General features: G+C 62.4%; 51 protein-coding genes and 1 other RNA gene (1 of these 52 running past the window's edge). 26 read left to right on the top strand and 26 right to left on the bottom strand.

Annotated features, from left to right (window positions below; genetic code table 11):
* Positions 1-88: 88 nt before the first annotated feature.
* Positions 89-448: RNase P RNA component class A (rnpB, locus tag RYH74_RS09705), an RNA gene on the bottom strand.
* A gap of 67 nt (positions 449-515) precedes the next feature.
* Positions 516-1,391 (bottom strand): 16S rRNA (cytidine(1402)-2'-O)-methyltransferase, encoded by an 876-nt coding sequence (gene rsmI, locus RYH74_RS09700; RefSeq protein WP_043935900.1) that lies wholly within the window; start codon positions 1,389-1,391, stop codon positions 516-518.
* A 186-nt stretch (positions 1,392-1,577) separates the two neighbouring features.
* Here rsmI and RYH74_RS09695 point away from each other — a divergent pair, with 186 nt between their 5' ends.
* From RYH74_RS09695 to RYH74_RS09675, 5 genes are all read left to right on the top strand, one after another.
* A complete protein-coding gene (locus RYH74_RS09695; protein ID WP_085592141.1) occupies positions 1,578-3,395 on the top strand; it encodes a penicillin-binding protein activator in 1,818 nt (605 codons plus the stop codon).
* A complete protein-coding gene (locus RYH74_RS09690; protein ID WP_013974121.1) occupies positions 3,395-3,766 on the top strand; it encodes a YraN family protein in 372 nt (123 codons plus the stop codon). The genes RYH74_RS09695 and RYH74_RS09690 overlap by 1 nt, the downstream gene beginning before the upstream one ends.
* 86 nt (positions 3,767-3,852) lie before the next feature.
* Positions 3,853-4,446, top strand: coding sequence for a phosphoheptose isomerase (locus tag RYH74_RS09685; protein ID WP_012274070.1), 594 nt, complete (start codon positions 3,853-3,855; stop codon positions 4,444-4,446).
* Entirely contained in the window at positions 4,443-5,021 is a 579-nt protein-coding gene (locus RYH74_RS09680; protein WP_015271720.1) for a BON domain-containing protein, read from the top strand. Before RYH74_RS09685 ends, RYH74_RS09680 begins: the two co-directional genes overlap by 4 nt.
* 163 nt (positions 5,022-5,184) lie before the next feature.
* Positions 5,185-5,403 (top strand): YgdI/YgdR family lipoprotein, encoded by a 219-nt coding sequence (locus tag RYH74_RS09675; RefSeq protein WP_025340556.1) that lies wholly within the window; start codon positions 5,185-5,187, stop codon positions 5,401-5,403.
* 48 nt (positions 5,404-5,451) lie between these two features.
* On the opposite strand, the gene RYH74_RS09670 is transcribed toward RYH74_RS09675, so the two are convergent.
* From RYH74_RS09670 to rplM, 7 genes are all read right to left on the bottom strand, one after another.
* Positions 5,452-5,883, bottom strand: a complete 432-nt coding sequence (locus RYH74_RS09670) for a ClpXP protease specificity-enhancing factor (protein ID WP_084785265.1) — start codon at positions 5,881-5,883, stop codon at positions 5,452-5,454.
* 10 nt (positions 5,884-5,893) lie between these two features.
* Complete coding sequence (locus RYH74_RS09665) at positions 5,894-6,517, bottom strand: glutathione S-transferase N-terminal domain-containing protein (RefSeq protein ID WP_075046271.1); 624 nt, start codon at positions 6,515-6,517, stop codon at positions 5,894-5,896.
* A 117-nt stretch (positions 6,518-6,634) separates the two neighbouring features.
* On the bottom strand, positions 6,635-7,414 hold the full coding sequence (locus RYH74_RS09660; RefSeq protein WP_085614300.1) for a cytochrome c1: 780 nt from the start codon (positions 7,412-7,414) through the stop codon (positions 6,635-6,637).
* A complete protein-coding gene (locus tag RYH74_RS09655; protein WP_025340560.1) occupies positions 7,414-8,625 on the bottom strand; it encodes a cytochrome b in 1,212 nt (403 codons plus the stop codon). The genes RYH74_RS09660 and RYH74_RS09655 overlap by 1 nt, the downstream gene beginning before the upstream one ends.
* Positions 8,625-9,218 carry a ubiquinol-cytochrome c reductase iron-sulfur subunit gene (gene petA, locus RYH74_RS09650; RefSeq protein ID WP_015271723.1) on the bottom strand — a complete coding sequence of 198 codons (594 nt, stop codon included), beginning with the start codon at positions 9,216-9,218 and terminating at the stop codon, positions 8,625-8,627. Before petA ends, RYH74_RS09655 begins: the two co-directional genes overlap by 1 nt.
* Positions 9,219-9,481: 263 nt before the next feature.
* Positions 9,482-9,874 carry a 30S ribosomal protein S9 gene (gene rpsI, locus RYH74_RS09645; protein ID WP_003260797.1) on the bottom strand — a complete coding sequence of 131 codons (393 nt, stop codon included), beginning with the start codon at positions 9,872-9,874 and terminating at the stop codon, positions 9,482-9,484.
* Positions 9,875-9,888: 14 nt separating this feature from the next.
* Positions 9,889-10,317 carry a 50S ribosomal protein L13 gene (rplM, locus tag RYH74_RS09640; protein ID WP_003260798.1) on the bottom strand — a complete coding sequence of 143 codons (429 nt, stop codon included), beginning with the start codon at positions 10,315-10,317 and terminating at the stop codon, positions 9,889-9,891.
* A 257-nt stretch (positions 10,318-10,574) separates the two neighbouring features.
* Between rplM and RYH74_RS09635 the strand changes: the two genes are divergently transcribed.
* The gene (locus tag RYH74_RS09635) at positions 10,575-11,615 is read left to right on the top strand and encodes an NADP(H)-dependent aldo-keto reductase (protein WP_075046273.1); all 1,041 of its coding nucleotides are present in this window, start codon (positions 10,575-10,577) and stop codon (positions 11,613-11,615) included.
* 274 nt (positions 11,616-11,889) lie between these two features.
* On the top strand, positions 11,890-12,810 hold the full coding sequence (locus tag RYH74_RS09630) for a GlxA family transcriptional regulator (protein ID WP_075047039.1): 921 nt from the start codon (positions 11,890-11,892) through the stop codon (positions 12,808-12,810).
* A 132-nt stretch (positions 12,811-12,942) separates the two neighbouring features.
* Here RYH74_RS09630 and zapE read toward each other — a convergent pair whose 3' ends face one another.
* The 3 genes from zapE to RYH74_RS09615 all read right to left on the bottom strand — a co-directional run bounded on the left by zapE (position 12,943) and on the right by RYH74_RS09615 (position 16,212).
* Complete coding sequence (zapE, locus tag RYH74_RS09625) at positions 12,943-14,037, bottom strand: cell division protein ZapE (RefSeq protein WP_025340562.1); 1,095 nt, start codon at positions 14,035-14,037, stop codon at positions 12,943-12,945.
* Positions 14,038-14,201: 164 nt separating this feature from the next.
* Positions 14,202-15,551 (bottom strand): tryptophan--tRNA ligase, encoded by a 1,350-nt coding sequence (locus RYH74_RS09620; RefSeq protein ID WP_317409320.1) that lies wholly within the window; start codon positions 15,549-15,551, stop codon positions 14,202-14,204.
* Positions 15,552-15,576: 25 nt separating this feature from the next.
* Positions 15,577-16,212, bottom strand: coding sequence for an alpha/beta hydrolase (locus RYH74_RS09615; protein ID WP_317409319.1), 636 nt, complete (start codon positions 16,210-16,212; stop codon positions 15,577-15,579).
* A gap of 135 nt (positions 16,213-16,347) precedes the next feature.
* On the opposite strand from RYH74_RS09615, the gene RYH74_RS09610 reads away from it, so the two are divergent.
* Complete coding sequence (locus RYH74_RS09610; protein WP_025340565.1) at positions 16,348-16,785, top strand: YhcB family protein; 438 nt, start codon at positions 16,348-16,350, stop codon at positions 16,783-16,785.
* Between the two features lie 162 nt (positions 16,786-16,947).
* Here the strand turns inward: RYH74_RS09610 and RYH74_RS09605 are convergent, their stop codons facing one another.
* Entirely contained in the window at positions 16,948-18,144 is a 1,197-nt protein-coding gene (locus tag RYH74_RS09605; RefSeq protein ID WP_286100546.1) for a methionine gamma-lyase, read from the bottom strand.
* 127 nt (positions 18,145-18,271) lie between these two features.
* Between RYH74_RS09605 and RYH74_RS09600 the strand changes: the two genes are divergently transcribed.
* Positions 18,272-18,751, top strand: coding sequence for an Lrp/AsnC family transcriptional regulator (locus tag RYH74_RS09600; protein ID WP_016498026.1), 480 nt, complete (start codon positions 18,272-18,274; stop codon positions 18,749-18,751).
* Positions 18,752-18,991: 240 nt separating this feature from the next.
* Here RYH74_RS09600 and cysN read toward each other — a convergent pair whose 3' ends face one another.
* The 3 genes from cysN to RYH74_RS09585 all read right to left on the bottom strand — a co-directional run bounded on the left by cysN (position 18,992) and on the right by RYH74_RS09585 (position 22,832).
* Positions 18,992-20,893, bottom strand: coding sequence for a sulfate adenylyltransferase subunit CysN (cysN, locus tag RYH74_RS09595; RefSeq protein ID WP_075046275.1), 1,902 nt, complete (start codon positions 20,891-20,893; stop codon positions 18,992-18,994).
* 15 nt (positions 20,894-20,908) lie between these two features.
* Positions 20,909-21,826, bottom strand: coding sequence for a sulfate adenylyltransferase subunit CysD (gene cysD / locus RYH74_RS09590; protein WP_317409316.1), 918 nt, complete (start codon positions 21,824-21,826; stop codon positions 20,909-20,911).
* Between the two features lie 247 nt (positions 21,827-22,073).
* Positions 22,074-22,832, bottom strand: a complete 759-nt coding sequence (locus RYH74_RS09585; RefSeq protein WP_075046277.1) for a Nif3-like dinuclear metal center hexameric protein — start codon at positions 22,830-22,832, stop codon at positions 22,074-22,076.
* 169 nt (positions 22,833-23,001) lie between these two features.
* Here RYH74_RS09585 and algW point away from each other — a divergent pair, with 169 nt between their 5' ends.
* Entirely contained in the window at positions 23,002-24,162 is a 1,161-nt protein-coding gene (gene algW, locus RYH74_RS09580) for a Do family serine endopeptidase AlgW (RefSeq protein ID WP_025340570.1), read from the top strand.
* A 136-nt stretch (positions 24,163-24,298) separates the two neighbouring features.
* On the opposite strand, the gene RYH74_RS09575 is transcribed toward algW, so the two are convergent.
* The 4 genes from RYH74_RS09575 to RYH74_RS09560 form a co-directional block, all read right to left on the bottom strand.
* A complete protein-coding gene (locus RYH74_RS09575) occupies positions 24,299-25,063 on the bottom strand; it encodes an amino acid ABC transporter ATP-binding protein (RefSeq protein WP_003251792.1) in 765 nt (254 codons plus the stop codon).
* Positions 25,064-25,073: 10 nt separating this feature from the next.
* Entirely contained in the window at positions 25,074-26,171 is a 1,098-nt protein-coding gene (locus RYH74_RS09570; protein ID WP_025340571.1) for an amino acid ABC transporter permease, read from the bottom strand.
* Between the two features lie 10 nt (positions 26,172-26,181).
* Positions 26,182-27,360 carry an amino acid ABC transporter permease gene (locus RYH74_RS09565; RefSeq protein ID WP_025340572.1) on the bottom strand — a complete coding sequence of 393 codons (1,179 nt, stop codon included), beginning with the start codon at positions 27,358-27,360 and terminating at the stop codon, positions 26,182-26,184.
* A gap of 67 nt (positions 27,361-27,427) precedes the next feature.
* Entirely contained in the window at positions 27,428-28,456 is a 1,029-nt protein-coding gene (locus tag RYH74_RS09560) for an amino acid ABC transporter substrate-binding protein (protein WP_075046278.1), read from the bottom strand.
* Between the two features lie 331 nt (positions 28,457-28,787).
* On the opposite strand from RYH74_RS09560, the gene RYH74_RS09555 reads away from it, so the two are divergent.
* Complete coding sequence (locus RYH74_RS09555; protein ID WP_317409315.1) at positions 28,788-29,444, top strand: alpha/beta hydrolase; 657 nt, start codon at positions 28,788-28,790, stop codon at positions 29,442-29,444.
* A gap of 101 nt (positions 29,445-29,545) precedes the next feature.
* Positions 29,546-31,009, top strand: coding sequence for an ATP-dependent RNA helicase RhlB (gene rhlB / locus RYH74_RS09550; RefSeq protein ID WP_025340574.1), 1,464 nt, complete (start codon positions 29,546-29,548; stop codon positions 31,007-31,009).
* Between the two features lie 128 nt (positions 31,010-31,137).
* On the opposite strand, the gene moaE is transcribed toward rhlB, so the two are convergent.
* From moaE to RYH74_RS09525, 5 genes are all read right to left on the bottom strand, one after another.
* Complete coding sequence (gene moaE / locus RYH74_RS09545) at positions 31,138-31,584, bottom strand: molybdopterin synthase catalytic subunit MoaE (protein WP_075046280.1); 447 nt, start codon at positions 31,582-31,584, stop codon at positions 31,138-31,140.
* Between the two features lie 2 nt (positions 31,585-31,586).
* Positions 31,587-31,832 carry a molybdopterin converting factor subunit 1 gene (gene moaD, locus RYH74_RS09540; protein WP_025340576.1) on the bottom strand — a complete coding sequence of 82 codons (246 nt, stop codon included), beginning with the start codon at positions 31,830-31,832 and terminating at the stop codon, positions 31,587-31,589.
* Positions 31,832-32,302: a cyclic pyranopterin monophosphate synthase MoaC gene (moaC, locus tag RYH74_RS09535; protein ID WP_003251775.1), complete on the bottom strand. Its 471-nt coding sequence runs from the start codon at positions 32,300-32,302 to the stop codon at positions 31,832-31,834. Before moaC ends, moaD begins: the two co-directional genes overlap by 1 nt.
* Positions 32,303-32,418: 116 nt before the next feature.
* Entirely contained in the window at positions 32,419-33,813 is a 1,395-nt protein-coding gene (locus tag RYH74_RS09530) for a PhoH family protein (protein ID WP_013974146.1), read from the bottom strand.
* 461 nt (positions 33,814-34,274) lie between these two features.
* On the bottom strand, positions 34,275-35,402 hold the full coding sequence (locus RYH74_RS09525) for a polysaccharide deacetylase family protein (RefSeq protein WP_286100548.1): 1,128 nt from the start codon (positions 35,400-35,402) through the stop codon (positions 34,275-34,277).
* Positions 35,403-35,539: 137 nt separating this feature from the next.
* On the opposite strand from RYH74_RS09525, the gene yaaA reads away from it, so the two are divergent.
* The 13 genes from yaaA (at position 35,540) to RYH74_RS09460 (ending at position 53,416) form a co-directional block, all read left to right on the top strand.
* On the top strand, positions 35,540-36,319 hold the full coding sequence (yaaA, locus tag RYH74_RS09520; RefSeq protein ID WP_061552453.1) for a peroxide stress protein YaaA: 780 nt from the start codon (positions 35,540-35,542) through the stop codon (positions 36,317-36,319).
* A gap of 867 nt (positions 36,320-37,186) precedes the next feature.
* On the top strand, positions 37,187-38,503 hold the full coding sequence (locus RYH74_RS09515) for a nucleotide sugar dehydrogenase (RefSeq protein ID WP_025340579.1): 1,317 nt from the start codon (positions 37,187-37,189) through the stop codon (positions 38,501-38,503).
* A gap of 72 nt (positions 38,504-38,575) precedes the next feature.
* Positions 38,576-40,057, top strand: coding sequence for a glycosyltransferase family 2 protein (locus RYH74_RS09510; RefSeq protein WP_085614376.1), 1,482 nt, complete (start codon positions 38,576-38,578; stop codon positions 40,055-40,057).
* Between the two features lie 36 nt (positions 40,058-40,093).
* Positions 40,094-41,260: an alginate biosynthesis protein Alg44 gene (locus RYH74_RS09505; RefSeq protein ID WP_025340581.1), complete on the top strand. Its 1,167-nt coding sequence runs from the start codon at positions 40,094-40,096 to the stop codon at positions 41,258-41,260.
* A 12-nt stretch (positions 41,261-41,272) separates the two neighbouring features.
* Entirely contained in the window at positions 41,273-42,805 is a 1,533-nt protein-coding gene (algK, locus tag RYH74_RS09500) for an alginate biosynthesis TPR repeat lipoprotein AlgK (RefSeq protein WP_410902909.1), read from the top strand.
* Positions 42,802-44,280, top strand: coding sequence for an alginate export family protein (locus tag RYH74_RS09495; protein ID WP_013974153.1), 1,479 nt, complete (start codon positions 42,802-42,804; stop codon positions 44,278-44,280). Before algK ends, RYH74_RS09495 begins: the two co-directional genes overlap by 4 nt.
* A gap of 22 nt (positions 44,281-44,302) precedes the next feature.
* Positions 44,303-45,862 carry a mannuronan 5-epimerase AlgG gene (gene algG, locus RYH74_RS09490; RefSeq protein ID WP_085614309.1) on the top strand — a complete coding sequence of 520 codons (1,560 nt, stop codon included), beginning with the start codon at positions 44,303-44,305 and terminating at the stop codon, positions 45,860-45,862.
* 13 nt (positions 45,863-45,875) lie between these two features.
* Positions 45,876-47,318, top strand: coding sequence for an alginate O-acetyltransferase (locus RYH74_RS09485; RefSeq protein ID WP_317409314.1), 1,443 nt, complete (start codon positions 45,876-45,878; stop codon positions 47,316-47,318).
* Between the two features lie 7 nt (positions 47,319-47,325).
* Positions 47,326-48,429 (top strand): mannuronate-specific alginate lyase, encoded by a 1,104-nt coding sequence (locus RYH74_RS09480; protein ID WP_075046288.1) that lies wholly within the window; start codon positions 47,326-47,328, stop codon positions 48,427-48,429.
* 207 nt (positions 48,430-48,636) lie between these two features.
* Positions 48,637-50,094: an MBOAT family O-acyltransferase gene (locus RYH74_RS09475; protein WP_013974157.1), complete on the top strand. Its 1,458-nt coding sequence runs from the start codon at positions 48,637-48,639 to the stop codon at positions 50,092-50,094.
* Positions 50,095-50,104: 10 nt separating this feature from the next.
* Positions 50,105-51,262 (top strand): alginate O-acetyltransferase, encoded by a 1,158-nt coding sequence (locus RYH74_RS09470; protein ID WP_025340586.1) that lies wholly within the window; start codon positions 50,105-50,107, stop codon positions 51,260-51,262.
* 16 nt (positions 51,263-51,278) lie between these two features.
* Entirely contained in the window at positions 51,279-51,926 is a 648-nt protein-coding gene (locus tag RYH74_RS09465) for an alginate O-acetyltransferase AlgF (protein ID WP_075046290.1), read from the top strand.
* 35 nt (positions 51,927-51,961) lie between these two features.
* Complete coding sequence (locus tag RYH74_RS09460; RefSeq protein WP_025340588.1) at positions 51,962-53,416, top strand: mannose-1-phosphate guanylyltransferase/mannose-6-phosphate isomerase; 1,455 nt, start codon at positions 51,962-51,964, stop codon at positions 53,414-53,416.
* Between the two features lie 81 nt (positions 53,417-53,497).
* On the opposite strand, the gene RYH74_RS09455 is transcribed toward RYH74_RS09460, so the two are convergent.
* The gene (locus RYH74_RS09455) at positions 53,498-54,655 is read right to left on the bottom strand and encodes a hypothetical protein (protein WP_157896973.1); all 1,158 of its coding nucleotides are present in this window, start codon (positions 54,653-54,655) and stop codon (positions 53,498-53,500) included.
* Positions 54,656-54,882: 227 nt separating this feature from the next.
* On the opposite strand from RYH74_RS09455, the gene RYH74_RS09450 reads away from it, so the two are divergent.
* On the top strand, positions 54,883-55,212 hold the 5' portion of the coding sequence (locus RYH74_RS09450) for a hypothetical protein (protein WP_015271749.1). The gene runs 135 nt beyond the window's last position; only the first 330 of its 465 coding nucleotides appear in the window; its start codon is at positions 54,883-54,885; its stop codon lies beyond the right edge, outside the window.

Here is a 55,212-nt window from a genome sequence, read left to right as displayed (position 1 = left end):
AGTTCGAAGTTAAAGTGATTTATTAAGAGTAAGATTTTTTCGGTATTACCAGAGGACATCTGCTATCGAATAAAGCAGGGAGGGAAAGGTGGAGAGTCGATCTGTAAGCCGGGTTTTGTCGAGGACAGTCATTCCTCTACGACGGCCATCGCTGGACGCCTCTAGCAACCTACCCGGTTCCGACGCGGGCCACGCCTGATGGAACCCTATTTGGTCTTGCTCCGAGTGGGGTTTACCTAGCCACGAACTGTTGCCAGCCGTGCGGTGCGCTCTTACCGCACCTTTTCACCCTTACCGGCACCGAAGTGCTTAGGCGGTTATTTTCTGTGGCACTTTCCGTAGGCTCGCGCCTCCCAGGCGTTACCTGGCACTCTGCCCTATGGAGCCCGGACTTTCCTCCCCCTGCTGTTGCGGAACAAAAGCAGGCAGCGACTGTCCGATCGACTCTCCGCCGCCAAGATTAACGGCACGCGCGCCCGAGAACAAGCAATACCGACATCTATATCAATTTGCCACTACTCAGCTTTCTGCTTTTCCAGGGCCAGTTGATACAGCAGGTTCTTGCGCACCCCGGTAATTTCCGCGGCCAGTGCCGCCGCCCGCTTGAGTGGCAACTCGGCCAGCAGCAGGTCGAGCACCCGCTGCGCCTCGGCACTGATCGCCTGCTCGCCCTCCGGCGCACTCCAGCCACCGACCAGCACCACGCACTCACCGCGCTGCTGGTTGCTGTCGCCGGCAACGAACGCGCGCAGCTCGGCCAGGGGCAGGCCCTTGAGGGTCTCGAAGGTCTTGGTCAGCTCGCGCGCCAAAAGCGCCGGGCGCTCGCCACCGAACACCGCCTCCATGTCCTCTAGGCATTCCAGGATACGGTGCGGGGCCTCATAGAAGATCAGCGTGCGCGGCTCTTCCTTTACCTGCTCCAGGCGCGCCCGGCGCCCCGCTGCCTTGGCCGGCAGGAAGCCTTCGAAGATGAAGCGGTCCGAAGGCAGGCCGGCCGCCGACAGCGCGGCGATCAGAGCGCAGGCGCCCGGCACCGGCACCACGTTCACACCCGCAGCCCGCGCCTGGCGCACCAGGTGGTACCCCGGGTCGGAAATCAGCGGCGTGCCGGCATCGGAGACCAACGCCACATTCTCACCCGCCAGCAGCTTGGTGAGAAAACGCCCGCCCTCGTCACGCTCGTTGTGCTCATGGCAGGCCGCCAGCGGCGTGTCGATGCCGAAGTGCTGCAGCAGACGGATCGAATGACGGGTATCTTCCGCCGCGATCAGGGCCACGTCCGCCAGCACCTTCAGCGCCCGGGCGCTCATGTCGTCGAGGTTGCCGATGGGGGTTGCGACCACATACAGCGTCCCCACGGTGGATTTCGAAGCCCCTGCCACATCAGTCACTGCGCACACCTGTCGTTCGGATCAAAGGCGCCATTGTAGCCCGAGCGCCTGCAACAGGGCGCAAAGAACTTCGCCGACGACCGATGGCAGGCCTCCTATAGTGAAGGATCGACACGGCAACATCGCGCCCCGGCCAGCGCTTGGGTACAATTGCCGGCCACCTTGATCGAGTAACAGGACCTTTACATGATCGCTTGCCTGCGGCTGTTCACAGCCCTCTGCCTTGCTGCCTTGCTGGCAGCCTGCGCCAGCTCGCCCTCATCCAGCCTGGGCGAACTGCCACGCACCCCGGACGCCAGCATCGAGCAACTGCTCGAGAAGGCTGCTTCCAGCAAGTCCGCGGAAGACGCCGCCCTGCTGCGCCTGAGCGCAGCCGACCTGGCCTACAAGCAGAAGGATTTCCCACGCGCCGCACGCATCCTCGAGCAGGTGCCGCTGGACACCCTCAAGCCGGCGCAGCAAGTGTTCGCCAGCACCCTCGGTGCCGAGCTGGCCATGAGCCGCAACCAGCCCAAGGCCGCCCTGACCGCCCTGGCCCACCCGAGCCTGCAGCGCGTCGCCGAACTGCCGGAAGAACAGCAAGCGCGCACCTACAGCGTGCACGCGGCCGCCCTCGAAGCCGATGGCCAGGCCCTGGCCGCCGCGCAACAGCGCGTGCTGCTGACCCCGCTGCTCAGCGGCCAGGCCGCCAGCGCCAACAATGACGCCATCTGGGCACTGGTCGCCTCGCTGCCGGCCGAGCAACTGCAGCAGCCTGGCAACGACCAGACCCTGGCGGGCTGGACCAGCCTGGCCTTCGCGGTAAAAAGCGCCGGCACCCTGGAACAGCAGCAAGCGGCTATCGACGCCTGGGTCAAGCAGCACCCTGACCACCCGGCCGCCCAGCAACTGCCGCTGGCACTGACCAAGCTCAAGGAGCTGGCCAGCCAGCCGCTGACCAAGATTGCCCTGCTGCTGCCTCAGGAAGGCCCGCTGGCCGGTGTTGCCCGCGCCCTGCGTGACGGCTTCATGGCTGCGCACTTCCAGGCCCAGCAAGCCGGCCAGCAGGCGCCAGCCGTGCAGGTATTCGACAGCTCGCGCATCGGTTCGCTCGACGACTTCTATCGCCAGGCCCAGGCCGCAGGCGTACAGCTGGTCATCGGCCCGCTGGAAAAACCGCTGGTCAAGCAACTGGCTGCCAAGCCACAACTGCCGATCACCACCCTGGCCCTGAACTACGCCGACGCCGGCCAGAAGGCGCCGCCGCAGCTGTTCCAGTTCGGCCTGGCTGCCGAAGACGAAGCCCGTGAAGTGGCCCGCCGCGCCCGCGCCGATGGCATGGTCCGCGCCGTGGCCCTGGTGCCGAGCGGCGAATGGGGCGACCGCGTGCTTGCCGCCTTCCGCCAGGACTGGGAAGGCAACGGTGGCACCCTGCTCGCCGCCGAGCGCATCGCCCAGCCGGTCGCACTGGCCCAGCAGATTGCCGACCTGTTCCAGCTGCGCCAGAGCGAAGGCCGCGCCAAGAGCCTGCAGAGCACGGTAGGTGGCAGCATCGCCGCGCAGCCGTCGCGCCGCCAGGACATCGACTTCATCTTCCTCGCCTCGACCCCGCAACAGGCCCAGCAGATCAAGCCGACCCTGAACTTCCAGTACGCCGGTGACGTACCGGTCTACGCCACCTCGAACCTGTACAGCGCCAGTGGTGACGTCAACCAGTACAACGACATGAACGGTATCCGCTTCTGCGAAACCCCGTGGCTGCTCGATACCAGCAACAGCCTGCGCCAGCAGGTCGTGCAGCAATGGCCGCAAGCCGCCGGCAGCCTGGGCCGCCTGTATGCCATGGGCGTCGACGCCTACAGCCTGGCGCCGCGCCTGGGCCAACTGAAAGCGCTGCCGGACAACCGCGTACTGGGCCTTTCGGGCAGCCTGAGCATGAACGCCAACCAGCGTGTCGAGCGCCAGCTACCTTGGGCCGAGTTCGTCGGCGGCCAGGTCCAGCGCCTGCCTGACACCGCCCGCTGATGGCAGCAGCGTCGCCCACCAGCGCCGGGCAGGCAGCGGAAACCCAGGCCCTTGAATACCTTCAAGGGCAGGGCCTGCAACTGCTGGCGCGCAACTGGCGATGCAAAGGCGGTGAGCTTGATCTGGTCATGCTCGACGCCGATACAGTAGTATTCGTCGAAGTCCGCTACCGGTTGCACGCGGGCTTCGGTGGCGCCCTCGGCAGTATCGACGGGCGCAAGCAGAAACGGTTGGTGCTCGCCGCCAGCCTGTTCCTGCAGAAGGAGCCCCACTGGGGCAACCACCCCTGCCGCTTCGACGTAGTCGCCCTGCAGGGCAGCCACCATGCAGGCAGACCGCTTCAATGGCTGAAAAACGCCTTCGAATGCTGAACCCACTCCGATTTTTTTGCTCTATGTTTCGCGGGCTGGTCGTTGTTGCGCGTAGCAAAGGCCACCGCCCCACTTAAGGTCACCAGATGGACATGCAATCCCGAATTCGCCGGCTGTTCCAGGCCAGCATCGATACCAAGCAACAGGCAATGGACATCCTGGCACCGCACATCGAGCAGGCCAGCCTGGTCATGGTCAATGCACTGCTCAACGAGGGCAAGATGCTCGCCTGCGGCAACGGCGGCTCGGCCGGCGATGCCCAGCACTTTTCCTCGGAGCTGCTCAACCGCTTCGAGCGCGAACGCCCGAGCCTGCCGGCCATCGCGCTGACCACCGACAGCTCGACCCTGACCTCGATCGCCAACGACTACAGCTACAACGAAGTCTTTTCCAAGCAGATCCGCGCGCTGGGCCAGCCCGGCGACGTTCTGCTGGCGATCTCCACCAGCGGCAACTCGGCCAACGTGATCCAGGCGATCCAGGCCGCACATGACCGCGAAATGATTGTCGTAGCATTGACGGGTCGCGATGGCGGCGGCATGGCTTCGTTGCTGCTGCCCGAAGACGTGGAAATCCGCGTACCTTCGACGGTTACCGCGCGCATCCAGGAAGTCCACCTGCTGGCGATCCACTGCCTGTGTGATCTGATCGACAGCCAACTGTTCGGGAGTGAAGAATGACCCCTATGCGCCTCGGCCTTATGGCCCTGACCCTGTGCCTGAGCGTTACTGGTTGCAGCTCGGTACTGACCTCTACACGCAATTCGCCAATCGAGGACGATCGCGGCACGCGCACCATAGGCAGCAAGATCGACGACTCGCTGATCGAAACCAAGGCCTCGGTCAACATCGCCAAGGCCAGCCCTGACCTGGACAAAGGTTCGCACATCGTTGTCAGCAGCTACAACGGCATCGTCCTGCTGGCCGGCCAGACCCCGCGCGCCGACCTCAAGAGCCTTGCCGAGCAGACTGCCAGCCAGGTACAGCGGGTCAAGAAAGTGCACAACGAGCTGCAGGTGATGCAGCCCTCCTCCATCCTGGCGCGCAACAACGACGCCTGGCTGACCACCAAGATCAAGACCCAGATGCTGACCGACAATGCCGTGCCCAGCTCGCGCATCAAGGTGATTACCGAGAACGGCATCGTCTACCTGCTCGGCCTGGTGACCCAGCAGGAGGCCAACTCGGCCACTGCCGTGGTACAGGGCGTTTCGGGTGTGCAGAAGATCGTCAAACTGTTCGAGTACATCGACTGATTCACTGATTGCCTGCACCGGCCTCTTCGCGGGTAAACCCGCTCCCACAGGGATCTCACAGCTTTCGAGGCTTGTTGTATTCCTGTGGGAGCGGGTTTACCCGCGAAAAGGCCAGCACAGGCGACAACACTGCCCTACCTTTCAGAAATCCAGGAAACACCGCATGAAAAAGCTTCTGCTGCCTGCCCTGCTGTTCGGCACTTTCGCCACCCTGGCCGGCTGCTCCACACCAAGCCTGATCACCCTAAACGATGGTCGTGAAATCCAGGCCGTCGACGTACCGGAATTCGACCGCGACGCCGGCTTCTACGAGTTCCAGCAACTCGACGGCAAGCGTACCCGCATCAACAAGGACCAGGTACGCACCATCAGCGACCTGTAAGTCAGGGCTGGTAAAGAAAAAGGCGATCCGGTTGGATCGCCTTTTTTGTTACTTGACCACTTTCAGGCTTGGCCGGCCAGTCGGGCGTGGCGGCTGGCCACCACCTTCTGGTGGGCCATTGTCATCCGGCTGTACATCATCATCTTCCGGCTCATCGTCATCCATCACGGGCGGCTCCAGCTCGAAGACCATACCCTGGCCATTTTCCCGGGCATAGATACCCAGGATGGCGCCAACCGGCACGTACAGCGAGTGAGCCACGCCACCAAAGCGGCCCTCGAAGCTGACCGCGTCGTTGTCCATGTGCAGGCTGCGCACGGCACTTGGCGAGATGTTCAACACGATCTGGCCATCACTGGCGAAACCTTGCGGCACCTGCACCGCCGGGAATTCGGCATTGACCAGCATATGGGGCGTGCAATCGTTGTCGACGATCCACTCGTACAGTGCTCGAACCAGATAGGGGCGACTGGAGTTCATCAACGGCTCCTTAAAGCTTGCGCATTTCACGTTCTACAGAGGACAGGCTCGCCTGGAAAGGCTCGCGGGCGAACTGCCGCTCCATGTAATCCAGCAGCGGCTTGGCTTGCCGCGGCAACTCGATACCCAACACCGGCAGACGCCAGAGTATGGGCAGTAGACAACAATCGACCAGGCTTTGCTCCTCACTCATGAAGCAGGCGAACTCGCCGAACAACGGCGAGACTCCGGTCAGGCTTTCACGCAACGCCTTGCGCGCTTCGGCTCGGGCAGCCTCGCTGCTGCGCGGGTCGAGCACGGTATCGGCCAGGGAGCACCAGTCGCGCTGGATGCGATGCATCAGCAAGCGGCTGTTGCCCCGCGCAACCGGGTACACCGGCATCAGCGGCGGATGCGGATAACGCTCCTCGAGGTATTCCATCACCACGGTCGATTCATACAGCGCCAGGTCACGGTCGACCAGGGTCGGCACGCTGCCGTAAGGGTTCACCTCGACCAGCTTGGGCGGCAGGCGGCCGGGGTCGACATCGATGACCTGCACGCTGATACCCTTCTCGGCCAGCACGAGGCGTACCCGATGAGAATAGTGATCAGCGGGGTCGGAATAGCAGGCTAACCTGTTGGTTGCGCCCATGTAGCGCCTCCTCGCACGGGATGCTTGTGAAACTGTAAATGAAAACGCGCCCGTGGTGACCTGGCAGATCTGCCAGGCCACCACGGGCGCGTTCAACAACCAGAAACTACTGCGTGATCAGTGCACGTCCTTCCAGTATTCACGCTTGAGCAAGTAGGCGAATACGAAGAAGAAAGCCAGGTACAGCAACACGTAGGTACCGATGCGCTGGCTTTCCAGTTTGACCGGGTTGGCCGAATAGGCCAGGAAGGTCACCAGGTTCTTGACCTTCTCGTCGAACTGCTCGGTCGTCAGGGTACCGGAATTCGGCGTAATGGTCAGCTGGTCGCAGGCCTCATGGGTGATCGGGGCGCCAGTCAACGGGTCGAATTGCTTCTTGCCATCGGTCACGGTCTGCACCTGTTTGCAGCCGACGTACTGGTTGCCCTGCAGGCCAACCAGCACGTTTGGCATACCGACGTTCGGGAACACCTTGTTGTTCACCCCATAAGGCCGCGACGGGTCCTCATAGAAGCTGCGCAGGTAGGTGTACAGCCAGTCGGTGCCACGCACCCGCGCCACCAGGGTCAGGTCTGGCGGTGCGGCGCCGAACCAGGTCTTGGCGTCACTGGGCTTCATGCCGATCTGCATGTGGTCACCGATCTTGGCACCGGTGAACACCAGCTTCTCGAGCATCAGCTCGTGGGGGATGCCAAGGTCATCGGCCACCCGCTCGTAACGCTGGAACTTGGCACTGTGGCAACCCATGCAATAGTTGGCAAAGGTACGCGCACCGTCCTGCATGGCGGCCTTGTCGCCCAGGTCGATGTCGACCTTGTCCAGCTCCAGGCCCGTTTCGGCCGCGAAGGAAAAGGCAGGCATCACTGCCAGCAAAAATACTGCAATCAACTTTTTCATCAGCCAGTCACCCTTTCCGGAACCGGTTTGGTCTTCTCGAGCCTTGTGTAGAACGGCATCAGCAGGAAGTAGGCGAAATACAACACCGTGCACACCTGCGACAGCAAGGTACGCCCAGGTGTCGGCGCCAGTACGCCCAGCACGCCGAGGATGACGAAGGCCACGCAGAACACCAGCAGGAAGAGCTTGCTGATCCAGCCCTTGTAGCGCATGGAGCGCACCGGGCTGCGGTCGAGCCAGGGCAGAACGAACAGCACGGCAATGGCCGCACCCATGGCGATGACGCCCATCAGTTTGTCAGGCACCGCACGCAGGATCGCGTAGAACGGCGTGAAGTACCACACAGGCGCAATGTGCTCGGGTGTCTTGAAGGCGTTCGCCTGCTCGAAGTTAGGTTTCTCCAGGAAGTAACCGCCCATTTCCGGGAAGAAGAAGACCACGGCGCAGAACACGAACAGGAACACCACCACGCCGACAATGTCCTTGACGGTGTAGTACGGGTGGAACGGGATACCATCCAGCGGGATACCGTTCTCGTCCTTTTTCTTCTTGATGTCGACGCCATCGGGGTTGTTCGAACCCACTTCGTGAAGGGCGAGGATGTGCAGCACCACCAGGCCGAGAATCACGATCGGCAGGGCGACCACGTGCAGGGCGAAGAAGCGGTTCAGGGTGATACCCGAGATCAGGTAGTCACCGCGGATCCACTGGGTGAGGTCGCCACCGATCACCGGAATGGCACCGAACAGCGAGATGATCACCTGGGCACCCCAGTACGACATCTGGCCCCACGGCAGCAGGTAGCCCATGAAGGCTTCGGCCATCAGCGCCAGGTAGATCAGCATGCCGAACAGCCAAACCAGTTCACGCGGCTTCTGGTAGGAGCCGTAGAGCAGGCCGCGGAACATGTGCAGGTAGACCACGATGAAGAACGCCGATGCACCGGTGGAGTGCAAGTAGCGCAGGATCCAGCCGTATTCCACATCACGCATGATGTACTCGACAGAGGCGAACGCCTCTTCCGCCGAGGGCGTGAAGCTCATGGTCAGCCACACACCGGTGACGATCTGGTTGACCAGCACCAGCAGCGCCAGGGAGCCGAAGAAGTACAGGAAGTTGAAGTTCTTGGGCGCGTAATACTTGCTCAGGTGGTCTTCCCACATCTTGGTGGCGGGGAAGCGAGCATCAATCCAGTCCATGAACTTGCTCATCATGCGTTCTCCTGGTCAACGCCGATGACGACGATCTCGTCCGACTCGTAAGAGTGCGGTGGCACGGGCAGGTTGAGAGGTGCCGGCTGCGACTTGTAGACACGGCCGGCCAGGTCGTAGTGGGAGCCGTGGCAAGGGCAGAAATAGCCACCGACCCATTTCGGGCCAAGGTCGGCGGGTGCGACTTCCGGACGGAAGGTGGGCGAGCAGCCCAGGTGTGTGCACAGGCCGACAAGGATGAGGATTTCCGGCTTGATCGAACGAACCTGCGGGTCGACGTAGGTGGGCTGTACCGAGGCCTTGGACTCGGGGTCAGCCAGGTCACCGACGACCTTTTTCAGGTTACCGAGGATCTCGTCCGTTCGCCGCACGATGAACACCGGCTGGCCACGCCACTCGGCCACCATCTGCTGCCCGGCCTCGACCTTGGCGATATTGACCTTCACCGGTGCACCGGCGGCTTTCGCCTTGGCACTGGGAAACCATGACCCCACGAACGGTACCGCAGCCCCCACTGCCCCCGCTGCCCCGACTACAGATGTCGCGGCTACGAGGAAGCGGCGCCGGCCTGCGTTGACGCCGTCATTGCTCATTCAGTCCTCTCCCATCAGCTTGCTTGGCCAGTTGGACCTGGCCTGTACTTAGGTAATGTCTGTGGCACTAAAAATTGGCCGCCATGGTAAGAAACAAATCCACACACTGACAAGGTGATTACCCGGGGAACGGGCTACAACCCTCGCTTTGCTTGATCTGCGTCTATGCGGCAAGTCGTCACCGACATGCTGACAGGTTAGTTCAAGACATAAAAAAAGCCCGGTTCCAAGGAACCGGGCTTTTTTCGACTGCCGAAGCGGTATTAACGCTTGGAGTACTGAGGACGCTTACGCGCTTTACGCAGACCCACTTTCTTACGCTCAACTTCACGAGCGTCGCGGGTGACGTAGCCAGCACGACGCAGAGCGCCACGCAGGGTTTCGTCGTATTCCATCAGAGCGCGGGTGATACCGTGACGGATCGCACCGGCTTGACCGCTGACACCACCACCGGAAACGGTGACGTAGATGTCGAACTTCTCGACGGTTTCGGTCAGCTCGAGCGGCTGACGAACAACCATGCGAGCGGTTTCGCGACCGAAGAACACGTCCAGAGAACGGTTGTTGATGGAAATGTTACCAGTACCCGGACGCAGGAATACGCGAGCGGTTGCGGTCTTGCGACGGCCAGTGCCGTAGTTTTGAGTCGCCGACATAATGAACTATCCCGTTAGATCTTCAGTTCTTGAGGCTGCTGAGCAGTGTGTGGGTGAGCAGCACCCGCGTACACTTTCAGCTTGCGGTACATGTCGCGACCCAGCGGGTTCTTCGGCAGCATGCCTTTGACCGCAGTTTCGATAACACGCTCAGGGGCCTTGGCGATCAACTTCTCGAAGTTGATTTCCTTGATACCGCCCGGGAAACCGGAGTGGGAGTAGTACATCTTGTCGGAAGACTTGGCACCAGTCACACGAACCTGCTCGGCGTTGATGACGACGATGTAGTCGCCGGTGTCAACGTGAGGGGTGTATTCTGGTTTGTGTTTGCCACGCAGACGGCTAGCGATTTCGGTAGCCAGACGACCCAGGGTCTGGCCAGCGGCGTCGACTACGAACCACTCGCGCTTTACTGTTTCCGGTTTAGCAGTAAAAGTTTTCATTCTCTAAAGCCTCAGAGGCCGCCCAGCGAAAAATAGACGGCGAATCTTACTGGATAGTGCACAGCTTGCCAAGGGCAAGCGCGCAGCCGAACGCTGACGCTTTTGGGGGCTCGGGTCAGGCACGCCAATGTTCGACGGGGTTCTTCCTGCGTGGTGGTGCATCACTTCCGCCACACGGAGAGGGGCCGAATTATCCAGATTGCGCGAAAAATTTCAACCTGCTTTGATGGGCTTCTTTGTCAAGGAGTGTCTACCCGATGGAATACCGCCAGCTCGGCCGTACCGACCTCAATGTCAGCGCCCTGTGCCTGGGCACCATGACCTGGGGCGAGCAGAACGTCCAGGCCGAGGCCTTCGAGCAGATTGCCCGGGCCAAGGCCGCCGGGGTCAACTTCATCGACACCGCCGAGATGTACCCGGTGCCGCCCCGCCCCGAAACCTACGCCGCCACCGAGCGCATCATCGGCAACTGGTTCCGCGCCAATGGCGATCGCGATGACTGGGTGCTGGCCAGCAAGGTCGCCGGCCCCGGCAACGGCATCAGCCACATCCGCGACGGCCAGCTCAAGCACAACCGCCAGCACATCGTCGCCGCGCTGGACGAGAGCCTCAAGCGCCTGCAGACCGACCGCATCGACCTGTACCAGCTGCACTGGCCCGAGCGCAGCACCAACTTCTTCGGCAAGCTGGGCTACCAGCACCTGCCACAGGACCACTTCACCCCGCTGGAAGAAACCCTCGAAGTGCTCGACGAGCAGGTGCGCGCGGGCAAGATCCGCCACATCGGCCTGTCCAACGAAACGCCTTGGGGCACCATGAAGTTCCTGCAACTGGCCGAAAGCCGCGGCTGGCCGCGAGCGGTGTCGATCCAGAACCCGTACAACCTGCTCAACCGCAGCTTCGAGGTGGGCCTGGCGGAAGTTGCCATCCGCGAGCAGTGCGGCCTGCTGGCCTATTCGCCGCTGGCGTTCGGCATGCTTTCCGGCAAATACGAGAACGGCGCACGCCCGGAAAACGCACGCCTGACCCTGTTCAGCCGCTTTTCCCGCTACTCCAACCCACAGACCGTGGCAGCCTGCGGCCGCTATGTGCAGCTGGCCCGCGAGCACGGCCTGGACCCGGCGCAGATGGCCCTGGCATTCGTCACCCGGCAGCCGTTCGTGACCAGCAACATCATTGGCGCGACCAGCCTCGAGCAACTGGACAGCAACCTTGCCAGCCTCGAGCTGAGCCTGAGTGATGAACTGCTGGCGGCGATCGAGGCGATTCACCAGGAGCAACCGAACCCGGCGCCTTGAGCCGGACCCTGTGCTGGTTTCTTCGCGGGCTTGCCCGCTCCCACAGGACCTCACTGCCCCTCAGGCCTGTGGGGTACCTGTGGGAGCGGGCAAGCCCGCAAAAAAACCAGCGCGGTGTAGCAGGCTAGACACAATCGCCAAAAAATAAGACGATCCAGCCGGTGATTGACCACTCTACCCTATAAGAACAATGACAATGATGTTTACCCAACCCTCCGCGTCGCTGCGGCGCGTCAGCATCCTGGCCATTGACAAGGTGTTCGCTTCGACCTTGATGCAGGCCAAGGATTTCTTCCACCTCGCCAGCTTGCGCTACAGCAAGCAGCTGGGCCTGGGCCTTCAGCCCATGTTCGAGATCCGTCTGGTGAGCCCGGACGGCCAGCCCGTGGACAGCTTCAGCAATGTGCAGCTGCCGGTCGAAGGCGGCCTGGACGACGCCGATGTGATCATCCTCCCGGCCTTCTGGGACGACTTCGACAACCTGCTGCAACGTTATCCACAGGTGCTGCCGTGGCTGCGTGAACAGCATGCCCGTGGCGCTGTGCTGTGCGCCGAGGCCAGTGGCGTGTTCTGGCTGGCCGAGTCCGGCCTGCTCGACGGCAAGGAAGCGACCACCTACTGGCGCTTCTTCAACAGCTTTGCCGAACGCTTCCCGAAGATCCGGCTGAACCAGGACAAGCACCTGACCGACGCCGACAACCTGTACTGCGCCGGCGGCACCACCTCGGCCTGCGACCTGTACATCTACCTGATCGAACGCTTCTGTGGCGCCAACGTGGCCCGCGCCGTGTCCCGCGACATCCTCTACGAAGTGCAGCGCAACTACACCCCCGGGCGCATGGGCTTTGGCGGGCAGAAGCTGCACCAGGACCTGATCATCCTGCAGATCCAGCACTGGCTGGAGGAACACTTCGCCGACAAGTTCCGCTTCGAGGACGTGGCTCGCAACCACGGCATGAGCATTCGCAATTTCATGCGCCGCTTCCAGGGCGCGACGGGTGACAAGCCGCTGCACTACCTGCAACGGCTACGGATCGAGACGGCCAAGGGGTTGCTTTCGAGTACGCGCAAGAGCATCAAGACCATCAGCTATGAGGTCGGATATGACGATGCCAGTTTCTTTGCGCGGCTGTTCCGTCAGCACACCGAGTTGTCGCCGAACCAGTATCGGCAACAGTTCATGCAGGAGGCTTGAGGCCAATGGGGCTGCTCTGCAGCCCATCGCAGGCAAGCCAGCTCCCACAGGTATTGCATAACTCTCAAGGGCTGCGCTAAACCTGTGGGAGCTGGCTTGCCTGCGATGGGCCGCAAAGCGGCCCCGGCAATTTCAAGGCTTGTGCGCCCGCGCCAGAAACTCGTGCGACTGCATCTCCAGCAAGCGGCTCAGGGTACGCTGGAACTCGAAGGCCAAGCGCCCACCGGTATACAGGTCCTTCAGCTCCACCTCGGCCGAGATGATCAGCTTGACGTTGCGGTCGTAGAACTCGTCCACCATGTTGATGAAGCGGCGGGCGATGTCGTCGGTGGTGACACCCATCTGCTCCACGTTGCTCAACAGCACGGCATGGAAGATCTTGCCCAGTTCGATGTAGTCGTTCTGGCTGCGGGGGCCGTCGCACAGGGCGCGGAAGTCGAACCAGGCCACGTCGTCACAGGTAAGCAGAGCATTGATCGGGCGATTCTCGATCATCAGCACGTCGTTCTCGACCGCCTGGGTGCATTCAGGGGTCAGCGCCTTGAAGCTGGCGCGCAGGCTCTGATGCGCCGCCTCATCGAGCGGGTAGTGGTACAGCTCGGCCTGCTCCAGGTGACGCAGGCGGTAGTCGACCCCGCTGTCGACGTTCACCACCTCGGTGTACTGCTTGATCATGGCGATGGCGGGCAGGAAGCGCGCGCGCTGCAGGCCGTCCTTGTACAGGCCGTCCGGCACGATGTTGGAAGTAGCCACCAGCGATACGCCGTTCTTGAACAACTCTTCCATCAGGGTGCCGAGGATCATCGCGTCGGTAATGTCCGATACGAAGAATTCGTCGAAACAGATGACCTTGGCTTCTTCGCTGAAGCGCTTGGCAATGATGGTCAGCGGGTTCTTCTCGCCCTTGAGGGTTTTCATTTCCTCGTGCACACGCTTCATGAAGCGGTGGAAGTGCGTGCGCATCTTCTGCTTGAACGGCAGCGCCTCGAAGAAGGTATCGACCAGGTAGGTCTTGCCTCGCCCTACCCCACCCCAGAAGTACAGGCCCTTGACCGGGGTCTGCTCCTTCTTGCCGAACAGCTTGCCGAACACGCCCGGCTTGTTGTTCTGCGCGTGCACCAGGTCGTCGTACAGGCGCTGCAGGTGACGCACCGCAGTTTCCTGCGCCGCGTCATGGAAGAAGTCGGGACGTTTCAGATCTGCTTGATATCGTTCTAGGGGCGTCATGATTCGTTAGCGAGGCAACAAAAAACGGGCCGTCACTGTAGCGACAGGCCCGCTTAATGGCAATGCGACTTGCGTCAATATGCCTCATCCAGACCAACTAAGTGCTGGATGGCGCCGGCTTTGCCGGTGTTCGCGGGTAAACCCGCTCCTACAGGCGAAATGCCTCAGTCCGGTTGAGGAGCAAGCGCTGCACGCAGGCTTTCAATGGCCGAATCACGGGCTTCGGCGCTGTCGAACTGCGGCCCGTCGGCAACCTGTTCGCCGTTCAACCACAGGCCGAAGCCCAGGCCTTCGACGCGCACATCCGCCTCGCCACCTTGCTGCAGCTGCTTGCTCACGGCGCCGGCGCTCTTGCCATCGGCGAAGCTGCGCGACAGCAGCAGTTGTTCGCCGTCAGCGGCCAGCAGGCGGAAGCGGAAGCTGCCGTCTTCATCGCGGAAGCTGACGAAACGCGCGCTCTTGGCGGCCTTCTTCTTCACTTCGGTGCTGGCCTGCACGCTGCTGCGGAACGAACGCAGGCCAACGGCCTCGCGCAGTTGCTCGAGGAATGGCGTGGCGATCTTGCGAGCCTTGGCGGCACCGGCCAGCAGGATGTCTTCCAGGTCCGCCGGGCGGGCGATCAGCTGGTGGTAGTACTCGCGCCTCTCGGCCAACTGGCCGTCCAGCAGCTGGAACAGGCGCTGCTTGGCCTCGCCCCAGCCCAGGCCCTGCAGCAGTTCTTCACGGAACTCGGCGCACTGCGCCGGCGTCGAGAAGGCCTGGAACAGGGTGAACAGGTGAGCATTGTCCGGGTCTTTCGCTTCGCCAGGCGCACGCGAGTCGGTGACGATGCGCGAGATGGCGTCTTTCATCTCCTTGGCGCTGGTGAACAGCGGGATGGTGTTGTCGTAGCTCTTGGACATCTTGCGCCCGTCCAGGCCCGGCAAGGTCGCCACGCTCTCCTCGATCACCGCTTCCGGCAGGGCGAAGAAGTCCTTGCCCTGGCCGAACAGGTGGTTGAAGCGTTGGCCGATGTCGCGGGCCATTTCCACGTGCTGGATCTGGTCACGGCCGACCGGCACCTTGTTGGCGTTGAACATCAGGATGTCCGCGGCCATCAGCACCGGGTAGCTGTACAGGCCCATGGTCACGCCGGCATCCGGGTCTTCGCCGTTTTCCAGGTTCTTGTCCACCGAGGCCTTGTAGGCGTGCGCGCGATTGAGCAGGCCCTTGGCGCTGACGCAGGTCAGCAGCCAGGTCAGCTCGGGGATTTCCGGGATATCGGACTGGCGGTAGAAGGTCACCTTGTCCGGATCGAGGCCACCGGCCAGCCAGGTGGCGGCGATTTCCAGGCGCGAACGCTGGATGCGCAGCGGGTCGTCGCACTTGATCAGGGCGTGGTAGTCGGCCAGGAAATAGAACGAGTCGACACCGGGCTGCTGGCTGGCACGGATCGCCGGGCGGATGGCGCCGGCGTAGTTGCCCAGGTGCGGAGTGCCGGTGGTGGTGATACCGGTAAGAATGCGCGTGGTCATGGGTGTTCGCTTATTCAGGCTTGGCTCAGTTCGAAAGGCGCGGCAGCAGCAGATCCTTCAGATCGGTCAGCTTGCCATGGAAGAAGTGTCCGCATTCTGCCACTTTCAGCAGCTCATGGGGGCGCGACAGGCTGTCGGACCATTCGTAAACCAGCTGCGGGGCGACGACTTCGTCGGCGTCCGGCTGCACCACGGTGATCGGGCAGCGCTGTGGCGGCGGGAAATCCGCCGTCAGGCGCATGACCGCTGGGGCGATCATGAACAGCTGCTGCAGCTCTACCCCGGCGGCCTCCAGGCGGCCGGCCAGGCTGGTGGCGACGAAGCCACCGAACGAGAAGCCCATCAGCACCAGCGGCAGGCCCAGATGCTTCTCGCGCAGCCAGGCCGCAGCGGCCTCGGCATCGGCCACCTCGCCAGCGCCCATGTCATGGGTGCCGGCGCTCTGCCCTACGCCACGGTAGTTGAACCGCAAGGTCACGTAGCCGGCGTCGCGGGCGGTGCGCTGCAGGGTCGAGACCACCTTGTTGAGCATGGTGCCACCCTGGACCGGGTTGGGGTGGCAGATCAGCACCGCGCCACGTGCATTGGCCACGTCCAGGTACAAGGCTTCCAGCTGGCCGCTGGGGCCATCGATGAACAAGGGGGTTTCGCGGACAAGCAAGGCACTACTCCGTGACCTCGGGAGGGGTCGATTCGTCTAGGTGAGGAATTCTGTTCTGATTTGCGATCGCTCGCGGTATACAGCGCAGGTCTGAGCCGTTAACGTAAAGCAAAGCCGTTTATAGAGGAAGGACTCGTGGAACTCTCGCTCCTTGTTTGGTTGTTGCCGACCCTGGCCCTGGTCATCGGCGTGGTGGTTGGTTTCGTCGTCGCTCGCCTGCTGCCCAATGCCGCGCCGAGCAGCACCCAGCGTCAGCTGGATGACATCCAGAAGCGTTTCGACAGCTACCAGAACGAAGTGGTCACCCACTTCAACAGCACCGCCGTGCTGGTCAAGAAACTGACCCAGAGCTATCAGGACGTCCAGGATCACCTGGCCGACGGCGCCAATACCCTGGCCCTCGACGATGTGACCCGTCAGCGCCTGCTGGCCGCCCTGCATTCCGAAGGCAGCCAGGGCCCACGTGACCGCCTGACCCCGCCGAAGGACACTGCCGAAGTACCGCGCGACTACGCGCCGAAAGCGCCGAACTCGCCGGGCATGCTCGACGAGAGCTACGGGCTCAAGCGCTGATCTGCCGAACATTAAAAAGGCCTCGCAAGAGGCCTTTTTTGTGGGCTGGATTCACTGGCCTCTTCGCGGGTGAACCCGCTCCCACAGGGTCGGCGCAGGTTTCAAATACTGCGCCTGACCTGTGGGAGCGGGTTTACCCGCGAAGAGGCCGGCCCAGGCAACCTAGCTGCAAGCCTGCAATGCCTGCTCGACATCCGCCAGCAGGTCCTCCACATCCTCCAGCCCCACCGACAGGCGCACCAGCCCCTCCGATATCCCGTGATGCGCCCGTTCCTTCGCGGTATAGCTGGAGTGCGTCATGCTCGCCGGATGCTGCGCCAGCGACTCGGCATCGCCCAGGCTCACCGCACGGGCAAACAGTTGCAGGCCATTCATGAACCTGCGCCCGGCCTCGATACCACCCTTGAGCTCGAAGGCGATCATCCCGCCCGGCAAACGCATCTGCCGCTGCGCCAGCTCGTACTGGGCAAACGACGGCAACCCCGGGTAGTGAATCAGCTCCACCTGCGGCTGCCGGGCCAGAAACTCCGCCACCTGCAGGGCATTGGCGCAATGGCGGTCCATGCGCAGGGCGAGGGTCTTGACCCCGCGCATCAGCAGCGCCGCATCGTGGGGCGACAGCACCGCCCCGGTCATGTCCTTCAGCCCTTCCAGGCGAATGCGGTCGACGAGCGCCTTGCGCCCCACCACCAGCCCGGCAGTGATATCACCGTGGCCACTGAGGTACTTGGTCGCCGAATGCACCACCAGGTCCGCCCCCAGCTCCAGCGGCCGCTGCAGGTAGGGCGTGCAGTAGGTGTTGTCGACCACCACATGCACATCATGCCCGCGCACCGCCTCGGCCACCGCGGCGATATCCACCAGCTGCATGTTGGGGTTGGCCGGCGTTTCGAAGTAGATCATCCGCGTTTTGCTGTTGATCGCCGCTTTCAGGGCCTTGCCGTCGTTCAGGTCGACATGGCGGATCTTTACCCCGAATTCGCTAATGCCATGGTGCAGGAAAGCAAAGGTGCAGCCGTACAAAGTACGCCCGACGATCAGCTCATCGCCGGGGCGCAGCAGGGTCCAGATCGTCGAGGTGATGGCCCCCATGCCCGACGCCAATGCCAACCCCGCCTCGCCGCCCTCCAGCGAGGCCATGCGCTGTTCCAGCAGGGCCAGGGTAGGGTTGGAGATGCGGCTGTAGAAATGCCCCGGCTCCTCCCCGGCGAAGCAGGCAGCGCCGTATTCCACGGTGGGGAAGGCATAGGTAGCGGTCTGGTACACCGGCGGCACCAGGGCGCCACCGTGGGAAAGCGGGTCGTAGCCATGGTGAATGGCCCGCGTGGAAAAACCGGTGTTGTTATGGGAGTCGCGCATGGCAACAGCCTCTTGTGGTTTGCTATAAGCTTATGCCACCGAGCTGCCCGATTTTTTCCAAAATAGCCCACGCATCCAAGTGCTTGCTGGAACAAAAACAATAATTACCGGACCAGGAGGGCAAAACATGCCTTCAAGCCTCGACCGCACCGACCGCGCCCTGCTCGCTGCCCTGCAGGACAACGCCCGCCTCACCGTTGCCGAACTTGCCGACCAGGTAGCGCTGACCACTTCGCCGTGCTGGCGGCGGGTCAAGTTGCTGGAGGACAACGGCTACATCACCGGCTACCAGGCCATCCTCTCGCCCAAGTCGCTGGGGTTTGGCGTGACCGCGTTCGTCAGCATCATGATGGACTCGCACACCAAGGACATGGCGCTGGCGTTCGAGCAGCGGCTGATGGAAATTCCCGAGATTGTCGCCTGCCACAACATCTCCGGGCGCTACGACTTCTTGCTGGAGATTCTGGCGCGGGATCTGGAGTCGTTTGGCGAGTTCACCCGGGAAGTGCTGCAGCGGTTACCGGGGGTGAAGGAGATCTATTCAAGTTTTTCCTACAAGGCAGTGAAGGAGCGGCGGGTGATACCGGTATCGGAAAAACACATCTGAACAACTTGCGCGATCCGTTTGGGAGCAACTGTCTTGCTCAAAATCTAGAAGCGTGCGCAGTCCCTGTGGGAGCGGCTTTAGCCGCGAACACCGGCACAGCCGGTGCCATCCACCGCGCCGCCTGCTTCGCGGGTGAACCCGCTCCCACAGGTACAGCGTGAGCCCGAAGCATGCGCTGTATCTGCGGGAACAAGAAACAAAAAACCCCGCCGGAGCGGGGTTTTTCTTGCAGCCTGGCGCTTAGATCGCACCACGCTGACGCAGCACGTCCAGCACCTGTTTCACGCCCTCGTCCACGCTGGTGGCCTGAGTGTCGATCACAAGGTCGGCGTCCAGCGGCACATCGTACGGGAAGCTTTCGCCCGGGATGTTATCGCCACCAGCAGCGTACAAGCCTTGCGGGTCGCGCTCACGGCAGGCCAGCGGCGAGGCCTGGACGTAAACGGTTACCAGGCGCTCCTTGCCGATCAACGCCTTGGCCTGTTCGCGGCCTTCGGCATCCGGGGCCACGAACGCAGCCAGGGTCAGCAGGCCGGCTTCGTTGAACTGGCGCGCCACATGGGCGGCGCGGCGCCAGTTTTCGGTACGGCCAGCGCGGTCCTGTGGCAGGCCCTTGTTCAGGTCGTGGCGCAGGTTCTGGCCGTCGAGCACGTACACCGCACGGCCCATGTCGAACAGCTTGCGCTCCACGGCGTAGGCCAGGGTGCTCTTGCCAGCGCCGGACAGGCCACTGAACAGCACGGTCGCAGGCTGCTGGCCGAAGCGCAGGGCGCGCTCTTCGGTGGCCACATGGCTCAGCTTGCCATGATGGCCGGTGCTGCCGTGTGGCAGGACTGGCGGGGCGATGATCATGCCGGCGCCAACGGTGCCGTTGGTCAGGCGGTCGATGACGATGAACGCACCGGTGGTGCGGTTGCTGTCGTAACCGTCCAGGGCGATCGAGGCGTCCAGGGACACCTTGACGCGGCCGATCTCGTTCAGCTGCAGCGCGCTGGCAGCGCCCTGCTCCAGGGTGTTCACATCGACCTTGTGGGTGATGCTGGCAATCGAGCCCGGCACGTAGCTGGTGGCGCGCTTGATGTCGTATTTCTTGCCCGGGAGCATCGGCTCCTCGGCCATCCACACCAGCATGGCGTCGAACTGGTCGGTGACTGGCGGGACGTTGTCGGCATGCACCAGCAGGTCGCCACGGGAGATGTCGATCTCGTCTTCCATGGTCAGGGTCACGGCCTGGCCAGGGCCTGCGTTTTCCAGCTCGCCTTCGTAGGTGACGATGGACTTGACGCGGCTGCTCTTGCCCGACGGCAGCACGACGATTTCGTCGCCCTTGTGCACCACGCCGCTGGCGATGGTGCCGGCGAAGCCACGGAAGTTCAGGTTCGGACGGTTGACGTACTGCACCGGGAAGCGCAGGTCGGTGAAGTTGCGGTCGGCCGACACTTCGACGGTTTCGAGGATTTCCATCAGCGTCGGGCCGGCGTACCACGGCGAACGCTCGCTGTGGTTGACCACGTTGTCGCCCTTGAGCGCCGACATCGGCACGAAATGCAGGCTGCTCGGGGTCAGGTTGATGGCTTCGGCGAACTTCAGGTAATCGGCCTTGATCGACTCGAAGACGCCCTGATCGAAGCCCTTGAGGTCCATCTTGTTGACCGCGACGACGATGTGCTTGATGCCCAGCAAAGAGGCAATGTAGCTGTGGCGGCGGGTCTGGGTCTGCACGCCGTAGCGGGCGTCGACCAGGATGATCGCCAGGTCGCAGGTGGACGCGCCGGTAGCCATGTTGCGGGTGTACTGCTCGTGGCCCGGGGTGTCGGCAATGATGAACTTGCGCTTGGCGGTGGAGAAGTAGCGGTAGGCGACATCGATGGTGATGCCCTGCTCGCGCTCGGCCTGCAGGCCGTCGACCAGCAGTGCCAGGTCGACTTCCTCGCCGGTGGTGCCGACTTTCTTCGAATCACGGGTGATGGCCTCGAGGTGGTCCTCGTAGATCATCTTCGAGTCGTGCAGCAGGCGCCCGATCAGGGTGCTCTTGCCGTCGTCGACGTTGCCGCAGGTCAGGAAGCGCAGCAGTTCCTTGCGCTCGTGCTGGGCCAGGTAGGCGAGGATGTCCTCGCTGATCAGATCAGATTGGTGCGACATGGAGTAACCCTGAAATTAGAAGTAGCCTTGGCGTTTCTTGTCTTCCATGGAACCGGCGCCATCGTGGTCGATGACACGGCCCTGGCGTTCGGACGTACGGGTCAGGAGCATTTCCTGGATGATGTCCGTCAGGGTCTCGGCTTCCGACTCGACAGCACCCGTCAGCGGGTAGCAGCCAAGGGTACGGAAACGCACCTTCTTCTTGACGATGCGTGCTTTCTCTTCATCGGTGAGATGTTCGAGGATGCGCTCATCGTCGATCATGATCAGGGTGCCGTTCTTCTCGATGACTTCACGCTCGGCGGCGAAGTACAGCGGCACGATCGGGATGCCTTCGAGGTAGATGTACTGCCAGATGTCCAGCTCGGTCCAGTTCGACAGCGGGAACACGCGGATCGACTCGCCCTTGTTGACCTTGCCGTTGTACACGTTCCACAGTTCCGGGCGCTGGTTCTTCGGGTCCCAGCGGTGCTTGCTGTCACGGAACGAGTACACGCGCTCCTTGGCCCGCGATTTCTCTTCGTCGCGGCGCGCACCACCGAAGGCGGCGTCGAAACCATGCTTGTCCAGCGCCTGCTTCAGGCCCTGGGTCTTCATGATGTCGGTGTGCTTGGAGCTGCCATGGGTGAACGGGTTGATGCCCTGCGCCACACCCTCGGGGTTGACGTGGGTGATCAGCTCCAGGCCCATTTCCTCGACCATCTTGTCGCGGAAGCTGTACATCTCCTGGAATTTCCACTGGGTGTCGACGTGCATCACCGGGAACGGCAGCTTGCCCGGGAAGAAGGCCTTGCGCGCCAGGTGCAGCATCACGGCGGAATCCTTGCCGATCGAGTACAGCATCACCGGGTTTTCGAACTCGGCGGCCACCTCGCGGATGATGTGGATGCTCTCCGCCTCCAGCTGTTTCAAGTGCGTCAGTTTGTCGACCATGGCTACTCACGAAAAACGATCTTATGGACGGCCTGCGGGCCGTGTTCGAGCGAGCCACTTTATCACAGCGGCTGCTTCTATTTAGGAGGCTGGCTAGATCGAAAAAGTCTAACGATATGACTGGGGGTTTGGGCCAGCAGGCCTGTCCTATTCGCGGGTAAACCCGCTCCCACAGGGATCCCGCAGGCCTGGGATCAACACTGTCCCTGTGGGAGCGGGTTTACCCGCGAAGAAGGCGACGCCGATGTCAGATCGGGTTCGGGCAATCGATGAACAGGTGCTCCACGGCAAAGCGCCGCGCCAGGTAATCACCCAGCGCCTGTACCCCATACCGCTCGGTGGCATGGTGCCCGGCGGCAATGAAGCTGACGCCATTCTCGCGGGCACTATGGTAGGTCTGCTCCGACGCCTCACCGGTCAGGTACAGGTCCACCCCGGCCGCGATCGCCGTGTCGATGTAGCCCTGCCCGCCCCCGGTGCACCAGCCGACCCGGCGGATCATCTGCTCACCTTCGACCAGCAAAGGCTCACGCCCCAGCACCTCCCGCACCCGCCGGGCGAAGTCGCGGGCGGTCATCGGCTCGGCCAGCGAGCCGACCATGCCGACTACCTTGGGGTTCTCAGGGTCCAGCGGCCCTTCGACAGTAATGTCCAGCTGCCGCGCCAGTTGCACGTTGTTGCCCACGTCCGGGTGCACATCCAGCGGCAGGTGGAACGCCAGCAGGCTGATGTCGTTGTTCAACAGGGTCTTCAGCCGGCGCTGCCGGATACCGGTGACGCACGGGTTCTCACCCTTCCAGAAGTAGCCATGGTGCACCAGCACCAGGTCGGCCTCGGCCTCGACCGCCGCATCCAGCAGCGCCTGGCTGGCGGTAACGCCGCTGACGATGCGGCTGACCTGCGGCCGGCCTTCGACCTGCAGGCCGTTGGGGCAATAATCCTGGATCTTCGCGCTGCCCAGGTAACGCTCGGCTTCCTCGACCAAGGTGTTCAGAGCGACGGCCATGAAAATCTCCTCGAAATCTGCGTTTTTCTCGGGCACAACGCCCATGCAACGCCCGTATAATGCCGGCCATTATGGGCCGTCGCCGGCACTGGGGGAACCGGTGTATGATCGCGCGCGCTCATGCCCCACCGCACGGTCACCGTCCCCCGGCCCTTTCCAGGATTCATTCATGTTCAAGGCTTTGCGTTATTTTGGCTGGCCCCTGCTTACCGGCGTACTGATCGCCATGCTGATCATCCAGCGCTTCCCGGAATGGGTCGGCCTGCCCAGTCAGGACGTCAACCTGCAACAGGCGCCGCAGACCTCGCGGATCATGCAGGGCCCGGTATCCTACGCCGACGCCGTGACCCTGGCCGCCCCGACGGTGGTCAACCTGTACACCACCAAGGTGGTGAACAAGAGCGCCCACCCGTTGTTCGAAGACCCGCAGTTCCGCCGCTTCTTCGGCGACAACCTGCCCAAGCAGCGCCGCTGGGAGTCGAGCCTGGGCTCGGCGGTGATCATGAGCCCCGAGGGCTACCTGCTGACCAACAACCACGTCACCAGTGGTGCCGACCAGATCGTCGTGGCCCTGAAGGATGGCCGCGAGACCCTGGCCCGGGTGATCGGCAGCGACCCGGAAACCGACCTGGCGGTGCTGAAGATCGACCTGAAGAGCCTGCCGGCGATCACCATCGGCCGCTCCGACAACATTCACATCGGCGACGTTTCGCTGGCCATCGGTAACCCGTTCGGGGTCGGCCAGACCGTGACCATGGGCATCATCAGCGCCACCGGCCGCAACCAGCTGGGCCTGAACAACTACGAAGACTTTATCCAGACCGACGCCGCGATCAACCCGGGCAACTCCGGCGGTGCGCTGGTGGATGCCAACGGCAACCTGATCGGCATCAACACGGCGATTTTCTCCAAATCCGGCGGTTCGCAGGGCATCGGCTTCGCCATCCCGGTGAAACTGGCACTGGAGGTGATGAAATCGATCATCGAGCACGGCCAGGTGATCCGTGGCTGGCTGGGTATCGAAGTACAGCCGCTGAGCCAGGAGCTGGCCGAATCGTACGGCATGAAGGACCGCCCGGGCATCGTGGTGGCGGGTATCTTCCGCGAAGGGCCGGCGGCAAAGGCCGGGTTGCAGCTGGGTGACGTGATCCTGAGCATCAACGGCGAGCCGGCCGGTGACGGGCGCAAGTCGATGAACCAGGTGGCGCGGATCAAGCCCAACGAGAAGATCACCATCGAGGTGATGCGCAATGGGCAGCAGTTGAAGCTGATCGCCGAGGTGGGGCTGCGGCCGCCACCGGCGCCGGCAGTCGCCAAGGAAGAGAAGTAAGGCTTCGATCTGGGGCTGCTTTGCAGCCCATCGCCGGCAAGCCAGCTCCCACAGGTATTGCACAGGGCTTGAGGCTGATGTGATAACTGTGGGAGCTGGCTTGCCGGCGATGGGCCGCAAAGCGGCCCCTTTTGCATCAATGCAGGATCTGGCTCAGGAACAACTTGGTCCGGTCACTGCGTGGCCGGTCGAAGAAGTCATCCGGCGCCGCCTGCTCGACGATCTCGCCCTTGTCCATGAAGATCACCCGGTTCGCCACGGTCCGGGCAAAGCCCATCTCGTGGGTCACGCAGAGCATGGTCATGCCATCCTCGGCCAGGCCCACCATGGTATCGAGCACCTCCTTGACCATTTCCGGGTCCAGCGCCGAGGTCGGTTCGTCGAACAGCATGATCTTCGGTTTCATGCACAAGGCGCGGGCAATCGCCACACGCTGCTGCTGGCCACCGGACAACTGCCCAGGGTACTTGTGCGCCTGCTCCGGAATACGCACCCGCTCCAGGTAGTGCATGGCGATTTCCTCGGCCTTGCGCCGCGGCATCTTGCGCACCCACATCGGCGCCAGGGTGCAGTTTTCCAGAATGCTCAGGTGCGGGAACAGGTTGAAGTGCTGGAACACCATGCCCACTTCGCGGCGGATGGCCTCGATCTGCTTGAGGTCGTTGGTCAGCTCCACACCATCGACCACGATGCGCCCCTGCTGGTGCTCTTCCAGGCGGTTGAGGCAACGGATGGTGGTGGACTTGCCCGAGCCGGACGGCCCGCACAGCACGATGCGCTCGCCCTGGCGCACGTTCAGGTTGATGTCCTTGAGCACATGGAACTGGCCGTACCACTTGTTCACGCCCTGCATCTGGATGATGCCTTCGGGGCCGGCAGGCTGCTTGATCGCTTCACTCATTTCGAAACTCCTAACGCTTGTGGCCAGTGTCCAGCTTGCGCTCCAGGTGCATGGAGTAGCGGGACATACCGAAACAGAAAATCCAGAACACCAGGGCGGCAAACACGTAGCCCTCGGTAGCCATGCCCAGCCAGGCCGGGTCGGCGGCGGCTTGCTTGACGCTGTTCAGCAGGTCGAACAGGCCGATGATGATCACCAGGCTGGTGTCCTTGAACAGGGCAATGAAGGTGTTGACGATGCCGGGGATCACCAGCTTGAGCGCCTGCGGCAGAATCACCAGGCCCATCGCCCGCCAGTAGCCCAGGCCCATGGCCGCGGCAGCTTCGTACTGGCCCTTGGGGATGGCCTGCAGGCCACCACGCACCACCTCGGCGATGTACGCCGACTGGAACAGGATCACGCCGATCATCGCCCGCAGCAGCTTGTCGAAGCTCATGCCCTCAGGCAGGAACAACGGCAGCATCACCGATGACATGAACAGCACGGTGATCAGCGGCACGCCGCGCCAGAACTCGATGAAGGTCACGCACACCACCTTCACCGCCGGCATCTTCGAGCGCCGCCCCAGGGCCAGCAGGATGCCCAGCGGCAATGCGCCGACAATGCCCACGGTGGCGATCACCAGGGTCAGCATCAGCCCGCCCCACTGGCTGGTCGGTACGTTTTCCAGGCCCAGCACGCCCCCGTGCAGCAGGGCGTAGGCCAGCAGCGGGTACAGCACCAGGAAGCCCAGGCCGTAGAAGGCCTTGCGCGGGAAACGCTTGATGAACAGCGGCGCGGCGCCAAGCACGGCAAGCCACACGGTCAGGTCCACGCGCCAGCGCAACTCGGCCGGGTAGTAGCCATACATGAACTGGCCGAAGCGCTGCTGCACGAACACCCAGCAGGCGCCCTCCTTGGTGCAGTCGGCGCGGGTGGTACCGACCCAGTTGGCGTCAAGCAACGCCCACTGCAGCAACGGTGGCACGATCAGCCACACCAGGTAGATGGCGAACAGGGTCAGCAGCGTGTTGAGCCAGCTGGAGAACAGATTGGCACGCATCCATGCGAGCACGCCTACGGTTTTCACCGGTGGCGGCATGTCGGGTTTGAAAACATGGGCATTCACGGGCGTATCCTCACCGCTCGATCAGCGCAATGCGCTTGTTGTACCAGTTCATCAGCAGCGAAATGCTGATGCTGATGGCGAGATAGACACTCATGGTGATGGCGATCACCTCGATGGCCTGGCCGGTCTGGTTGAGCACGGTACCGGCGAACAGCGAGACCATCTCCGGGTAGCCGATACCGGCCGCCAGCGACGAGTTCTTCGCCAGGTTCAGGTACTGGCTGGTCAGCGGCGGAATGATCACCCGCAGTGCCTGGGGGATGATCACCTTGCGCAGGGTCGGACCCTCGCGCAGGCCCAGCGAGCGCGCGGCCTCGGTCTGGCCATGGCTGACCGAACGGATACCGGAGCGCACGATCTCGGCGATGAACGCAGCGGTGTAGATGGTCAATGCCAGGGTCAGCGCCAGCAGCTCGGGGATCAGTACCCAGCCACCGACGAAGTTGAATCCTTTCAATTGCGGCACTTCCCAGTGCACCGGGCTGCCGAACAGCAGTGCACAAACACCCGGAATGGCGATGAACAGCGCCAGCCCCACCCAGAACTTGTGGAACGGCACGCCGGTCTCGTCGAAGCGCTTGTTGGCAAAGCGCACCATCGCCACGATGGCCAGCAGCGCCAGGACCAGGGCCACGACGAACGGCCAGAAGCCTTCGGCCATGGACGCGCCGGGCATGTTCAGGCCACGGTTGCTGATGAAGAAGGTGTCGTCGATATTGATGCTGCCCCGCGGTCCCGGCAGGGTCAGGAACACGGCAAAGTACCAGAACAGGATCTGCAACAACGGCGGGATGTTGCGGAAGGTTTCCACATACACGGTCGCCAGCTTGTTGATCATCCAGTTCGGCGACAACCGCGCCACACCGATGATGAAGCCGAGGATGGTCGCCAGCACCACGCCGATGAAGGTCACCAGCAGGGTGTTGAGCAGGCCGATGACGAACACCCGCGCATAGCTGTCGGATTCCACGTAGGGGATCAGATGCTGGGCGATGCCGAAGCCGGCACTGCGGTCGAGGAAGTCGAAGCCCGAGGTGATGCCCCGGTGTTGCAGGTTGGTTTGCGTGTTGTGGAACAGATACCAGCCCAGACCGACCACGAAGACTATCGTGAGAATCTGGAACAGCCACGCGCGCACACGCGGATCGTTAAGGGACAAGCCCTTGGGTGCGCCGATTTGATTTTGCATGAAGTGCCCCGGACAGTAGGGATTCGAACAGCCTGCGGCGGCGGAATGCCGCCGCAGGGTGCAGCCATCAGCGCACAGGTGGCGCGTACTGGATGCCGCCGTTGTTCCACAGGGCGTTCATGCCACGGTCGATCTTCAGGTCGGTGCCCTGGCCCAGGTTCTTCTCGAACACTTCGCCATAGTTGCCGACTTGCTTGACGATCTGCACTACCCAGTCCTTGGGCAGCTTGAGGTCCTTGCCGTACTCGCCGTCCGCACCCAGCAGGCGGGCGACGTCCGGGTTCTTGGTGCCTTTGGCCTCGGCCTCGACGTTCTTCGAGGTGATGCCCGCCTCTTCGGCGTTGAGCATGGCGAACAGGGTCCACTTGACGATGCTGAACCACTCCTCGTCGCCTTTGCGCACCACCGGGCCCAGCGGTTCCTTGGAGATGGTTTCCGGCAGTACCACGTAGTCGGTCGGCGCGGCCAGCTTGGAGCGCTGGGCGAACAGCTGCGACTTGTCCGAGGTCAGCACGTCGCAACGACCGGACTCCAGCGACTTGGCGCTTTCGTCGGAGGTGTCGAAGGTGATCGGGGTATATTTCAGGCCATTGGCGCGGAAGAAGTCCGACACGTTCAGCTCGGTGGTGGTACCCGCCTGGATGCAGATGGTCGCGCCATCGAGCTCCTTGGCGCTGGAAACACCCAGCTTCTTGTTGACCAGGAAACCGACGCCGTCATAGTAGGTAACACCGGCGAATACCAAGCCCATGCCAGCATCACGCGAGCTGGTCCAGGTGGTGTTGCGCGACAGCACATCGACTTCGCCCGACTGCAGGGCGGTGAAGCGTTCCTTGGCGTTGAGCTGGCTGAACTTGACCTTGGTGGCGTCGCCGAACACGGCGGCGGCCACGGCGCGGCACACGTCGGCGTCGATACCAACGATCTTGCCCTGCGCATCAGGTACCGAGAAGCCTGGAAGACCGTCGCTCACGCCACACTGGACGAAGCCCTTCTTCTTTACCGCATCGAGGGTGGCGCCGGCCTGGGCGTTGCTCACGGCGCCCAGCGCGGCGGCAGCGGTCAGGACTGCCAGGGTGGTTTTCAACATCTTCATTCACAACCTCCAAATCGCTCTTGTTGTATCGAGCCGGAATTGCACCGCACCCTTTTGAGGCGTATCCGACCCGTATTGGCTTGTTATTGGGTCAATGGCGCAATGGACTGTTCTGTGACAGCCTTCGCGTGCAAAGGGTGTTACCGTCACGGCCTGCCCTTTGCATCATTGGTTGAATTGCAAAGCGCGTACCAGAATTTACGGCTGTAGCGTTTAAGCGCTCGTCAAGTAGGGAAAGTTGTATCGTTGCGACATTCTTTTTCCGACAATCATTTCCAGCGCCTTCTTTTCACGCACGCCATAACAAGACCCGCACACTTTCGGAGCAGTCATGACCAACCCGCTGATTCTCGAACCGCAGAAAACCGCAGATGCCTGTGTGATCTGGTTGCACGGCCTGGGTGCCGACCGTTACGACTTCCTACCAGTGGCCGAATTCATGCAGGAGCGCCTGCTCAGCACCCGTTTCGTCATGCCCCAGGCTCCAACCCGCCCGGTAACCATCAACGGCGGCTACGCCATGCCCAGCTGGTACGACATCAAGGCCATGACCCCGGCCCGTGCCATCGACGAGGCGCAGCTGGAAGAATCGGCCGAGCAGCTCATTGCCCTGATCAAGGCCGAGCAGGCCAAAGGCATCAGCCTGTCGCGGATCTTCCTGGCCGGTTTCTCCCAGGGCGGCGCAGTGGTGCTGCACACTGCCTATATAAAGTGGCAAGAAGCGCTGGGGGGCGTGATCGCCCTGTCCACCTACGCCCCCACCTTCAACGACCAGCATCAGTTGAGCGCCTGCCAGCAACGCACCTCGGCGCTGTGCCTGCACGGCGTGCACGACCCGGTGGTGATCCCTTCCATGGGCCGCACCGCCTTCGAGTACCTGAATACCTGGGGCGTCGCCGCCCGCTGGCACGAATACCCGATGGAACATGAAGTGGTGGTGGAAGAGTTGAGCGACATCCACGACTGGCTGAGCAAGCAATTGCAATAAGCCAGGGCCGCCTGTAGTTGTAAGGCTATTCCACTACGCCGCGCCTGAATCTTGCTTTACACTGCCCGGCGTACATTCCTTAACCAGTTGACGAGACGATCGTGCTCAAGGCACTCAAGAAAATTTTCGGCAAGGGAGACGCCGCGCCACAGGCCGTCGCTCCTGCTGCCAGCGTGACGCTGCCTGCGCCCGCACCCGCCAGCGAGGCCCAGCCTGCGGCAAAACCGGCCGCCCCACGCGCCACCCCAGCACCACAGGCCGAACAGCCTGCCGCCGTTACTCCAGCCGCCGACAAGCCGGCCAAGGACAAACCGCGTCGCGAGCGCAAGCCCAAGCCGCAGGCCAGCCTGTGGAAACCGGAAGACTTCGTGGTCGAGCCGCAGGAAGGCAAGACCCGCTTCCACGACTTCAAGCTGTCCAACGAGGTGATGCACGCCATCCACGACCTGGGCTTCCCGTACTGCACGCCGATCCAGGCACAGGTGCTGGGTTACACCCTGCGTGGCCAGGACGCCATCGGCCGGGCCCAGACCGGTACCGGCAAGACTGCGGCGTTCCTGATCTCGATCATTTCCCAGCTGCAGCAGACGCCGCCGCCGAAGGAACGCTACATGGGCGAGCCACGCGCGCTGATCATCGCGCCCACCCGCGAGCTGGTGGTGCAGATCGCCAAGGATGCCATCGCCCTGACCAAGTACACCGGCCTGAACGTGATGAGCTTCGTCGGCGGCATGGACTTCGACAAGCAGCTCAAGGCCCTGGAAGCGCGCCATTGCGACATCCTGGTGGCCACTCCGGGCCGCCTGCTGGACTTCAACCAGCGCGGTGAGGTGCACCTGGACATGGTCGAGGTGATGGTGCTGGACGAAGCCGACCGCATGCTCGACATGGGTTTCATCCCCCAGGTGCGCCAGATCATTCGCCAGACGCCGCCGAAAAGCGAGCGCCAGACCCTGCTGTTCTCCGCCACCTTCACCGACGACGTGATGAACCTGGCCAAGCAATGGACCACCAACCCGGCCATCGTCGAGATCGAGCCGGAGAACGTTGCCAGCGAAACGGTGGAGCAGCACGTCTATGCGGTGGCCGGCAGCGACAAGTACAAGCTGCTGTACAACCTGGTGACCCAGAACAAGTGGGAACGGGTGATGGTGTTTGCCAACCGCAAGGACGAAGTGCGGCGCATCGAGGAAAAACTCGTGCGCGACGGCATCAATGCCGCGCAGTTGTCGGGCGACGTGCCGCAGCACAAGCGTATCCGTACCCTGGAGAACTTCCGCGAAGGGCGCATCACCGTGCTGGTGGCAACCGACGTGGCGGGGCGTGGCATTCACATCGATGGCATCAGCCACGTGATCAACTTCACCCTGCCGGAAGACCCGGACGACTACGTGCACCGCATTGGCCGGACAGGCCGTGCGGGCACCAGTGGCGTGTCGATCAGCTTTGCCGGTGAGGATGACTCGTACCAGCTGCCCGCGATCGAAGAGCTGCTGGGGCGCAAGATCAAGTGTGAAATGCCGCCGGATGAACTGCTGAAGCCGGTGCCGCGCAAGCACCATTGACCTATGCCGGCCTCTTCGCGGGTAAACCCGCTCCCACAGGTACTGCACAGCCTTCAAAATCTGTGGTGTACCTGTGGGAGCGGGTTCACCCGCGAACCGGGGCTCCGCCCCGGCCATCAAACAAGGATCTACCAGCGCCCAGCGGCATCCTGGTCACTCTGCTTCCCTTCCACCCACCGTGCCCCTTCCTGGGTATTTTCCTTCTTCCAGAACGGCGCCCGGGTCTTCAGGTAGTCCATGATGAAGTTGCAGGCATCGAACGCCGCCTGCCGATGGGCACTGGCCACACCGACGAACACGATCGGTTCGCCCGGTTCCAGCGCACCGATGCGGTGCAGCACCTCCACCTTGAGCAGCGGCCAGCGCTGCTCGGCCTCGACCACGATCTTGGCCAGGGCCTTTTCGGTCATGCCCGGATAGTGCTCTAGGAACATCCCCGCCACTTCGCGGCCATCGTTGAAATCCCGCACGTAGCCGACAAAACCGACCACCGCGCCCACGCCGACATTCGCCGCGTGCATGGCATTGGTCTCGGCCCCCGGGTCGAACGCGCCTACCTGTACTCGCACAGCCATGTTCAGCCTCCGGTCACCGGCGGGAAGAATGCCACTTCATCGCCCTCTTCCAGCGGCTCATCGAGCTTGCACAGTTCTTCGTTGCGCGCACACATCAGGTTCTGCTCGGCCAGCACTTCGTACTGCCCGCCCTTGGCCACCAGGGCCTGGCGCACATCGTCGAGCACCGTGAACGCGCCCTCCACGCGCTCGGCATCCACGCCCAGCAGTTCGCGGTAACGGGCGAAGTACATCACCTTGACCTTCATCACGCCTCCACCTTGTAGTGGCCGCTCTTGCCGCCGAGTTTTTCCAGCAGGCGCACCTGCTCGATGACCATACCTTTATCCACAGCCTTGCACATGTCATAGATCGTCAGCGCGGCAACACTGGCGGCGGTCAGCGCCTCCATCTCCACGCCGGTCTGCCCGGCCAGCTTGCAGCGGGCGACGATACGCACGGCGTCCTGCCCCTCGGCGCTGAGCTCGACCTTGACGCTGGTAAGCATCAATGGGTGGCACAGCGGGATCAGGTCGCTGGTCTTCTTCGCCGCCTGGATCCCGGCAATGCGCGCCACGGCGAACACGTCGCCCTTGGGGTGTTCACCGTCGACGATCATCTGCAAGGTCTGCGGCAACATGCGCACCCGCGCCTCGGCAGTGGCCTCGCGCTCGGTCACGGCCTTTTCAGTGACGTCGACCATGTTGGCCCGCCCCTGGGAATCAAGATGTGTCAGCACTGCTCTGCTCCTGTGAAGGGAACTTGCAGTGTAAACCTGTGAGTCAGGTTTGAGCAGAGGGGTGCGTCAACCGTGCCCGCGAGAAGGCCGGGCGGCGAACCGCCCGGCGAAGAGGGTTACAGATGCGACTCGGCGTACTCGGCCAGCACCGAGCGTGGCACGCCCTGCAGGGTGATGTGCACGCCATGGGGGAAGTCCTTGAAGCGCTCGGTCAGGTAGGTCAGGCCCGAGCTGGTCGCGGACAGGTAGGGAGTATCGATCTGCGCCAGGTTGCCCAGGCAGACCACCTTGGACCCCGAGCCGGCACGGGTGATGATGGTTTTCATCTGGTGCGGCGTCAGGTTCTGGCACTCGTCGATCAGGATCAGGCTCTGCTGGAAGCTACGGCCACGGATGTAGTTCAGCGACTTGAACTGCAACGGCACGCGCTCGAGGATGTACTCGACGCTGCCATGGGTGCTCTCGTCATCCATGTGCAAGGCTTCGAGGTTGTCGGTGATGGCGCCCAGCCAGGGTTCCATCTTCTCGGCCTCGGTACCCGGCAGGAAGCCGATCTCCTGGTCCAGCCCCTGCACGCTGCGGGTGGCGATGATGCGCCGGTAGCGCTTGCTGACCATGGTCTGTTCGATGGCCGCGGCCAGGGCCAGGATGGTCTTGCCGGAACCGGCGGCGCCGGTCAGGTTGACCAGGTGGATATCCGGGTCGAGCAGGGCGAACAGCGCCAGGCTCTGGTGGATGTCACGCGGTTTCAGGCCCCAGGCTTCCTGGTGCAGCAGCGGTTCCTGGTGCAGGTCGAGCAACAGCAGCTCATCGTTGCGGATACCCTTGATCCAGCCGACGAAGCCCTGTTCATCGATGATGAACTCATTGACGTGAACCGCCGGCAGGTTGTCGATCAATTGCACGCGGTGCCAGGTGCGGCCACGCTCCTGGCGGGTATCGACCTTGCTCACCCGGTCCCAGAACGAGCCGGTGACCGAATGGTAGCCCTTGGACAGCAAGGACACGTCATCGACCAGCTGGTCGGTGCTGTAGTCCTCGGCCGCGATGCCACAGGCACGCGCCTTCAGGCGCATGTTGATGTCTTTGGTGACCAGCACAACGTCCAGGTCGGTGCGCCGGGCCCGTACTTCGAGCAACTGGTTGATGATGATGTTGTCGTTGAGGTTTTCCGGCAGCAGCTTGTTCGGCTCGTTGCGCGGAGTCATCAGGATGGACAGGAAGCCCTTGGGCCCGCTCTTGCCACGCTGGATCGGCACGCCCTGCTCGACATCGCTGGGCGAGGCGTCACCAAGGGTCTGGTCGATCAGCCGAATGGCCTGGCGGCATTCGGCGGCGATGGTCTGTTTGCCGGTCTTGAGCTTGTCGAGTTCCTCCAGCACCGTCATCGGGATGGCGACATGGTGCTCCTCGAAGTTCAGTAACGCGTTGGGGTCGTGAATCAGGACGTTGGTATCGAGCACATACAGGATAGGCTTGCTGGAGGAAGGGTTGCGTCCTTGGTCATCCATACTCGGTCACCTTATGTCGAAGCCACACGGCGTGGTCTGTTACGCCGCAGAGTGACTGCCGCTGTCCCCGTATCCGCGTTGTTACGGGCGGGAAGCGAACCTGGCTAGGTGGGCCTGGATGACGCCACCTGTGCTGCAGGAATCGGCTGTCTGGTTTCTTCATACCGCAAAAATGATGACTAAAAAAAGTCTTTTTACGTGCAGGTGAAGTTTATTTTTCCAAATGACGAACAGGGGTTGGCGAGGGGGCGCGTGAGGACTACAGTCAAAAATCAGGCTGGCATTGCATGGGCCAACGCCAGCAAGCCATGAACCTAACCTGCAAGAGCAACTGTGTTGTGTTGCCTGTACTGGCCTCATCGCCGGCAAGCCAGCTCCCACAGGGACAGCGCATGGCTTGAGGCCGATGCGGTCGAGGTGGGAGCTGGCTTGCCGGCGATGGGCTGCGTAGCAGCCCCCTCTCACTCCTGGTTGGCATATCCCTGGCAATCTTCCCAACCAATCCCACTCTGCGCCGTATTGCGCAACAACCACTCCACCGCCGGCTGCGCCTTGGGCAGGCTGTCATGGAACTGGATCACCCCCTTGCGCCATAGCAGCATCAAGGTCAGCACCCGCTGGGCAGAGGCCTCGGCGCTCAGTGCGCCATCATCCTGGGCATCGATGTCCCACAACGATACCTGCAACTGCTGGCTGGCCATGAACGCCTCGCCATCGGCCCGACGCTGCCCGTAAGGCGGCCGAAACAACGGCACATACTGCTCCGGCAGGTCGACCTGCACCCGCGCCTGGCTACGCCGCAGCGAGTCCTGCCAGCCTGTCCACTGCGCATGGGAGCGGTACTCCCAACCCTGGATCCCCACGCACTGCCCGCCATAGAGCTGGCGCAAGGCATCTGCCGCCCCGGCGTCGCGCCGTTGCTGCAGGCGGTTGCCGAGCACGAAGAACGTGCCTTCAAGCTTTTGCCGGCGCAGGTAATCAGCCAGCAGGTCGGTACTGCCGCCATCCGGCCCGGGCCCGCCGACGAAGGTCAGCAGGAACATGCGGTCGTTCAGTTCATCCCCATTGCGCTCGCGTGAGGACAGCCGCTCCACCTCGCTGCTGGTCTGCGGCAGCAACGCCGCCTTGCGCAGTTGTTCGTCCAGGTAGCGCACATGGAACTGGTGGCTCGGCTCGATCCAATCGGTGTAGAAAGTGCCGACATCGGCAGCGAACGTCGCCGCTTGCGTACGCAACTCCGCCATCGACGTCACCGGGTAGCAGAACGACGCATCCTGCTCGCAACTGCGCTGCGCCTGTTGATAACCTTCCCACAACCGCTGCCACATGCGCGCCCGCACCAGGCGCACCTTCTGCAGGTTGACTTGCCGTAGCCCCAAGCGTGCCGCCAGCGCCGCGTCGTCCAGCAGTTCGCTTTCGTGCAGCACCTGGGCGAACGAGAGGATCTCGGCCCGCGAGGCCACATCGAACAACGCCGGGCTGTCCAGCTGTTCGGGCCACAGGCTGCGGTCCAGGCTCACCTGGGGTGAAGGGGCGGCTTGCACGGCCAGGCTCAGCAGAGCGGCCAGCAAGGCAGAGGCAATACGCACGGTTGAAGGCTCCGCAACGGCGAAACGCGCACTATAGCCTCTGCACCGGCCATGGTCTGTGACTATCGTCGCCATAGTTTGGACTTGCACCGTCCAGCCCGTAGAATTCCCGGCCAACGATGCCAGGAGCCGACCCGATGCTGACGGTGATTTCCCCCGCCAAGACCCTCGACTACGACACCCCGCCGGTGACCGAGCGTTTCACCCTGCCCCAGTACCTGGACGACTCCCAGGAGCTGATCCAGCAGCTGCGCGACCTGTCGCCGGCGCAGATCAGCGAACTGATGCACCTGTCCGACAAGCTCGCCGGCCTGAATGCCGCGCGCTTCGGCAGCTGGACCCCGGACTTCACCCCGGCCAATGCCAAGCAGGCGCTGCTGGCGTTCAAGGGTGACGTGTATACCGGCCTCGACGCCGAAAGCCTTGGCGAGGACGATTTCAGCTACGCCCAGCAGCACTTGCGCATGCTTTCGGGCCTGTATGGCCTGCTGCGCCCGCTCGACCTGATGCAACCCTACCGTCTGGAAATGGGCACCAAGCTGGCCAACGCCCGCGGCAAGGACCTGTACGCCTTCTGGGGCACGCGCATCAGTGAATGGCTGAACCAGGCCCTGGCCGAACAGGGCGATGACGTGCTGCTGAACCTGGCCAGCAACGAGTATTTCAGCGCGGTGAAACGCAGCGCGCTGAAGGCCCGGGTGATCAACGTCGACTTCAAGGACCTGAAGAACGGCCAGTACAAGATCATCAGCTTCTACGCCAAGAAAGCCCGCGGCATGATGAGCCGCTTCGTCATCCAGCAGCGCATCAGCGACCCGGAGCAGCTCAAGCAGTTCGATGTGCAGGGGTACTACTACAGTGCCGAGCAGTCGAAGCCGGACCACCTGGTGTTCCTGCGGGATCATCCTTCCGAGTGATCCTGTCACGCCCCCTTCGCGGCTAAAGCCGCTCCCACAGGTGCTTCACTGAACTCAAGATCAGTGCAAAACCTGTGGGAGCGGCTTTAGCCGCGAAGAGGCCAGCAGCCATTACGCACCTCCCCTGCCCCGCAATAGGGCACACTTCATATCGCCATCACGCCACAAATCCGACGCCAAAAAATCGACACGTCGCAGCTTATAGCCAAACGCCATAAGACCGTTCGTAGCTTTTTTGACGAATTTTTCAAAATATTTTTCGATGCTGGCATAAAAATATCTCGCAACAGTTTCGCCCTTTATATATCGGGGCAAAACACCCGTGTGCTATCAGATTGAAATTGTCTGCCATTGAAAAAATATTTAGAAATCTTTCATCCACGCCGAACCCACCCCGGAACTTCTGCTACGACGAATCGCTCATAGTGCCGTAACGATTTTCCTGCCCCCGGGCTGTGAGAGATGACTTACAGATGACAACGGCAGGTATCCACTACCAGCCCCAACAACTTCGACAGGTATGACGGGCAACCCCCGAAGACCCTGTCCATGCAGGAGAGACGCGTCCCTTTCAATTCGTCCTAGTGGTTGATTTCAAAGGATTTTTCCACTTGAAAAAACAAGCACAGCAAAGCGCCACGTAGCGCCTTGCAATAAAGACGGCTGCATTCCAGGGCACGTTTTTTAATTAATGGCTTTTTACTGCCACATTTGAGTGCATAACTTTTTGCGCTCCGGATTTATTTTGCCTGCGCTCGGCGAAGTGTGCATTTCGCCATGGATCCGTGCGCCCGAAAACTGTTGTTAATCAACCCAGTCCGGCTCTCCCCGGAGGTGCCGACGTGATAAACACATGAGGTGATAGCGATGCGTATCAGCATCTTTGGTTTGGGTTATGTGGGTGCGGTCTGTGCAGGCTGCCTGACGGCGCGAGGCCATGAAGTGATCGGTGTGGATGTGTCCAGCACCAAGATCGACCTGATCAATCAGGGCAAGTCGCCCATCGTCGAACCTGGCCTGGAAGCACTGCTGCAACAGGGCATCGCCAACGGCCGCCTGCGCGGTACTACCGATTTCGCCGAAGCCATCCGTGCCAGCGACGTATCGATGATCTGCGTGGGTACCCCAAGCAAGAAGAACGGCGACCTGGGCCTCGAGTACATCGAGTCGGTGTGCCGCGAAATCGGCTACGTGCTGCGTGACAGCGAGCGCCGCCACACCATCGTGGTACGCAGCACCGTGCTGCCGGGTACCGTGAAGAACGTGGTGATCCCGATCCTCGAAGACTGCTCGGGCAAGAAAGCCGGCGTCGACTTCGGCGTTGCGGTCAACCCGGAATTCCTGCGTGAAAGCACCGCGATCAAGGACTACGACCAGCCACCGATGACCGTCATCGGCGAACTGGACACCGCCAGCGGCGACATCCTGCAGGCCCTGTACGAAGAGCTCGACGCACCGATCATCCGCAAGCCGATCGAAGTGGCCGAGATGATCAAGTACACCTGCAACGTGTGGCACGCCACCAAGGTCACCTTCGCCAACGAGATCGGCAACATTGCCAAGGCCGTAGGCGTGGATGGCCGTGACGTGATGGACGTGGTCTGCCAGGACAAAGTGCTGAACCTGTCCCAGTACTACATGCGCCCTGGCTTCGCCTTCGGCGGCTCGTGCCTGCCCAAGGACGTACGCGCCCTCACCTATCGCGCTTCCAGCCTCGATGTACGCGCACCGCTGCTCGACTCGCTGATGCGCAGCAACGAATCGCAGGTGCAGAACGCCTTCGAGCTGATCGAAGCCCACGACAAGCGCAAGGTCGCCCTGCTCGGCCTGAGCTTCAAGGCCGGCACCGACGACCTGCGTGAAAGCCCGCTGGTGGAACTGGCCGAACGCCTGATCGGCAAGGGCTACCAGCTGGACATCTACGACGAGAACGTCCAGTACGCCCGCGTCCACGGCGCCAACAAGGACTACATCGAGTCGAAGATCCCGCACGTGTCGTCGCTGCTCAACGCCGACTTCCAGAAGGTGATCGACAACGCCGACATCATCGTCCTGGGCAACCGTGACGAGCAGTTCCGTGCACTGGCCCAGCAAGCGCCGGCCGGCAAGCACGTGATCGACCTGGTCGGCTTCATGAGCAAACCGACCTGCGCCACCAGCCGTACCGAAGGCATCTGCTGGTAAGTGCTGGCCGGGCAGCGGGGCCTCCCCACCCCCGCTGCCCACCTTTTCCCGAATTCTCGACGGATGCTGAACATGCAAAGGATCCAGACAGTGCTGTTGCAGTGCGCCGGTTGGCTGCTCTACATGAGTCTGCTCATGCTGATCGCCCTGGCCCTGCCAGCCGATATCTTCGACTCGCAGTCGAAGCACTTCATCTTCCTGGTCGGCGCAGTCGGCATCTGGCGCTATTCCATGGGCGCCACCCATTTCATCCGCGGCATGATCTTCCTCTACGGCGTGTACCCGTACCTGCGCCGCAAGGTGCAGAAGATGGGCAAGGACGCCGACCCGTCCCACGTGTACCTGATGGTGACCAGCTTCCGCATCGAAGCACTCACCACCGCCCAGGTGTACAGCTCGGTGATCCGCGAGGCGATCAACTGTGGCTTCCCTACCACCGTGGTCTGCTCGCTGGTGGAGATGTCGGACGAACTGCTGGTGAAAAGCCTGTGGGCCAAATACAACCCGCCAGCCCACGTGAAGCTGGACATCGTGCGCATCGCCGGTACCGGCAAGCGTGATGGCCTGGCCTACGGTTTCCGTGCGATCTCGCGCATGCTGCCGGACGAGAACGCCGTGGTGGCGGTGATCGACGGCGACACCGTGCTGGGCGATGGCGTGGTACGCAAGACCGTGCCGTGGTTCAAGCTGTTCCCCAACGTCGGCGGCCTGACCACCAACGAGTTCTGCGAAGTGCGTGGCGGCTACATCATGAGCGAGTGGCACAAGCTGCGCTTTGCCCAGCGCCACATCAACATGTGCTCGATGGCCCTGTCCAAGCGCGTGCTGACCATGACCGGGCGCATGTCGATGTTCCGCGCCAGCGTGGTGACCAACCCCGAGTTCATCGCCGACGTCGAAAGCGACTCGCTGATGCACTGGCGCCTGGGCCGCTTCAAGTTCCTCACCGGTGACGACAAGTCCAGCTGGTTCAGCCTGATGCGCCTGGGCTACGACACCTTCTACGTGCCGGACGCCGCCATCAACACGGTCGAGCACCCGCCGGAGAAGAGCTTCCTCAAGGCCAGCCGCAAGCTGATGTACCGCTGGTACGGCAACAACCTGCGGCAGAACTCCCGCGCGCTTGGCCTGGGCCTGCGCCGCCTGGGGCTGTTCACCAGCATCGTGCTGTTCGACCAGCGCGTGTCGATGTGGACCAGCCTGCTGGGCCTGACCGTGGCGGTGATCGCCAGCCTCAAGTTCGGCCTGGGCTTCCTGCTGGTGTACCTGCTGTGGATCGGCATCACCCGCCTGATCCTCACCATCATGCTGCTGTGCTCCGGCCACAACGTCGGCCCAGCCTACCCGCTGATTCTCTATTACAACCAGATCGTCGGCGCGCTGATGAAGATCTACGTGTTCTTCCGCCTCGACAAGCAGTCCTGGACGCGTCAGCCCACTGCCCTCAAGCGTGACCTCGCCAGCTTTCAACAATGGTTCAACACCTGGTCCTCGCGGACCATGACCTTCTCGGCTGCCAGCATCTTCGTTGCTGTGCTGTTCATGGTCGTGTGAGCCCAACCCGGATCGGAACTAACAGGAACAAACCACATGAATACCGCCGTGAACGTCAACGTCGTGCATGAGTCCGAAGCCCAGCGCCAGCATGCCCGGGTACGCATCCCCGCCAAGCTGCGGTTCCTCGACCCTCAGCGCCAGGCCCACGATGTGAAGGTCGACGACCTCTCCGCCGGTGGCCTGAGCTTCCACACCAAGCAACCACTGTCGGTTGGCGACGTGCTCCGCGGGCGGCTGCAGTTCACGGTCGACAACCTCGGCCTGTCGATGGACATCGAGTTCCAGGTGCGCTCCTACAACCCGGGCAGTGGCCGTACCGGCGCCCAGTTCCAGAACCTCGAGCCCCGCGATATCGCCACGCTGCGCCACATCATCACCTCGCACCTGTCGGGTGAGCTGATCACTGCCGGCGATGTGCTCAGCACCTTGCAGCGCGACAACTTCACCAAGGCGCGCAAGCAGAAGGACGGCGGTGCCGGCCTGAGCGCCTTCGGCCGCCTCAAGGCGGTCACCGTCACCCTCGGCGTGTTCGTGGTCGGTGTCGCCGCCTTCGGTTTCATCGCCAAGTCGCTGTACGGCATGTACTTCGTCAGCCATGCCGAAGCCGGCGTGGTCGCGGTACCCACCACCAACGTCACCATGCCGCGCGACGGCACCGTGAACAGCCTGGTCGAAAGCGGTGGGCAGATCGCCAAGGGCGCGCCACTGGCCAGCTTCACCACCAGCATGCTGGACATGCTCAAGGGCAACCTGGAAGACGCACAACTGGAGCCGGCGAAGATCGAGGAACTGTTCGGCAAGCAGCTGTCCGGCACCCTCACCAGCCCGTGTGATTGCGTGGTTGCCCGCCAGCTCGTGGACAACGGCCAGTACGCCGCCAAGGGCCAGCCGATCTTCCAGCTGATCCCGCGCACCACCAACCCGATGATCGAGGCGCGCTTCACCTACCGCCAGTTCGACGAGGTCAAGCCAGGTACCCGGGTCAACTTCCAGGTAGCCGGCGAAGACGAAGTACGCACCGGCCAGATCGTCAGCAGCGCCAGCCTCAACAGCGAAGACCTGGCCGCCGACATCCGCGTGCAGATCAAGCCCGACAGCGCCCTGCCCGCCGAACTCGCCGGTCGCCCGGCTTCGGTCAACAGCGATCGTGGCCCATCGCTGAACTGGCTGATCGACAAAGCCATGGCCCGTGGGCTGTAAGAGGACAAGCCTATGACTAGCAGACAACCCGATACCTGTGGGAGCTGGCTTGCCGGCGATCGAGTGCGCAGCACTCGCCCAGCAGATGTATCGCCTGCACTGGCCAATCACCGGCAAGCCAGCTCCCATAGGGTTCGTGTGAACCTTGGTCTGTGTGGCCTGGCCATGGCCATCGCCCTGGCCGGCTGTGCGGGCCTGCCCGACCAGCGCCTGGCCAACGAAGCCATGAAGCGCGGTGACACGGCACTGGCCGAGCGCAACTACAAGGCGCTGGCCGACCTGGGCTACAGCGAAGCGCAAGTGGGCCTGGCCGACATCAAGGTCGCCACCCGCGACCCGGCGAAAATCAAGGAAGCCGAGGCCACCTACCGTGCCGCGGCCGCCATCTCGCCGCGTGCCCAGGCACGCCTTGGTCGCCTGCTGGTGGCCAAGCCCGACAGCACCCAGGCCGAGCGCGAAGAAGCCGAAACCCTGCTCAAGCAAGCCGCCAAGCAGGGCGAAAGCAACACCCTGATCCCGCTGGCGATGCTCTACCTGAGCTACCCGCAGAGCTTCCCCAAGGTCAACGCGCAGCAGCAGATCGACCAGTGGCGCGCCGCCGGCAACCCGGAAGCGGGCCTGGCCCAGGTACTGCTGTACCGCACCCAGGGCACCTACGACCAGCACCTGGGCGAAGTGGAGAAAATCTGCAAGGCCGCACTGAACACCACCGACATCTGCTACGTCGAACTGGCCACCGTGTACCAGAAGCGCGGCCAGGCCGACCAGCAGGCTGCCCTGCTCGGCCAGCTCAAGGCTGCCTACGCCCGCGGCGCAGTACCGGCCACCCGGGTCGACAGCGTTGCCCGGGTACTGGCTGACCGCAGCCTCGGCCAGACCGACGAGAAAACCGCCAAGGACCTGCTCGAGCAGGTGGCCCCGGCCAACCCGGCGTCCTGGGTCAGCCTGGCGCAACTGATGTACGACTTCCCCGAGCTGGGCGATACCGACCAGCTGATGGCCTACATCGACAAGGGCCGCGAAGCCGAACAGCCACGCGCCGAACTGTTGCTGGGCCGCCTGTACTACGAAGGCAAGACCGTGCCTGCGGACGCGGCCAAAGCCGAACAACACCTGCAGGCTGCCGCCGACGCCGGCGAAGTCAGCGCCCATTACTACCTGGGCCAGCTGTACCGCCGCGGCTACCTGGGCAACGTCGAACCACAAAAGGCCGTCGACCACCTGCTGGCCGCCGCCCGTGGTGGGCAGAACAGCGCCGACTATGCCCTGGCCCAGCTGTTCAGCGAAGGCCACGGCATTCGCCCGCAACCGGGCAACGCCTGGGTATTCGCCCAGCTGGCCCAGGCCAACCCGTCGCCGCAGTCCGCTGAATTGCTGCAGCAACTCGACCAGCAACTTACGCCTGACCAGCGCAGCCAGGCCCAGCAACTGCTGGCACAAGAAAAGCAGGCGCGCGGCAGCATGAGCCAGGGCGCCAACAGCACCCTGGCCATCGAAGCCCTGCAAGACGACGAAAAAGAAGTAACCGGTGAGGACTCGCTATGACGCTCAATCCCTTCGTGAAAGCTGGCATCGGCCTGAGCTTCGCCCTGCTGTGGTCCTGCCCGACCCTGGCGGAAATGACCGCTGAAAAGAACTTCGGCCTGGATGTGAAAATCACCGGCCAGTCGGAAGACGACCGTGACCTGGGCACCCGCTCCGGCGGCGACGTCAACGGCCTCGGTCTTGATCTGCGCCCATGGGTATATGGCGAGCGTGGCAACTGGAGCGCCTATGCCATGGGCCAGGCCGTCACCGCGACCGACACCATCGAAACCGACACCCTGCGCCAGAACGACGACGGCACCAGCACCGACACCGCTGCCGACGGCCGTGAACAGGACAAGAGCTACCTGGCCATGCGCGAATTCTGGGTCGGCTACAGCGGCCTCACCGCCTACCCTGGCGAACAGCTGCGTTTCGGTCGCCAGCGCCTGCGCAGCGACGATGGCATGTGGCGTGACACCAACATCGAAGCGCTGAACTGGACCTTCGACACCACCCTGCTCAAGGCCGACCTGGGCGTGGCCCAGCGCTTCAGCGAATACCGCACCGACCTCACCGAGCTGGCCCCGGAAGACAAGGACCGCACGCACCTCTACGGCAACGTCGCCACGCAGTGGACCCCTGGCCACTGGGTCGGCGTACGCGCCCACCACACCCACGACGGCGGCAGCCTGAAGAACCCGGGCGAAACCGTCGATGCGCTGGACAAGACCCGCACCGGCGACCTCACCTGGCTGGGCCTGGAAGCCAACAGCGACGCCTACAACTGGCGCAACGACCACACCGTCAACTACTGGGGCAGCGTCACCTGGCTGACCGGTGATCGCGACACCCTCAGCAGCCAGGTCGTCGGTGACGAAACCGTGGCCACCGGCAAGCAGAGCGGTGATGTCAACGCCTGGGCCACCGACCTCGGCATCCGCCTGCGCCTCGACCCGCAATGGCAGGTCGGTGCGGCCTATGCCCGTGGCAGCGGCGGTGGTGGCGACGACGGTTCGAGCAACTACGAGCAGACCGGCCTCGAGAGCAACCGCTCCAACTACACCGGTACCCGTTCGCGCGTGCACCGCTTCGGTGAAGCCTTCCGCGGCGAGCTGGGCAACCTGCAGGCGGCCACCCTGTTCGCCTCCTGGCAGCTGCGCGACGACTACGACGCCAGCTTCATCTACCACAAGTTCTGGCGTGTCGATGGCAACCAGAACATCGGTTCCAGCGGCATCAACGCAGTGGTCAACGACAACGGTGTGAACCGCCCGCTGGTCGATGGCGAAAAAGACCTTGGCCAGGAAATGGACGTGGTCGTGACCAAGTACTTCAAGCAAGGCCTGCTGCCGGCTTCGATGAGCCAGGCCATCGACGAGCCATCTGCCCTCGTGCGCCTGCGTGCCGGCGTGTTCAAGCCGGGCGATGCCTACGGCAAGGAAGCGGACTCGTACATGCACCGCGCCTTCGTCGATGTGATCTGGCGCTTCTGAGGCCGGTAGAGGACTTACCGTTATGAACCTTCACCCGCACTTACGTCACAGCCTGTTGGCCAGCGCCTTGCTGCTGGCCAGCGGCCTGGTGGCTGCCGCAGAGCCCCAGGTGATCGCCAAGGAACTGCAGCAGGCCAAGACCTACACGGTCTCCAGCGCGCCGATCGAGCCGCTGCACATGGACCCGCCGAAGCTGCCCGACCTGACCGGCTACACCGCCGAGGCGGTGCAGAAGAAAATCGACCGCCGCCACAAGGGCAAGGTCAGCCTGCGCCGCATGTTCCAGGAGGATACCCTCAAGGAATTCGTCGGCGGCGACAACAAGGCGGCCGAGTGGGTCCAGCGCCAGCATGGCATTCCGCAGGCGATCTTCGTCGATGACGGCCATGTCGACCTGGTCGAGCTGAGCAAGAAGGTACCCAAGCAGTACCTCAGCGAAGTCGAGCCGGGTGTGTACCTGGCGCGCCTGCCGATCGTGGTCGGGCAGAAGGGCATCCTCGAGATCGACGGCAAGGTCAAGCAACTGCGCCTGTCCCAGGAAGGCGGTTCGTTCCTGGTCAACGACGGCAAGCTGTTCGTCACCGACACCCAGGTGACCGGCTGGCGGGAAAAGGAAAACGGCCCGGCGACCTTCCGCTCGCCCAAGGAATTCCGCCCGTTCCTGCTGTCGTGGGGCGGCACCGAGACCTACATCGTCAATACCAAGATGGCCAGCTTCGGCTACGCCAAGTCCAAGTCGTACGGCGTGAGCATCTCGCAGTACACGCCGAACATGGCCAAGCGCATGGGCCGCCCGGAACCCACCGGCTGGATCATCGGCTCTGAGTTCAGCGACATGTGGTACGGCTTCTACTGCTACGAGACCCAGGACTTCGTGGTCAAGGACAGCACCTACCGCGACAACATCGTCTACGGCATCGACCCGCACGACCGCTCGCACCGGCTGATCATCGCCGGCAACACGGTGTACGGCACCAAGAAGAAGCACGGCATCATCGTTTCGCGTGAGGTAAACGACAGCTGGATCATCAACAACAAGAGCTTCGACAACAAGCTCTCGGGCGTGGTGATCGACCGTAACAGCGTCAACAACCTGATCGCCTACAACGAGATCTACCGCAACCACACCGACGGCATCACCCTGTACGAAAGTGGCGACAACCTGATCTGGGGCAACAAGCTGATCAACAACCGCCGCCACGGCATCCGCGTGCGTAACAGCGTGAACATCCGCCTGTACGAAAACGTCGCCATGGCCAACGGCCTGGTCGGCGTGTACGGCCACATCAAGGACCTGTCCAACACCGACCGTGACATCGCCCTCGACCCGTTCGACACCAAGGTGTCGCTGATCCTGGTCGGTGGCGAACTGGCGGCCAACGGCTCCGGGCCACTGTCGATCGACTCGCCGCTGTCGGTCGAGCTGTACAAGGTGTCCATGCTCGCCCCGCGCAAGGCCAGCGGCATCAGCCTCAACGGCGTACTGGGCGAACGCCAGGACGAAATCCTCGACCTGCTGGTACGCCAGCAAAAGGCTGTGCTGATCGACCCGGTCGAACGCCAGACCGAAATGATCGATTAAGGAAGCCCAGACCATGACTCCACATCTGATGAAACTGCTGGGCCTGTCCGCCGCCCTCCTGGCGATCAGCCAGGGCGTGCGCGCCGAAGACGTCAAGGCCCCCACCTTCAGCGCCGAGCCTTGCTGCCAGCTGTGCCCTGAAGCGCATGACGCCAGCCGCTACACCACCCGTTACCAGCAGAACTTCACCACGCTGGTGCAGGCCCAGGGCGACTGGCTGTTCCGTACCCGCGAAGACCTGCGCACCGAGTTCAATACCACCCCGGCCGGCTACAAGCGCCTGCAGCAAGTGCACGACGCGTTCAAGAAACGCGGCGTGGAACTGGTGGTGGTGTACCAGCCGACCCGTGGCCTGGTGAACCGCAACATGCTCAACCCGGCGGAAAAGGCTGCCTTCGACTACCAGAAGGCCCTGGGCAACTACCAGGCCATGCTCAAGCGCTTTGCCAGCATGGGCTACAACGTGCCCGACCTGTCGCCGCTGACCAACGAACAGCTGGCCGCTGCCGACCAGGGCAAGGACTTCTACTTCCGTGGCGACCAGCACTGGACGCCTTACGGCGCCGAGCGCGCGGCCAAGATCGTGGCCGATACCGTGCACAAGATGCCGGCTTTCGAAGGCATCCCGCGCAAGGAATTCGAAACGAAAAAGTCCGGGCGCATGGGTAAGACCGGCACCCTGCATAACGTGGCCGGCCAGCTGTGCGGCACCAGCTACGCCGTCCAGTACATGGACCAGTTCGCCACCGAGCCGAAAGGCTCCACCGGCGGCGGCGACGACCTGTTCGGTGACGGCGGCAACGCGCAGATCACCCTGGTCGGCACCAGCCACAGTGGCAAGAACTACAACTTCTCCGGCTTCCTCGAGCAGTACATCGGCGCCGACGTGCTCAACGTGGCCTTCCCTGGCGGTGGCCTGGAAGGTTCGATGATCCAGTACCTGGGTAGCGAGGAATTCCAGAAGAACCCGCCGAAGATCCTGATCTGGGAATTCTCCCCGCTGTATCGCCTGGACCAGGAAACCATCTGGCGGCAAATCCTTGGCCTGCTCGACGACGGCTGCGATGACCGCCCGGCCCTGATGAGCGCCAGCGCCACCCTCAAGCCCGGCAAGAACGAGCTGATGGTCAACGGCAAGGGCGGCGTGATCAAAGACCTGATCAACCGCAACATGCAGATGGACGTCAAGTTCGAAGACCCGTCGGTGAAGGTGCTGCAGGCCACCCTCTGGTACCTCAACGGCCGCCACGAGGACATCAAGCTGGAAAAACCGGAAACCTCCGACACCGACGGCCGCTTCGTCTTCCAGATGCGCGAAGACGAGGACTGGGCCAGCCAGAGCCTGCTGGCGTTCGAGGTGCAGGGGCCGGAAAGCGGTACCCAGAAGGTCGAAGCCAAGCTCTGCAAACGCAACAACTTCGTCGTGCCCGCGCAGACCGCGCAGGCCGGCCAGTGAGGCGACCATGATCCCGTTCAAGCGAATTTCCCGCCCCGCCCTGCTTGCCCTGGCGTTGTGCGGCGGTGCCGCGCACGCCGCGCTGGTACCGCCCCAGGGTTACTACGAGGGGATCGAAAAGCTCAAGACCGGCGACGGCAACTTCCGCTGCGAGGCTGCCCCCAAGCCATACACCGGTGCCCTGCAGTTCCGCAGCAAGTACGAAGGCTCGGACAAGGCGCGGGCAACGCTCAATGCCGACTCGGAAAAGGCCTTTCGCAAGTCCACCGAAGACATCACCACCCTTGAGAAAGGCGTGAGCAAGATGATCGGCCAGTACATGCGTGACGGCCGCCCGGCGCAGCTCGACTGCACCTTGGCCTGGCTGGGCGAATGGGCCCGCGCCGATGCGCTGATGTCCACCGACTACAACCACACCGGCAAGTCGATGCGCAAATGGGCGCTGGGCAGCATGAGCGGTTCGTGGCTGCGCCTGAAGTTCTCCAATTCGCAGCCGCTGGCCGCGCACCAGGCCGAGGCCGAGCTGATCGAAAAATGGTTCGCCCGCCTGGCCGAGCAGACCGTGCGCGACTGGAGCGACCTGCCACTGGAGAAGATCAACAACCACAGCTACTGGGCTGCCTGGGCGGTAATGGCCAGCGCCGTGGCCACCGACCGTCGCGACCTGTTCGACTGGGCCGTGAAGGAATACCGGGTTGGCGCCAACCAGGTCGACGAGCAGGGCTTCCTGCCCAACGAACTGAAGCGCAAGCAACGCGCCCTGGCCTACCACAACTACGCCCTGCCGCCGCTGGCGATGATCGCCAGCTTCGCCCAGGTCAATGGCGTGGATGTGCGCGGCGAGAACAACAACGCCCTGCAGCGCCTGGCGCAGCGGGTGCTGAACGGGTCGAAGGACCCCAGCGAGTTCAAGGCCCGCAATGGCGAGAAACAGGACATGAAAGACCTGAAGATCGACAGCAAGTACTCGTGGATGGAGCCCTACTGCAGCCTGTATGCGTGCAGTGGCGACACCCTGCAACGCAAGCGCGGTATGCAGCCGTTCAACAGCTTCCGGCTGGGCGGCGACCTGACCCGGGTCTACGACCCGAGCGCAGAGAGCAAGAAGTAACACACCCCAATGTGGGGGTGGCACCTGTGGGAGCCGGCTTGCCGGCGATGGGCTGCGTAGCAGCCCCTGTGTACCGCTGGGCAAGGCTTCGCCTTGCATCGCCGGCAAGCCAGCTCCCACAGAGGTACTAGGTTGCCTTCCAGTCTTGCACTGGGGGGTTTGGGGGGCGCTTTGCCCCGGATGCTGTGAACAAAAAGGAGAACCGGGATGGTCTTCTCGTCCAACGTGTTCCTGTTCCTGTTCTTGCCGATCTTCCTCGGCCTGTACTACTTGAGCGGGCAACGTTATCGCAACCTGCTGCTGCTGGTCGCCAGCTACATCTTCTACGCCTGGTGGCGGGTGGACTTCCTGGCCCTGTTCGCCGGGGTCACCCTGTGGAACTACTGGATCGGCCTGAAAGTCGGCGCCGCCGGTGTGCGCACCAAGCCCGCGCAGCGCTGGCTGCTGCTCGGCGTCGGTGTCGACCTGGCGATCCTCGGCTACTTCAAGTACGCCAACTTCGGCGTCGACAGCCTCAACGCGATCATCTCCTCGTTCGGCCTGGAGCCGTTCATCCTCACCCACGTGCTGCTGCCGATCGGTATCTCGTTCTACATCTTCGAGTCGATCAGCTACATCATCGACGTGTACCGCGGCGACACCCCGGCCACCCGCAACCTGATCGACTTCGCGGCGTTCGTGGCGATCTTCCCGCACCTGATCGCCGGCCCCGTGCTGCGCTTCAAGGACCTGGTCGACCAGTTCAACAACCGCACCCACACCCTGGACAAGTTCTCCGAAGGCTGCACCCGCTTCATGCAGGGCTTCATCAAGAAAGTGTTCATCGCCGATACCCTGGCGGTAGTGGCCGACCACTGCTTCGCCCTGCAGAACCCGACCACCGGCGATGCCTGGCTCGGCGCCCTGGCCTACACCGCGCAGCTGTACTTCGACTTCAGCGGCTACAGCGACATGGCCATCGGCCTTGGCTTGATGATGGGCTTCCGCTTCATGGAGAACTTCAAGCAGCCGTACATCAGCCAGTCGATCACCGAGTTCTGGCGGCGCTGGCACATCAGCCTGTCGACCTGGCTGCGCGACTACCTGTACATCACCCTGGGCGGTAACCGCAAAGGCACCTTCAACACCTACCGCAACCTGTTCCTGACCATGCTGCTGGGTGGCCTGTGGCACGGCGCCAACTTCACCTACATCATCTGGGGCGCCTGGCACGGCATGTGGCTGGCCATCGAGCGCGCGCTGGGCATCGACACCAACCCGCAGCGTTTCAACCCGGTGAAGTGGGCATTCACCTTCCTGCTGGTGGTGGTCGGCTGGGTGATCTTCCGTGCCGAGAACCTGGAGGTGGCCGGTCGCATGTACGGCGCCATGTTCAGCTTCGGCGACTGGCAGCTGTCGGAACTCAACCGTGCCCAGCTCACCGGCCTGCAGGTAGCCACCCTGGTGGTCGCCTACATCACCCTGGCGTTCTTCGGCCTGCGCGACTTCTACCGCAACGCCAGGCCAACGCCCAAGGCCACCCCGGTGGAGGTCAACAGCGACGGTTCGATCGGCCTGGACTGGACCCGGGTGATGACCCGCGCCCTGGTGCTGCTGCTGTTCGTGGCCTCGATCCTCAAGCTTTCGGCGCAGAGCTACTCGCCGTTCCTTTACTTCCAGTTCTGAGGTTGATGACATGACCCGGACATTACGCATTACCTATTCGCTGTCGTTCCTCGGCCTGCTGGTGGGCATGGGCGTCTGGTCCACCGGTGGCCTGCAAAGCTTCCAGCGTACCGAGCAGATGACCCTGCTCAACGGCAAGCTGGCCAAGGCCGCCGAGACCCACTACGACGAGCAGTTCCCGATCAAGCGCCTGGGTACCAACCTATGGGCGGCGATGGACTTCAAGCTGTTCAACGAAGGCCGCCCCGGCGTGGTGCTGGGCCGCGACCAGTGGCTGTTCAGTGACGAAGAGTTCAAGCCCACCGCCGGTGCCGAGCAGCTGATGCAGGAAAACCTGGCGCTGATCCGTGGCGTGCGCGACACCCTGCAGCAGCACGGCAGCCAGCTGGTGCTGGCGATCGTGCCGGCCAAGGCGCGGGTGTACGCCGAGTACCTGGGCAAGGAACTGCCGACCAGCCTGCATGACGACCTGTACAACCAGTTCCATGCCCAGGCACGCCAGGCCAACGTGTTCGCCCCGGACCTGATGGCACCCATGGAGCAGGCCAAGGCCCGCGGCCAGGTGTTCCTGCGCACCGACACCCACTGGACGCCGATGGGCGCCGAAGTGGCGGCGCAGGCACTGGCCGAAGCGGTCAACCGCCAGAGCCTGCTCAACGGCGACCCGCAGGCGTTCATCACCGAAGCCGGCAGCACCGCGCCATACAAGGGCGACCTGACCAACTTCCTGCCACTGGACCCGCTGTTCAGCAACCTGCTGCCAGCCCCGGACAACCTGCAGCAACGCACCACTCGCCCGGTCGAGGCCGAAGGTGAAGCCGGTGACGCACTGTTCGCCGACACGCAGATCCCGGTTGCGCTGGTGGGTACCAGCTACAGCGCCAATCCGCACTGGAACTTCCTCGGTGCGCTGCAGCAGGCCCTGCGCAGCGACGTGGCCAACTACGCCGAAGACGGCCATGGCCCACTACTGCCGATGCTCAAGTACCTGCAAAGCGATGCCTTCAAGAACGCCGCACCCCAGGTGGTGGTGTGGGAATTCCCAGAACGTTATCTGCCAATGAAGAACGACCTCAGCAGCTTCGATCCACAGTGGATCGCCCAGCTGAAGAACACCCGTAAATCCGAAGAAAACCTGGCTTTGTCGTCCACCCGGACTAACCACTAATCAGAGGAACATACATATGACTACCAAGACTTCCATTGCCAAAGCCCTCACCCTCGCAGCCGGCCTGTCCCTGGCCTCCATGCAGGCCTTCGCCGGTGCCGACGCCGCGCTGTATGGCCCGAGCGCACCGAAAGGCTCGACCTTCGTGCGCCTGTACAACGCCTCCGGCGCACCGGCTGCAGCCTCGGTCGGCAACACCCAGATCAAGCAGGTTGGCGCCCAGGCCAGCAGCGACTTCAGCTTCCTGCCAGGGGGTGACTACACCGCCCAGGTCGGCGGCAAGAGCGTGCCGGTCAAGCTGGCTGCGGACAAGTACTACACCCTGGTCAACAGCGCCAGCGGCAACCCGCAGCTGATCGAAGAGCCGCCGTTCAAGAACAAGCAGAAAGCCCTGGTTCGCGTGCAGAACCTGAGTGACCAGCAACTGACCCTGAAGACCGCCGACGGCAAGACCGAAGTGGTCAAGCCGGTGGCCGCCAACGGCCGTGGCGAACGCGAAATCAACCCGGTCAAGGTCAATCTGGCGCTGTACCAAGGAGACAAGAAAGTGGGTGACGTCAAACCCGTCGCCCTGGAGCGCGGCGAAGCCGCAGTGCTGTACGTAACGGGTTCCGGCAACGCCTTGTCGCCGGTGTGGGTAACTCGCCCCGTGGCTAGCAACTGATTCCCCTGCCTCTCAACGACTATTGGAGAAACATGATGATCCCGGTAATTCTTTCTGGTGGTAGCGGTTCCCGTCTGTGGCCTCTGTCGCGCAAGCAGTTCCCCAAGCAGTTCCTGGCCCTGACCAGTGAACACACCCTGTTCCAGCAAACCCTCGAGCGCCTGGTGTTCGAAGGCATGGACACACCGATCGTGGTCTGCAACAAGGACCACAAGTTCATCGTCCAGGAGCAACTGGCCGCGCTGAAGCTGGAAACCCAAGGCATCCTGATGGAACCGTTCGGCCGCAACACCGCGCCGGCCGTGGCCATGGCTGCCATGAAACTGGTCAACGAAGGCCGCGACGAGCTGATGCTGGTGCTGCCCGCCGACCACGTGATCGAGGACCAGAAGGCCCTGCAACGCGCCCTGGCCCTGGCCACCGTGGCCGCCGAGCGTGGCGAGATGGTGCTGTTCGGCGTGCCGGCGACCAAGCCGGAAACCGGTTACGGCTACATCCGTTCCAGCCAGGACGCCCTGCTGCCTGAAGGCGTGGCGCGCGTGGCGCAGTTCGTCGAGAAGCCCGACGAAAAACGCGCCGCCGAGTTCGTCCAGGCCGGCGGTTACTTCTGGAACAGCGGCATGTTCCTGTTCCGTGCCAGCCGCTTCCTCGAAGAGCTGAAGAAGCACGACGGCGACATCTACGACACCTGCGTGCTGGCCCTGGAGCGCAGCCAGGAAGACGGTGATGTGCTGAGCATCGACGAAGCCACCTTTGCCTGCTGCCCGGACAACTCCATCGACTACGCGGTGATGGAAAAGACCCAGCGCGCCTGCGTGGTGCCGATGTCGGCCGGCTGGAGCGACGTGGGCTGCTGGTCGTCGCTGTGGGAAGTGCACGAGAAGGACGACAACGGCAACGTCACCAAGGGCGACGTGGTGGTGCAGGACAGCCACAACTGCATGATCCACGGCAACGGCAAGCTGGTGTCGGTGATCGGCCTGGAGAACATCGTGGTGGTCGAGACCAAGGACGCCATGATGATTGCCCACAAGGACAAGGTCCAGGGCGTCAAGCAGATGGTCAAGACCCTCGACGAGCAGGGCCGCAGCGAAACCCAGAACCACCTGGAAGTGTATCGCCCGTGGGGCTCGTACGACTCGGTGGACATGGGCGGCCGCTTCCAGGTCAAGCACATCACCGTCAAGCCGGGCGCCAGCCTGTCGCTGCAGATGCACCACCACCGTGCCGAGCACTGGATCGTGGTGTCCGGCACCGCCGAGGTAACCTGTGACGAGAACGTGTTCCTGCTGACCGAGAACCAGTCCACCTACATCCCGATCGCCTCGGTGCACCGCCTGCGCAACCCAGGCAAGATCCCGCTGGAGATCATCGAAGTACAGTCCGGCAGCTACCTGGGCGAGGATGACATCGAGCGCTTCGAGGATGTATACGGGCGTACCTCTACACCCATCGAGCGTGGTGTCTCGGTGAAGACCATCGCGCAGTAAAAGTGGCATCCCAGCCATTGCACCAGGCAATGGCTGGGAACCACCCAGGCCAGGGCTGCCCGAGCCCTGCTCAGCTGTGATCTATTCGATCCGGTGACGCAAGAGATAACGGCCACCCAATACTTCCACAATCTTGGAGCCTTCATATTCCCTTATGGTCAACGATACGGGATCCATGTATTTCACGGGCATGTTCAACCAACCGCCCTGGCCGAAAGACAGGTCTCGTTTACCAGCGGCATCGTATCGAATGATCCCACCCGTCGCTTCAACACCCCATATACCGATGAGAATGCCGTCGCCGTCTTGGACCAGGTGAAAAACCTTGGCCGCTCCAACTTCCAAAAATACTGGCTTACCATCGTTATAACTTTCATCTATTCTGCCATCCCGATGCAGACGATAGATGAACTTTGGAAACAGCTCATGTCCTCCACTGCCAGCCACATACAGATAATCGTCGACCTGTAACATCGGCTCCATTACCAGATTGGTGAGCTCATGATCTGGGAGCTTCATGAAATGGACTTCACCATCGCCACCGAAATCGCGCAACAATTTACCTTCGCTATCGATGGCTCCCACCCATCCACGGCCATAGCCTCCAAGGTTGAAAACACCACTCATCAAGAAACCTTCATGCTTACCGGCACTCATGTAAGGCATGATATTCATTGTCTGATATTCGTAACTTGACTTGGGAAAACTTCTCAGCACCCCATTCTCGTTGAACGCTGGGTCCAATTCACCTGTCAACTCAAATTGAGCCATCCCACGAGATACAAGTTGTCGATGCTTACCGTCCGGTAACTGCGGGGATTGATTGACACTCGAGCCGACAATTTCGGTCTGGACCGCCTGAGGTATCGGCACAATTTTTACACCGTTATCCCCGAAGCCCGGATCCAACGCCCCGGTATCGGCGTCAAGTTTGCAGAGCAGAAAATTACTATAATTACCAGCTTCACCCGCCAGGCAGGACAGCATGACCACATTTTCTTGCAGACTGAAAGAAAATTTAGTACCAAAACGATCAGGGTTTGGGAATTTCACTATCCCTTGCTCGCCGAAGGATATATCCAGACTTCCTCGATCATCATACCGCAGCACACTAACTTCCCACTGCGATGATGCCGCCACATAATATTTTCCATCTGACAACCTTGCCGCCCCGTACCCAACAGCTCCCTCAGGAATAGCGAATTCAATCTCAGTCCAGTTTTCGCGAATATTTTCCATTTCTTCCACTCCGATTATAGATACATACAGATTGAAACTAATCAATAATCGAGAAGTTGTAACCTATCAAAAATACCAGGTAACACCTGAATCGATATCCCTACCCAGGGTCATAACCCATCAAACTCTCCTGCTGGCTGATTGATCTAGACGAATCAGGTTTTTGAAGCTTTGTTATTTTGGGCTACGATGGTCTGACCCCGCGCAACCAAGGTCTGCCCGCTTTCATGATCATCGGTGCCTTCCTCATCCTCACCTGGCTGGTGCTGCTGTTGCGCTACCCGGCCAAGGCCCTGCCGATCTCGCTGGCTGCCGTTTGTGGCCTGGGCCTGGTGGCCCTGTTCGTCGTCTGGCAGGACACCCGCGAAACCTCGCAACTGGCCCGCCTGGACCTGCGCCTGACCTACGCCCCCGAACACTGCCCCGCCGACCGCGCCCTGCAGGTGCGCATGAAGAACGGCAACGATGTGCCGCTGACCGAGCTGCGCTGGCGAGTGGCTGCTTACGCGCCGGGCGATACCGTGAACCTGGCGGAGAACACCTACAACGCCCCGCGC

The organism is Pseudomonas sp. LSJ-87, assembly GCF_032971465.1.
Classification (GTDB): Bacteria; Pseudomonadota; Gammaproteobacteria; order Pseudomonadales; family Pseudomonadaceae; genus Aquipseudomonas; species Aquipseudomonas putida_Z.
This window is presented reverse-complemented; position numbering and strand designations above follow the sequence as displayed.

Excerpts from the sequence above, each read along its gene's own strand:
- RYH74_RS09695 (WP_085592141.1), top strand. The coding sequence starts at position 1,578 with ATGATCGCTTGCCTGCGGCTGTTCACAGCCCTCTGCCTTGCTGCCTTG.
- RYH74_RS09690 (WP_013974121.1), top strand. The coding sequence starts at position 3,395 with ATGGCAGCAGCGTCGCCCACCAGCGCCGGGCAGGCAGCGGAAACCCAG.
- RYH74_RS09685 (WP_012274070.1), top strand. The coding sequence starts at position 3,853 with ATGGACATGCAATCCCGAATTCGCCGGCTGTTCCAGGCCAGCATCGAT.
- RYH74_RS09680 (WP_015271720.1), top strand. The coding sequence starts at position 4,443 with ATGACCCCTATGCGCCTCGGCCTTATGGCCCTGACCCTGTGCCTGAGC.
- RYH74_RS09675 (WP_025340556.1), top strand. The coding sequence starts at position 5,185 with ATGAAAAAGCTTCTGCTGCCTGCCCTGCTGTTCGGCACTTTCGCCACC.
- RYH74_RS09670 (WP_084785265.1), bottom strand. The coding sequence starts at position 5,883 with ATGAACTCCAGTCGCCCCTATCTGGTTCGAGCACTGTACGAGTGGATC.
- RYH74_RS09665 (WP_075046271.1), bottom strand. The coding sequence starts at position 6,517 with ATGGGCGCAACCAACAGGTTAGCCTGCTATTCCGACCCCGCTGATCAC.
- RYH74_RS09660 (WP_085614300.1), bottom strand. The coding sequence starts at position 7,414 with ATGAAAAAGTTGATTGCAGTATTTTTGCTGGCAGTGATGCCTGCCTTT.
- RYH74_RS09655 (WP_025340560.1), bottom strand. The coding sequence starts at position 8,625 with ATGAGCAAGTTCATGGACTGGATTGATGCTCGCTTCCCCGCCACCAAG.
- petA (WP_015271723.1), bottom strand. The coding sequence starts at position 9,218 with ATGAGCAATGACGGCGTCAACGCAGGCCGGCGCCGCTTCCTCGTAGCC.
- rpsI (WP_003260797.1), bottom strand. The coding sequence starts at position 9,874 with ATGTCGGCGACTCAAAACTACGGCACTGGCCGTCGCAAGACCGCAACC.
- rplM (WP_003260798.1), bottom strand. The coding sequence starts at position 10,317 with ATGAAAACTTTTACTGCTAAACCGGAAACAGTAAAGCGCGAGTGGTTC.
- RYH74_RS09635 (WP_075046273.1), top strand. The coding sequence starts at position 10,575 with ATGGAATACCGCCAGCTCGGCCGTACCGACCTCAATGTCAGCGCCCTG.
- RYH74_RS09630 (WP_075047039.1), top strand. The coding sequence starts at position 11,890 with ATGCAGGCCAAGGATTTCTTCCACCTCGCCAGCTTGCGCTACAGCAAG.
- zapE (WP_025340562.1), bottom strand. The coding sequence starts at position 14,037 with ATGACGCCCCTAGAACGATATCAAGCAGATCTGAAACGTCCCGACTTC.
- RYH74_RS09620 (WP_317409320.1), bottom strand. The coding sequence starts at position 15,551 with ATGACCACGCGCATTCTTACCGGTATCACCACCACCGGCACTCCGCAC.
- RYH74_RS09605 (WP_286100546.1), bottom strand. The coding sequence starts at position 18,144 with ATGCGCGACTCCCATAACAACACCGGTTTTTCCACGCGGGCCATTCAC.
- RYH74_RS09600 (WP_016498026.1), top strand. The coding sequence starts at position 18,272 with ATGCCTTCAAGCCTCGACCGCACCGACCGCGCCCTGCTCGCTGCCCTG.
- cysN (WP_075046275.1), bottom strand. The coding sequence starts at position 20,893 with ATGTCGCACCAATCTGATCTGATCAGCGAGGACATCCTCGCCTACCTG.
- cysD (WP_317409316.1), bottom strand. The coding sequence starts at position 21,826 with ATGGTCGACAAACTGACGCACTTGAAACAGCTGGAGGCGGAGAGCATC.
- RYH74_RS09585 (WP_075046277.1), bottom strand. The coding sequence starts at position 22,832 with ATGGCCGTCGCTCTGAACACCTTGGTCGAGGAAGCCGAGCGTTACCTG.
- algW (WP_025340570.1), top strand. The coding sequence starts at position 23,002 with ATGTTCAAGGCTTTGCGTTATTTTGGCTGGCCCCTGCTTACCGGCGTA.
- RYH74_RS09575 (WP_003251792.1), bottom strand. The coding sequence starts at position 25,063 with ATGAGTGAAGCGATCAAGCAGCCTGCCGGCCCCGAAGGCATCATCCAG.
- RYH74_RS09565 (WP_025340572.1), bottom strand. The coding sequence starts at position 27,360 with ATGCAAAATCAAATCGGCGCACCCAAGGGCTTGTCCCTTAACGATCCG.
- RYH74_RS09560 (WP_075046278.1), bottom strand. The coding sequence starts at position 28,456 with ATGAAGATGTTGAAAACCACCCTGGCAGTCCTGACCGCTGCCGCCGCG.
- RYH74_RS09555 (WP_317409315.1), top strand. The coding sequence starts at position 28,788 with ATGACCAACCCGCTGATTCTCGAACCGCAGAAAACCGCAGATGCCTGT.
- moaE (WP_075046280.1), bottom strand. The coding sequence starts at position 31,584 with ATGGCTGTGCGAGTACAGGTAGGCGCGTTCGACCCGGGGGCCGAGACC.
- moaD (WP_025340576.1), bottom strand. The coding sequence starts at position 31,832 with ATGAAGGTCAAGGTGATGTACTTCGCCCGTTACCGCGAACTGCTGGGC.
- RYH74_RS09530 (WP_013974146.1), bottom strand. The coding sequence starts at position 33,813 with ATGGATGACCAAGGACGCAACCCTTCCTCCAGCAAGCCTATCCTGTAT.
- yaaA (WP_061552453.1), top strand. The coding sequence starts at position 35,540 with ATGCTGACGGTGATTTCCCCCGCCAAGACCCTCGACTACGACACCCCG.
- RYH74_RS09515 (WP_025340579.1), top strand. The coding sequence starts at position 37,187 with ATGCGTATCAGCATCTTTGGTTTGGGTTATGTGGGTGCGGTCTGTGCA.
- RYH74_RS09510 (WP_085614376.1), top strand. The coding sequence starts at position 38,576 with ATGCAAAGGATCCAGACAGTGCTGTTGCAGTGCGCCGGTTGGCTGCTC.
- RYH74_RS09505 (WP_025340581.1), top strand. The coding sequence starts at position 40,094 with ATGAATACCGCCGTGAACGTCAACGTCGTGCATGAGTCCGAAGCCCAG.
- algK (WP_410902909.1), top strand. The coding sequence starts at position 41,273 with ATGACTAGCAGACAACCCGATACCTGTGGGAGCTGGCTTGCCGGCGAT.
- RYH74_RS09495 (WP_013974153.1), top strand. The coding sequence starts at position 42,802 with ATGACGCTCAATCCCTTCGTGAAAGCTGGCATCGGCCTGAGCTTCGCC.
- algG (WP_085614309.1), top strand. The coding sequence starts at position 44,303 with ATGAACCTTCACCCGCACTTACGTCACAGCCTGTTGGCCAGCGCCTTG.
- RYH74_RS09485 (WP_317409314.1), top strand. The coding sequence starts at position 45,876 with ATGACTCCACATCTGATGAAACTGCTGGGCCTGTCCGCCGCCCTCCTG.
- RYH74_RS09480 (WP_075046288.1), top strand. The coding sequence starts at position 47,326 with ATGATCCCGTTCAAGCGAATTTCCCGCCCCGCCCTGCTTGCCCTGGCG.
- RYH74_RS09475 (WP_013974157.1), top strand. The coding sequence starts at position 48,637 with ATGGTCTTCTCGTCCAACGTGTTCCTGTTCCTGTTCTTGCCGATCTTC.
- RYH74_RS09470 (WP_025340586.1), top strand. The coding sequence starts at position 50,105 with ATGACCCGGACATTACGCATTACCTATTCGCTGTCGTTCCTCGGCCTG.
- RYH74_RS09465 (WP_075046290.1), top strand. The coding sequence starts at position 51,279 with ATGACTACCAAGACTTCCATTGCCAAAGCCCTCACCCTCGCAGCCGGC.
- RYH74_RS09460 (WP_025340588.1), top strand. The coding sequence starts at position 51,962 with ATGATCCCGGTAATTCTTTCTGGTGGTAGCGGTTCCCGTCTGTGGCCT.
- RYH74_RS09455 (WP_157896973.1), bottom strand. The coding sequence starts at position 54,655 with ATGGAAAATATTCGCGAAAACTGGACTGAGATTGAATTCGCTATTCCT.